Annotated in this window: 59 protein-coding genes, 1 tRNA gene and 1 riboswitch (2 of these 61 only partly in view); of the genes, 36 read left to right on the plus strand and 24 right to left on the minus strand. The window is 67.0% G+C overall.

The annotated features are described in order from the left end of the window. Both CFB43_RS03765 and CFB43_RS03770 read left to right on the plus strand, forming a co-directional pair. Window positions 1–1117, plus strand: partial view of an aminotransferase class I/II-fold pyridoxal phosphate-dependent enzyme gene (locus CFB43_RS03765; RefSeq protein ID WP_039361294.1) — the 3' portion only. Its footprint begins 212 nt before the window's first position; the window shows 1117 of its 1329 coding nt (coding positions 213–1329); its start codon lies beyond the left edge, outside the window; it ends in the stop codon at window positions 1115–1117. Then, complete coding sequence (locus CFB43_RS03770; RefSeq protein WP_089494159.1) at window positions 1114–1794, plus strand: GNAT family N-acetyltransferase; 681 nt, start codon at window positions 1114–1116, stop codon at window positions 1792–1794. The genes CFB43_RS03765 and CFB43_RS03770 overlap by 4 nt, the downstream gene beginning before the upstream one ends. Before the next feature lie 24 nt (window positions 1795–1818). On the opposite strand, the gene CFB43_RS03775 is transcribed toward CFB43_RS03770, so the two are convergent. Together CFB43_RS03775 and CFB43_RS03780 are read right to left on the minus strand one after the other, a co-directional pair. Beyond that, window positions 1819–2652, minus strand: coding sequence for a class II glutamine amidotransferase (locus tag CFB43_RS03775; protein WP_089494160.1), 834 nt, complete (start codon window positions 2650–2652; stop codon window positions 1819–1821). Window positions 2653–2872: 220 nt separating this feature from the next. Then, window positions 2873–3202, minus strand: coding sequence for a carboxymuconolactone decarboxylase family protein (locus CFB43_RS03780; RefSeq protein ID WP_011351062.1), 330 nt, complete (start codon window positions 3200–3202; stop codon window positions 2873–2875). Window positions 3203–3331: 129 nt separating this feature from the next. Between CFB43_RS03780 and CFB43_RS03785 the strand changes: the two genes are divergently transcribed. The 8 genes from CFB43_RS03785 (at window position 3332) to CFB43_RS03820 (ending at window position 10570) form a co-directional block, all read left to right on the plus strand. Next, entirely contained in the window at window positions 3332–4279 is a 948-nt protein-coding gene (locus CFB43_RS03785; protein ID WP_089494161.1) for a cupin domain-containing protein, read from the plus strand. Window positions 4280–4382: 103 nt separating this feature from the next. Then, the gene (gene yiaA, locus CFB43_RS03790) at window positions 4383–4826 is read left to right on the plus strand and encodes an inner membrane protein YiaA (RefSeq protein ID WP_089494162.1); all 444 of its coding nucleotides are present in this window, start codon (window positions 4383–4385) and stop codon (window positions 4824–4826) included. Between the two features lie 139 nt (window positions 4827–4965). Continuing rightward, window positions 4966–6030 (plus strand): glycosyltransferase, encoded by a 1065-nt coding sequence (locus tag CFB43_RS03795; RefSeq protein ID WP_089494163.1) that lies wholly within the window; start codon window positions 4966–4968, stop codon window positions 6028–6030. A 65-nt stretch (window positions 6031–6095) separates the two neighbouring features. Next, window positions 6096–7112, plus strand: a complete 1017-nt coding sequence (locus tag CFB43_RS03800; protein WP_089494164.1) for a hypothetical protein — start codon at window positions 6096–6098, stop codon at window positions 7110–7112. Continuing rightward, window positions 7109–7858 (plus strand): hypothetical protein, encoded by a 750-nt coding sequence (locus CFB43_RS03805; protein ID WP_089494165.1) that lies wholly within the window; start codon window positions 7109–7111, stop codon window positions 7856–7858. The genes CFB43_RS03800 and CFB43_RS03805 overlap by 4 nt, the downstream gene beginning before the upstream one ends. Further along, window positions 7855–9012, plus strand: coding sequence for a hypothetical protein (locus CFB43_RS03810; RefSeq protein WP_089494166.1), 1158 nt, complete (start codon window positions 7855–7857; stop codon window positions 9010–9012). Before CFB43_RS03805 ends, CFB43_RS03810 begins: the two co-directional genes overlap by 4 nt. After that, a complete protein-coding gene (locus CFB43_RS03815) occupies window positions 8988–9626 on the plus strand; it encodes a phosphatase PAP2 family protein (protein ID WP_256989910.1) in 639 nt (212 codons plus the stop codon). Before CFB43_RS03810 ends, CFB43_RS03815 begins: the two co-directional genes overlap by 25 nt. Then, entirely contained in the window at window positions 9623–10570 is a 948-nt protein-coding gene (locus CFB43_RS03820; RefSeq protein WP_089494167.1) for a fatty acid desaturase family protein, read from the plus strand. The genes CFB43_RS03815 and CFB43_RS03820 overlap by 4 nt, the downstream gene beginning before the upstream one ends. A gap of 147 nt (window positions 10571–10717) precedes the next feature. On the opposite strand, the gene CFB43_RS03825 is transcribed toward CFB43_RS03820, so the two are convergent. The 9 genes from CFB43_RS03825 to CFB43_RS03865 all read right to left on the minus strand — a co-directional run bounded on the left by CFB43_RS03825 (window position 10718) and on the right by CFB43_RS03865 (window position 17258). Then, window positions 10718–10794, minus strand: a tRNA-Lys gene (locus CFB43_RS03825). Between the two features lie 108 nt (window positions 10795–10902). After that, complete coding sequence (ybgF, locus tag CFB43_RS03830) at window positions 10903–11652, minus strand: tol-pal system protein YbgF (protein ID WP_071333989.1); 750 nt, start codon at window positions 11650–11652, stop codon at window positions 10903–10905. A 19-nt stretch (window positions 11653–11671) separates the two neighbouring features. Further along, the gene (gene pal, locus CFB43_RS03835) at window positions 11672–12184 is read right to left on the minus strand and encodes a peptidoglycan-associated lipoprotein Pal (protein WP_089424598.1); all 513 of its coding nucleotides are present in this window, start codon (window positions 12182–12184) and stop codon (window positions 11672–11674) included. Between the two features lie 17 nt (window positions 12185–12201). Continuing rightward, the gene (gene tolB / locus CFB43_RS03840) at window positions 12202–13497 is read right to left on the minus strand and encodes a Tol-Pal system beta propeller repeat protein TolB (protein ID WP_043189432.1); all 1296 of its coding nucleotides are present in this window, start codon (window positions 13495–13497) and stop codon (window positions 12202–12204) included. A gap of 109 nt (window positions 13498–13606) precedes the next feature. Beyond that, window positions 13607–14659, minus strand: a complete 1053-nt coding sequence (gene tolA, locus CFB43_RS03845; protein ID WP_089494168.1) for a cell envelope integrity protein TolA — start codon at window positions 14657–14659, stop codon at window positions 13607–13609. Further along, on the minus strand, window positions 14656–15105 hold the full coding sequence (tolR, locus tag CFB43_RS03850; protein ID WP_011351075.1) for a protein TolR: 450 nt from the start codon (window positions 15103–15105) through the stop codon (window positions 14656–14658). The genes tolA and tolR overlap by 4 nt, the downstream gene beginning before the upstream one ends. Before the next feature lie 10 nt (window positions 15106–15115). Beyond that, entirely contained in the window at window positions 15116–15793 is a 678-nt protein-coding gene (gene tolQ / locus CFB43_RS03855) for a protein TolQ (RefSeq protein WP_021157170.1), read from the minus strand. A 130-nt stretch (window positions 15794–15923) separates the two neighbouring features. After that, window positions 15924–16409 (minus strand): tol-pal system-associated acyl-CoA thioesterase, encoded by a 486-nt coding sequence (ybgC, locus tag CFB43_RS03860; RefSeq protein ID WP_089439317.1) that lies wholly within the window; start codon window positions 16407–16409, stop codon window positions 15924–15926. A 102-nt stretch (window positions 16410–16511) separates the two neighbouring features. Next, on the minus strand, window positions 16512–17258 hold the full coding sequence (locus CFB43_RS03865) for an SDR family NAD(P)-dependent oxidoreductase (protein WP_089445009.1): 747 nt from the start codon (window positions 17256–17258) through the stop codon (window positions 16512–16514). A gap of 180 nt (window positions 17259–17438) precedes the next feature. Next, window positions 17439–17539, plus strand: a riboswitch (ZMP/ZTP riboswitch). 137 nt (window positions 17540–17676) lie between these two features. On the opposite strand from CFB43_RS03865, the gene glyA reads away from it, so the two are divergent. From glyA to CFB43_RS03905, 7 genes are all read left to right on the plus strand, one after another. Continuing rightward, window positions 17677–18924, plus strand: coding sequence for a serine hydroxymethyltransferase (gene glyA / locus CFB43_RS03875; protein WP_021157166.1), 1248 nt, complete (start codon window positions 17677–17679; stop codon window positions 18922–18924). A gap of 6 nt (window positions 18925–18930) precedes the next feature. Beyond that, entirely contained in the window at window positions 18931–19410 is a 480-nt protein-coding gene (gene nrdR / locus CFB43_RS03880; RefSeq protein WP_006476792.1) for a transcriptional regulator NrdR, read from the plus strand. 153 nt (window positions 19411–19563) lie between these two features. Next, window positions 19564–20127, plus strand: a complete 564-nt coding sequence (locus CFB43_RS03885; protein ID WP_089494169.1) for a GspH/FimT family pseudopilin — start codon at window positions 19564–19566, stop codon at window positions 20125–20127. Next, a complete protein-coding gene (locus CFB43_RS03890; protein WP_373452527.1) occupies window positions 20124–20534 on the plus strand; it encodes a type IV pilus modification PilV family protein in 411 nt (136 codons plus the stop codon). Before CFB43_RS03885 ends, CFB43_RS03890 begins: the two co-directional genes overlap by 4 nt. Beyond that, entirely contained in the window at window positions 20524–21357 is an 834-nt protein-coding gene (locus tag CFB43_RS03895; protein WP_089494170.1) for a PilW family protein, read from the plus strand. Before CFB43_RS03890 ends, CFB43_RS03895 begins: the two co-directional genes overlap by 11 nt. A gap of 203 nt (window positions 21358–21560) precedes the next feature. Then, the gene (locus CFB43_RS03900; protein WP_089495242.1) at window positions 21561–22022 is read left to right on the plus strand and encodes a pilus assembly protein; all 462 of its coding nucleotides are present in this window, start codon (window positions 21561–21563) and stop codon (window positions 22020–22022) included. Continuing rightward, window positions 22019–22465 carry a type IV pilin protein gene (locus CFB43_RS03905; RefSeq protein ID WP_089494171.1) on the plus strand — a complete coding sequence of 149 codons (447 nt, stop codon included), beginning with the start codon at window positions 22019–22021 and terminating at the stop codon, window positions 22463–22465. Before CFB43_RS03900 ends, CFB43_RS03905 begins: the two co-directional genes overlap by 4 nt. Window positions 22466–22519: 54 nt before the next feature. Here CFB43_RS03905 and CFB43_RS03910 read toward each other — a convergent pair whose 3' ends face one another. The 4 genes from CFB43_RS03910 to CFB43_RS37530 form a co-directional block, all read right to left on the minus strand. Next, window positions 22520–22963, minus strand: a complete 444-nt coding sequence (locus tag CFB43_RS03910) for a DUF3318 domain-containing protein (protein ID WP_089494172.1) — start codon at window positions 22961–22963, stop codon at window positions 22520–22522. Between the two features lie 43 nt (window positions 22964–23006). Further along, window positions 23007–23396 carry a phage holin family protein gene (locus CFB43_RS03915; protein WP_089494173.1) on the minus strand — a complete coding sequence of 130 codons (390 nt, stop codon included), beginning with the start codon at window positions 23394–23396 and terminating at the stop codon, window positions 23007–23009. A 123-nt stretch (window positions 23397–23519) separates the two neighbouring features. Beyond that, entirely contained in the window at window positions 23520–23822 is a 303-nt protein-coding gene (locus CFB43_RS03920) for a DUF883 family protein (RefSeq protein WP_006494044.1), read from the minus strand. 19 nt (window positions 23823–23841) lie between these two features. Next, window positions 23842–24141 (minus strand): hypothetical protein, encoded by a 300-nt coding sequence (locus CFB43_RS37530; protein WP_144023035.1) that lies wholly within the window; start codon window positions 24139–24141, stop codon window positions 23842–23844. Between CFB43_RS37530 and CFB43_RS03925 the strand changes: the two genes are divergently transcribed. Next, window positions 24140–24778: a peroxiredoxin gene (locus CFB43_RS03925; RefSeq protein WP_069247250.1), complete on the plus strand. Its 639-nt coding sequence runs from the start codon at window positions 24140–24142 to the stop codon at window positions 24776–24778. The two genes, CFB43_RS37530 and CFB43_RS03925, sit on opposite strands and share 2 nt — an antisense overlap. Before the next feature lie 150 nt (window positions 24779–24928). Here the strand turns inward: CFB43_RS03925 and CFB43_RS03930 are convergent, their stop codons facing one another. Next, window positions 24929–26116 (minus strand): acyl-CoA dehydrogenase, encoded by a 1188-nt coding sequence (locus CFB43_RS03930; protein WP_046545018.1) that lies wholly within the window; start codon window positions 26114–26116, stop codon window positions 24929–24931. A gap of 311 nt (window positions 26117–26427) precedes the next feature. Here CFB43_RS03930 and CFB43_RS03935 point away from each other — a divergent pair, with 311 nt between their 5' ends. Beyond that, window positions 26428–27219: an IclR family transcriptional regulator gene (locus CFB43_RS03935; RefSeq protein ID WP_089494174.1), complete on the plus strand. Its 792-nt coding sequence runs from the start codon at window positions 26428–26430 to the stop codon at window positions 27217–27219. 132 nt (window positions 27220–27351) lie between these two features. Next, entirely contained in the window at window positions 27352–27762 is a 411-nt protein-coding gene (locus tag CFB43_RS03940; RefSeq protein ID WP_089494175.1) for a GFA family protein, read from the plus strand. A gap of 205 nt (window positions 27763–27967) precedes the next feature. Here the strand turns inward: CFB43_RS03940 and CFB43_RS03945 are convergent, their stop codons facing one another. After that, a complete protein-coding gene (locus tag CFB43_RS03945; RefSeq protein ID WP_089424610.1) occupies window positions 27968–28771 on the minus strand; it encodes an EAL domain-containing protein in 804 nt (267 codons plus the stop codon). A 364-nt stretch (window positions 28772–29135) separates the two neighbouring features. Between CFB43_RS03945 and CFB43_RS03955 the strand changes: the two genes are divergently transcribed. Genes CFB43_RS03955 through fahA form a run of 5 tightly spaced genes read left to right on the plus strand, consistent with a single transcriptional unit; the run spans window position 29136 to window position 35065 of the window. Then, window positions 29136–30797, plus strand: coding sequence for an FAD-dependent oxidoreductase (locus CFB43_RS03955; RefSeq protein ID WP_089494176.1), 1662 nt, complete (start codon window positions 29136–29138; stop codon window positions 30795–30797). Window positions 30798–30825: 28 nt separating this feature from the next. Continuing rightward, a complete protein-coding gene (locus CFB43_RS03960) occupies window positions 30826–31056 on the plus strand; it encodes a DUF2783 domain-containing protein (protein WP_069247256.1) in 231 nt (76 codons plus the stop codon). Beyond that, window positions 31053–32414 carry an MFS transporter gene (locus CFB43_RS03965; RefSeq protein WP_089494177.1) on the plus strand — a complete coding sequence of 454 codons (1362 nt, stop codon included), beginning with the start codon at window positions 31053–31055 and terminating at the stop codon, window positions 32412–32414. Before CFB43_RS03960 ends, CFB43_RS03965 begins: the two co-directional genes overlap by 4 nt. 15 nt (window positions 32415–32429) lie before the next feature. After that, the gene (gene hmgA / locus CFB43_RS03970) at window positions 32430–33764 is read left to right on the plus strand and encodes a homogentisate 1,2-dioxygenase (RefSeq protein WP_089494178.1); all 1335 of its coding nucleotides are present in this window, start codon (window positions 32430–32432) and stop codon (window positions 33762–33764) included. Further along, on the plus strand, window positions 33761–35065 hold the full coding sequence (fahA, locus tag CFB43_RS03975; protein WP_089494179.1) for a fumarylacetoacetase: 1305 nt from the start codon (window positions 33761–33763) through the stop codon (window positions 35063–35065). Before hmgA ends, fahA begins: the two co-directional genes overlap by 4 nt. Window positions 35066–35216: 151 nt before the next feature. Here the strand turns inward: fahA and CFB43_RS03980 are convergent, their stop codons facing one another. The 5 genes from CFB43_RS03980 to CFB43_RS04000 all read right to left on the minus strand — a co-directional run bounded on the left by CFB43_RS03980 (window position 35217) and on the right by CFB43_RS04000 (window position 40832). Continuing rightward, window positions 35217–36377, minus strand: a complete 1161-nt coding sequence (locus tag CFB43_RS03980; RefSeq protein WP_089494180.1) for an MFS transporter — start codon at window positions 36375–36377, stop codon at window positions 35217–35219. Between the two features lie 93 nt (window positions 36378–36470). After that, complete coding sequence (locus tag CFB43_RS03985; protein ID WP_089494181.1) at window positions 36471–37640, minus strand: MFS transporter; 1170 nt, start codon at window positions 37638–37640, stop codon at window positions 36471–36473. 234 nt (window positions 37641–37874) lie between these two features. Continuing rightward, complete coding sequence (bluB, locus tag CFB43_RS03990; RefSeq protein WP_089494182.1) at window positions 37875–38639, minus strand: 5,6-dimethylbenzimidazole synthase; 765 nt, start codon at window positions 38637–38639, stop codon at window positions 37875–37877. Between the two features lie 180 nt (window positions 38640–38819). Beyond that, a complete protein-coding gene (locus tag CFB43_RS03995; RefSeq protein ID WP_089430677.1) occupies window positions 38820–39818 on the minus strand; it encodes a 2-hydroxyacid dehydrogenase in 999 nt (332 codons plus the stop codon). A 30-nt stretch (window positions 39819–39848) separates the two neighbouring features. Further along, complete coding sequence (locus CFB43_RS04000; RefSeq protein ID WP_089494183.1) at window positions 39849–40832, minus strand: LysR family transcriptional regulator; 984 nt, start codon at window positions 40830–40832, stop codon at window positions 39849–39851. 417 nt (window positions 40833–41249) lie between these two features. Between CFB43_RS04000 and CFB43_RS38315 the strand changes: the two genes are divergently transcribed. Together CFB43_RS38315 and CFB43_RS04005 are read left to right on the plus strand one after the other, a co-directional pair. Further along, a complete protein-coding gene (locus CFB43_RS38315) occupies window positions 41250–41528 on the plus strand; it encodes a hypothetical protein (RefSeq protein ID WP_179254797.1) in 279 nt (92 codons plus the stop codon). A gap of 57 nt (window positions 41529–41585) precedes the next feature. Further along, window positions 41586–42797 (plus strand): pyridoxal-phosphate-dependent aminotransferase family protein, encoded by a 1212-nt coding sequence (locus CFB43_RS04005; RefSeq protein WP_089494184.1) that lies wholly within the window; start codon window positions 41586–41588, stop codon window positions 42795–42797. Between the two features lie 28 nt (window positions 42798–42825). Here CFB43_RS04005 and CFB43_RS04010 read toward each other — a convergent pair whose 3' ends face one another. Further along, window positions 42826–43761: a helix-turn-helix domain-containing protein gene (locus CFB43_RS04010; RefSeq protein WP_089439334.1), complete on the minus strand. Its 936-nt coding sequence runs from the start codon at window positions 43759–43761 to the stop codon at window positions 42826–42828. A gap of 135 nt (window positions 43762–43896) precedes the next feature. Here CFB43_RS04010 and CFB43_RS04015 point away from each other — a divergent pair, with 135 nt between their 5' ends. The 5 genes from CFB43_RS04015 (at window position 43897) to CFB43_RS37540 (ending at window position 47574) form a co-directional block, all read left to right on the plus strand. Next, on the plus strand, window positions 43897–44787 hold the full coding sequence (locus tag CFB43_RS04015) for a DMT family transporter (RefSeq protein ID WP_089424621.1): 891 nt from the start codon (window positions 43897–43899) through the stop codon (window positions 44785–44787). Window positions 44788–45155: 368 nt separating this feature from the next. Continuing rightward, window positions 45156–45815 (plus strand): PAAR domain-containing protein, encoded by a 660-nt coding sequence (locus CFB43_RS04020; RefSeq protein ID WP_089494185.1) that lies wholly within the window; start codon window positions 45156–45158, stop codon window positions 45813–45815. A 10-nt stretch (window positions 45816–45825) separates the two neighbouring features. Beyond that, the gene (locus tag CFB43_RS04025; protein WP_089494186.1) at window positions 45826–46371 is read left to right on the plus strand and encodes a hypothetical protein; all 546 of its coding nucleotides are present in this window, start codon (window positions 45826–45828) and stop codon (window positions 46369–46371) included. A 4-nt stretch (window positions 46372–46375) separates the two neighbouring features. Beyond that, entirely contained in the window at window positions 46376–47086 is a 711-nt protein-coding gene (locus CFB43_RS04030) for a M35 family metallo-endopeptidase (RefSeq protein ID WP_089494187.1), read from the plus strand. Beyond that, window positions 47083–47574 (plus strand): hypothetical protein, encoded by a 492-nt coding sequence (locus CFB43_RS37540; RefSeq protein WP_144023037.1) that lies wholly within the window; start codon window positions 47083–47085, stop codon window positions 47572–47574. Before CFB43_RS04030 ends, CFB43_RS37540 begins: the two co-directional genes overlap by 4 nt. 100 nt (window positions 47575–47674) lie before the next feature. Here CFB43_RS37540 and CFB43_RS04035 read toward each other — a convergent pair whose 3' ends face one another. Beyond that, window positions 47675–48889 carry an MFS transporter gene (locus tag CFB43_RS04035; RefSeq protein WP_089494188.1) on the minus strand — a complete coding sequence of 405 codons (1215 nt, stop codon included), beginning with the start codon at window positions 48887–48889 and terminating at the stop codon, window positions 47675–47677. 338 nt (window positions 48890–49227) lie between these two features. Here CFB43_RS04035 and xdhA point away from each other — a divergent pair, with 338 nt between their 5' ends. From xdhA to CFB43_RS04055, 4 genes are all read left to right on the plus strand, one after another. Beyond that, the gene (xdhA, locus tag CFB43_RS04040; protein ID WP_089494189.1) at window positions 49228–50778 is read left to right on the plus strand and encodes a xanthine dehydrogenase small subunit; all 1551 of its coding nucleotides are present in this window, start codon (window positions 49228–49230) and stop codon (window positions 50776–50778) included. An 18-nt stretch (window positions 50779–50796) separates the two neighbouring features. Next, complete coding sequence (xdhB, locus tag CFB43_RS04045; protein ID WP_089494190.1) at window positions 50797–53160, plus strand: xanthine dehydrogenase molybdopterin binding subunit; 2364 nt, start codon at window positions 50797–50799, stop codon at window positions 53158–53160. Window positions 53161–53244: 84 nt separating this feature from the next. Next, the gene (gene xdhC / locus CFB43_RS04050; RefSeq protein WP_089494191.1) at window positions 53245–53862 is read left to right on the plus strand and encodes a xanthine dehydrogenase accessory protein XdhC; all 618 of its coding nucleotides are present in this window, start codon (window positions 53245–53247) and stop codon (window positions 53860–53862) included. Between the two features lie 88 nt (window positions 53863–53950). Further along, on the plus strand, window positions 53951–54131 hold the 5' portion of the coding sequence (locus CFB43_RS04055) for a polyketide cyclase (protein WP_089495243.1). It continues 221 nt past the right edge of the window; only the first 181 of its 402 coding nucleotides appear in the window; its start codon is at window positions 53951–53953; the stop codon falls past the right edge of the window.

Here is a 54131-nt window from a genome sequence, read left to right on the forward strand (position 1 = left end):
GTTTTTCCGCGTGCATGAAGGCGTGGCCGGCGCGACGACGCAGATCGGCGGCCGCGAGTACCTGAACTTCGCGAACTACAACTACCTCGGCCTGGCCGGCGATCCGGCCGTGTCGTCACGCGCGAAAGCCGCGATCGACCGCTACGGCACGTCGGCCTCCGCAAGCCGGATGGTCGCGGGCGAGCGTCCGGTGCAGCGCGATCTCGAGCGCGCGCTGGCCGCGTTCTACGAGACCGACGACTGTGTCGCGTTCGTGAGCGGCCATGCGACGAACGTGACCGTGATCGGTGCGCTGTTCGGCCCCGGCGATCTGGTCGTCCACGATTCGCTCGCGCACAACAGCATCGTGCAGGGCGCGCAGCTGAGCGGCGCGAAGCGGCTGAGCTTCGCGCACAACGACTGGCAGGCGCTCGACGAACTGCTGTCGCGCGTGCGCCGGGAATACCGGCACGTGCTGATCGCGATCGAAGGGCTGTACAGCATGGACGGCGATTTTCCCGACCTGCAGCGTTTCGTCGACGTGAAGACGCGCCACGGTGCATTCCTGCTGGTCGACGAGGCGCATTCGCTCGGCGTGCTCGGCGCGACCGGCAAGGGCATCCGCGAGCATTGCGGCGTCGCGCCCGACCAGGTCGACATGTGGATGGGCACGATGAGCAAGACGCTGGCCGGCTGCGGCGGTTTCATCGCCGGCTGCCAGCCGCTGGTCGACATGCTGCGGCACCTGGCGCCGGGCTTTCTGTACAGCGTCGGGCTCGCGCCGACGCTCGCCGAAGCGTCGCTGGCCGCGCTCGAGCGTCTGCAGGCCGAGCCGGAGCGCGTCGCGCAATTGCAGGCGCGCGGGCGGCAGTTCCTGACCGAGGCGCGCGCCGCCGGGCTGAATACCGGCACGAGTGCCGGGTTCGCGGTCGTGCCGGTGATCACGGGGAGCTCGCTGAAGGCCGCGCAATGGGCCAATGCGATGTTCGACGAAGGGATCAACGTGCAGCCGATCTTCTATCCGGCCGTCGAGGAAAAGGCCGCACGCCTGCGCTTCTTCATCTGCTCGACGCACGAGCCGGAGCAGATCAGCCGGACGGTCGCCGTGTTGTCGCGTCTCGCGGGGCGCAGCGCATGACGCTGGCCGGTGCGTTCGCGCAAGCGGTGCCGCGCACTGGTGAGCGCGTGCGGTTTCGTGCGGCGCATGCGGGCGACGCGGCGGCATGCGCGTCGCTCGTGTTTGCGTCCGGCGTGGCCGAATTCGGGTTCTTTCTCGGTGAAAGCGACGCACGCTGTATTGCTTTCCTGCAGCAGGCGTTTCGGTCGCGATACGGGCGCTTTTCATGGCGCCGGCATCGTGTCGCAGTCGCCGACGATGACAATGGCACCGTGCTCGCCGTAATGGCGATCCACGACGGACAGCGGACGATGTTCGACGATGTGCATATCGTGTGGGCACTGGCGCGCTTCTTCGGTGTGCGCCGCACGATCGGCCAGTTGTTGCGCGGGCTGATCCTCGAAACGGAAATTCCGGCACCGAAGCGTTCGCAGATCCTCGTCGCGCATTGCGCGACCGACCAACGGCAACGCGGCACGGGGATCTTCAGCGCACTGTTTCGCGATGCGCTGGACACCGGCGCATTGCCCACCGACGGCAGCCGCGACGTCGTGCTCGACGTGCTGACGCGCAACGTGCGGGCCCGCGCGCTGTATGAACGGCTCGGGTTCACCTCGCTGCCGCGGCCGCGTGCACGGTCGCGTCGGCTGCCCGCCGAACTGGATTCGGTCCGGATGCGGTTGTCGCGCCGCGCCTGACGGCGCGAGTGACAGCCCGCCGCGCTACTTGTGCCGCGGCCCGAACGGCCGCTGCTGCACATCGCCGCCCTGCGCGACGATCGCCATGCTCTCCGGCACTTCCTCCCACGCGCCCCGCAAGTCGACGAGTGGCTCGGACACGACCATGAACGCGTCGTCGCCGGCTTCGGCGATGCGCGGGTTGTGCGGATACAGCTCGTGCAGGTGCTTGAACGACGTACTGTGGAACAGCGAGCGCGACTGCCGTTCGCTCGAATAGCGCACCGCGATGATCCGTTCGCCGTCGGTCGCGCAGATCGTCATGTTGAGCGGGTCGGCCACGCGATGCCGCGCGGCGCTCTCCTCGACCACGCCGACCATCCGCTCGAGCGCCGGCAGCGGCGTCTGCTCGAGGCCGTAGGTCAGCGCGAGGCGGAACATCAGTTCGGAGTCGGTCGAGCCTTCGAGTGTCGGGAACAGCGCGGGATCGACCTTCATCGTCAGGTCGCGGCGCAGCTTGTGAAAATCGCGGATCAGCCCGTTGTGCGCGAACAGCCAGCGGCCGTGGCGGAACGGGGGGCAGTTGGTTTCCTGCACGGGGGTGTCGGTGGCCGCGCGGATGTGCGCGATGAACATCCGCGAGCGGATCGCGCGTGCGGCTTCGCGCAGGTTGCGGTCGTTCCACGCGGGATGCACGGAGCGGTAGCGGAACGGGAGTTCGTCGGGGCGCCCGTACCAGCCGATGCCGAAGCCGTCGCCGTTGGTGGTCGTCGCCCCCAGCTCCGAATGCAGGCTCTGGTCGATCAGCGAATGCTTCGCGCGGAACAGGACGGTCTCGAGATGAATCGGATTACCCGTATAGGCGAGCCAGCGGCACATGGAGCGCTCCTTCACGATGGATCGTTCGCAGCATGGTAGCCGACTTCGCGGCGCATCCGTGCCTGGGCGCACGCGGCCAGTCATTCGGGCAGGTAAGCTGGCCAATCTTCATACATCGGGTGCCTCCCCGGATGCGCGATGCGCCACCGCTCGGCCATGCAGCCAAAGCGGCCAATGCGGCCGGGCGCCACCCCCGACGGTAGCACCGCGGCCGTCAGGTTCACTCGCCGAGCGCGTCCATCACACGCGCCGAATAGACGAGCGCCGCACCCGCGTTCAGCGCAATCGCGACGCCGAGCGCTTCCGCCACTTCCTCCTTGGTCGCGCCATGCTTGGCCGCTTCCGCGGTGTGCACGGCGATACAACCGTCGCAGCGCGTCGTGACGGCGACCGCGAGCGCGATCAGTTCGCGCGTCTTCGCGTCGAGATGGCCCGTCTTGGCGCCGGCGCCCGACAGCGCCTTGTAGCCGGCCAGCGTATCGGGCGACAGCTTGGCGATCTCGCCGATGCGCGTCGAGAGTTCCTTCCGGTATTCGTTCCAGTTCAGCATGATGCGTCCTTTCGAGTTGGGGTGAGGAGGGCGGCGGGGGCCGCGATCTCGGGCGATGCAGGGCTATTCTGATCGCTCGCGCTGAGGGTTTCGATACGCTAGAGTGTCAATTTTTAGCGCGATCGTCTCATGGATGCGTTGAGTCAACTCCTATCGCTGGGCCGCAGCCATGTCGAGCTCGACGTGCGATGCCTGCTCGACGGGCCGTTCGCGATGCCGCACGACCCGCTGCCGTCCGGCGAGGCGGCGTTTCACCTGGTGCTGGCCGGAACCTGCCGGCTGCGTACCGCGGACGGGCGCACGTTGCAGCTCGCCGACGGCGATTTCGTGCTGCTGCCCGCGGGTGGCGCGCACGATCTGCTCGACGCAGGGGCCGGCCGGTCGCGGCCGGCTACGGCGCTGCGCGAACAGGGCGCCGGCGGCGGCGCGGTATTGCCGGTCAAGTCGAATCTCGATCCGGCCGAACCAGGCGGCGCGAGCGTGGACCTGCTGTGCGGGCGGTTCGTCTATGCGCGCGGCGCAGGCGAATTGCTGATGCGCACGCTGCCGCACGTGCTGCATGTCGGGTTGCGCGAGGCGTCGGGGTTCGCGCCGCTGCAACTGCTGACGAGCGTGCTGCGCACCGAGGCGTCGAACGGGCAGCCAGGCGCCGGCGCGATCGTGAACGCGCTCGGCCAGGCGCTGCTCGCGTACGCCCTGCGCGCATACGGGCGGGGTGCGCGCGTGCCGTCGGGCTGGCTGGCGCTGGCGGCCGACGCGCGGCTCGGCCCGTCGGTCCAGGCCGTGCTGCAGGCGCCGGAGAAACCTTGGACGGTCGAGTCGCTCGGCGACGCCTCTGCGATGTCGCGCGCGACGTACGCACGGCATTTCCGCGAGCGGGCCGGGATGAGCGTCGGCGCGTTCGTCGCGCAGATCCGGATGATGCACGCGTGCGCGCTGCTGCAGGATACGCAGCGCGGGCAGGCGGAAATCGGCCAGGCGGTCGGCTACCAGTCCGAGGCCGCCTTCGGCAAGGCGTTTCGAGCCGTGCTCGGCACGACGCCGGGACGCTGGCGGCGGGCGCAGCGCGGCATGTAAGACTGCAAGCGACGCTGTCGTGGCGCGCGCCAAAGCTGCTACCATGCGCGAAACGCAGTTCAACGAAAACGATTCCGAACAAAAAGAAAGAGAGGGCAAAGCAATGAGCCAGACCACCATCCAGCAGCCGTCGTTCGCGTTCGTGGCCGCGTCGTGGGCCGCGCTGCTCGCCGGTTTCGCGGCATTCCTGATCGGTCTGTGGAACGCCGGCATGCAGCTCAACGAGAAGGGCTATTACTTCACCGTGCTGGTGTTCGGTCTGTATGCGGCCATCTCGCTGCAGAAGAGCGTCCGCGACCGCGCGGAAGGCATTCCCGTCACCGGCATCTACTACGGCCTCAGCTGGATCGCGCTGCTGCTGTCGATCGCGCTGCTGGTCGTCGGCCTCTTCAACGCAACGCTGCAGTTGAGCGAGAAGGGCTTCTACGCGATGTCGTTCGTGCTCGCGCTGTTCGGTTCCGTGGCCGTGCAGAAGAACACGCGTGACTTGCAGAACGCGAAGCCGCGCTATCCCGACGCCGAATCGGCGCCGTCCGTCCAGGAGTGACGGCACGCGAAGCGGGCGCCGTCCAGGCCGCCCGTTTTGCGACGACGGGCGCGGGCGACCCGCATTCGCCGATGCGCCGCGGGCTCCCCGCCCATTCGTTTCATCCATGCCGGTGCGCATGACGATGGAGATATTCCGGATGCCAGACTTCACAGAAACCACGCGGCACACCCGCGCGGCTGCTCGCGCCGTGGCGGCGCGGGCAGCGCTCGTGCTCGAGACGAACAACCTGCGCGGCGGCGCGGGGCTCGTGCAGGCCGTCGACAGCCTGAAGCGTCTCGTCTCGGCGCTGTCGAAGCAGACCGTGCCGCCTGCGGCGCTCGCGCAATGGATCATCACGCACGACGGGCTGCCGGCCGATGCGTGCCAGGAGATCGCCGCGCTGGCCGGCCGCCCGATCGACTTCGTCGAGATCGGCGCGAGCACCGGCTACTACGATGCGAAGAACGACGGGTTCGACCGGGTCGACGCGGCCCGCTGCGACATCGTCGTGTTCGGCGATGCCGATTGCCGGCCGGCCGACGACTGGCTCGAGCATCTGCTCGCACCGTTCGCGCGCGAAGCCGGCGATGCGCCCGCCGCGGTGGCGGGGCGCACCAGCTATGCGCCGACCGTGCTCGGCACCGCGCTGACGTCGATCGATTTCATGTATTTCCCGAGCCCGCTGCGTGACGGTGCGACGCGCAATTTCTACGCGAACAACGTCGCGTTCCGCCGCGACGTGTTCGCGCAATTCCGCTACGAGCCGCTCGACGGCGTCTATCGCGCGCATTGCCAGGTGATGGGGCTGCGGATGCAGGCAGCCGGCGTGGCCGTCGAGTTCGCACCGGCCGCGCACACCGAACATCGGCTGCCGGACACGCAACGCGAATCGCTGAAGCTGCGCTGGATGCGCGGCGAGGACAGCGTCGGCCTGACGCCGTATCTCGTGAACGCGTACCTGCCGCGCGGCTGGCAGTGGCTCGGCCGCAGCGGCCCGCTCGGCCCGTTCTGCGTGATGGCGATGCGGCTCGGCTACAGCCTGCGCGCGCTGAATCATCAGCAGTTGCCGCAGCTAGGCGTCGTCCGCTATCTCGCGGCCGTCGGCGTCACGATCGCGGCGTCCGCCATCGATACGCTCGGCGCGCTCGCACGCGGTTTCGGTCTCACCGGGCATGCATCGGCCCGGCGCGATCTCGACGCGCTGTCCTATCACCGTCATTGAACCGGCGCCGCGCATCACGCGCGGCCACGACACGCCGACCCCCTGCACCCATCCTGACAACGACCATGTCCACGCTCGCCACCCGTGTTGCCTGCCTCGCCCTGTTTGTCGCCAGCGCTGGCGCCCATGCCGCGCCGGTCGACCATGCGGGGCGCGGGATCTACCACTTCGCATCGCAAAGCGGCTGCCCGTTCATGAACGTGGCAGCCGCGGACTGCAATCGCGTCGCGCTCGATGCGCCGGACGTTCACGCGAGCATCGATACCGATGCGCACGCGATCGTCTTCTCGAGCGATGCGACGCGCCGCACGAAGGACGTGCTCGGCGACGTGCTGCTGCAGGGCACGGGCGTCGACGGCGAAGGCCGGCGCGTGCCGCTGAGCGTGCACGTGCTGCTGCGTCGCGATGGCGCGAAATGGGACCGCGACGTGTACGTTCATGCGCCCGTGCACGGCACGTTCAACGACGTTCGGATCGATCCGTATCGCGTGCGTGTGAAGGAAGGCGAGGGCGAGCGTGACGTACTCACGCCAGACGAAACGCTGGCGCTGTTCGCGCATCCGTCGCTTGCATCGCGGCTCGCGCGGCATCTCGTGAAGGTGAGTGCGACCGATCCGAAGCAGCCGTTCGCGGACGACATCACGATTGGGCTCGGCGTCGGCGGCCTGACGAAGTCGGTCGCGCGTGCGAGCTTTGCATCGAACGCGCCGCACGATGCCGACGTCGATCGCGCGCTCGCATCCGGCACGTGGACGATTCGCTTCGATGCGCTGAGCAATCACATTCCGGTGTGGGTCGCCCGGCGCGAGCTGTTCCTGTTCGGCCTCGACGGCAGTGCGCTGGTGAAGGACGTGCTCACGCGCGGCTTCAGGAAGAACGACCGGATCGAATTCGGCGCGCGTGACGGCAGCGGCTATCTGCGCGTCAACGGCCGCGAGGAAGCGTTTGCGGGGGCGACCGCATCCGCGCACGCGTTCATGCAGGAAAGCTTCATCGGCCTGATCCTCGGATGGCGTCGCGATCCTGCCGGCGCTGCGGCGGCTGCGACGAAATCCGCGTCTGCACGAGGCGAGCCGGCATGAGCGCGGCAGGCGAACTGCCGGCGTCGCCGCAGGCAGCGCACGATGCACGCTTCGAATGTATTGAGGCGCCGGTGCCGCGCGGCGCGGCGCGGGTGCGCGCGTACCTCGTCGATCGCCTCAAGCGGGCGGCGATCCGGCGGTTGCATCGCAGCGTACATGGCGAGCGCTGGGTGCTGCACATGTACCTGATCGGCGAGGAAGCGACCGAGTGCGCATTGCACGAGGACTGGACCGGACAGCCGCCGGACTGGCTTGCACCGCGGATCGAGCAGCACCTCGCGGACGAGCGTCGTCACGCCGCTGCATTCGCCGATGCGCTGCGCGAGCGCGGCGTCGCGCCGTCGACTGCATCGCATGAGCCTGACTGGTTGAGCCGGCGCAAGATCATGCGATGGCGTCGGCTCGCGCAGCGCCATGCGCCGCATTTCTCGCAAGGCGTACTCGTGCCGGCCTATGCGACGGGCCTTTGCGCGGAACAGATGGCGATGCGCGTGCTCGCGCGTCACTGCGCGACGATCGGCGATGCCCATCCGTTGTATCCGCTGCTCTCGCGCGTGCTCGCCGACGAGACACGGCATGTCCGGCTCTGCTCGGACACGCTGCGCCGTCTGGTTGCACCGTCCGAGGCGGCGCATCTCGCCGCGTTGCTGAACGAGATCCGCGCGATCGAGGCCGGTTTCGGCGTGACGGGCGCGCTGGCGATGGTCGCGGCCGGCTGGTTCCAGTCGCTTCGTCCGCGCGCATGATGCCGCGGATCGTCTATCTCGCGACGGCCGACGCACGCGGCCACCTGATGCGCGCGCAACTGCTTGTACATGCGCTGCGTGCGGCCGGCGCGCAGGTCGACGTGCTGACGACGTCCGAGGCGGGGCAGGCGTTCCTGGCTGCATTCGACATCGACGCGGCCGTGCTGTCCCATCACTACGCGGTGCAGTTCGACGAACGCCAGAACATGCTGCGCGACGCGACCGATCGCAATGTCGCGCACTACGTGTTCAGACCGACGCGCATGCTGCGAGACATCGCGCGGTTGCGTGCGATCGTCCGCGATGCCGATCTCGTGATCAACGACTCGTTTCATCCGGCGCTGCTGTTCATGGGGGCGATGCCGGGCTGGCGGCGCCGCATCGTCCACGTGTATGGCGGCAGCCTGCGCCGCGCGTTGACCGCGAATTTCGATGCACGGCTGCCGCGCGCACTGGCGCGTGCATTTGCACGGATCGTCGACTGGCAGATCGATTCGGCGCGGTGCTGCATCGAACACGATTTTGCGTACGATGCCGCCGATGACGTCCGGCGGTCGTGCGCGCATTATCGACTGCCGACGCCAGTGCCGATCGTCGCCGGGCAACCCGCTTCGGAACCGGCTGCAGCCGCCATTTATCTGAACCCGCACTTTCGCGATATCGCGCTCGCCGATGCGTTGTCGGTCGGCCTGCGCGACGCGGGGCTCGCCATCCATCGCGTGGGCGAGGGCTACGCCGGACACGACGGCTGGACCGGGGTCGACGCCGACTGGGTGACGCGCGCCGCCCATGCGCCGCTGATCGTGTCGGCGCCCGACATGGCCGCGCTGTCGATCGCACGCGTGTATCAGCGCCCGATCCTGCTCGTGCAGTCCGACCAGCCCGAGCAGGCGAGCAACGCCGCGCGCGCCGCGCAACTGCAACTCCTGCATCGCGTCGTCACGTGGCGCGGCGACGCGGCCGTGTTCCAGCGGGACGTCGGGCAGGCTGCCGCCGAGCTGATGCGCCATCCCGGTACGCAGGCAGGAACGATCGCCGGCCGCGAGCATGCGCGTGCGCGCGTCGACGCATGGACGTCGCGCCTCCTCGCGTTGCGTCCGCATGCGAAGGTGGCCGATACGGAGACGCGATGCGAGGCGCCGGCACCACGATGAGTTCGCTGTCGTTTCGTGACGATCGCCGGCCGGATATCCGGCAGATGCTGGCCGCGACGTTCGGCATGGCAGCCGGCCTCGCGATCTTCTTTCTGCTGGAGCGCAGCGTCACGCCGCGCTTCGTGTTTGCCTCGTCGATCGATGCGCGGATTCCGTTCACCGCATGGTCGTGGTTCGTCTATGTCGGCTTCTTTCCGTTCGTGATCGCGCTTGCCGCATATGCGCGGCCGCCCGCGTTCGCCGCGTTCAAGGAGGCCGTGCTGATCGCGTTCGTGCTCGGTGTCGTGTGCTTCCTGCTGTTTCCCGAAGCGGTGCCGCGGCCCGACGTCGCGGAGATCGGCAATACGTTCGTGCGTCACCGTCTCGCACGCATGTGGCAGCTCGATCTCGCGGCCAATGGTTTTCCGAGCCTGCATGTCGCGGTGACCTGCCTCGCCTGCCGGATGCTGACGGACCGTCGACGGCTCGTGACCGCGGCGGTCGGCCTGCTGATCTGCGCGTCGACGCTGACGCTCAAGCAGCATACGGTCGTCGATGTGCTGGGCGGCGTGGCGCTCGCGATGGTCAGTGCGCTGTGGGTCGAGCGGCGATCGCTGCGCGGGAGGTTCGTGTGACGGATGCCCTTGTTCATCATGCCGGGCCGAATGCCGAGCTTGCTCGGTTCGTGCCCGATCCCGCGCTGTTTCGCGTGAGCGCATTGCGTGTGGGTGCGGCGTTGGCAGGCGACTGGCTGATGATTGCCGTCGCGTTCGCGGTTGCAATCGCGTTGGCGCATCCGCTCGTGTACGCGTTGGCCGCGATCGTGATCGCGCGCAGCCAGCTTGCGCTCGCGGTCATGATGCACGAAGGCGCGCACGGTTTGCTGGCGCGGAACCGGCGCGTCAACGACGCGCTGGGCCAACTGTTCGCGGCCGGCCCGCTGTGGCTGTCGCTGCGAACGTATCGTGCCGGCCATCTGAAGCACCATCGCGCACCGATGGAGGCGGACGATCCCGTCGCGCTGCTGTTCGGCGTGCACGACTATCCGGTGACGCGCGGGCGGCTGATCGGCCGCCTGCTCGCATACGCATGCGGGATCGGCTACGTGACGAGCGTCGTGAAGCTCGCCCGCGGCGAGTTTGCGCATGCGTTGCCGAAGGTCGGGAAGTCGCGCGCGTATGTCGCGTGGGAAGTCGCGTCGATGCTGGCCGGCAACGGTGTGCTGTTCGGCGCGCTCGCATGGGCCGGACATCCGCTGCTGTACGTCACGTTGTGGATCGTGCCGTCCGTCACGCTGCTGCCGCTCGCCGGGCAGGTGCGCGCGATCTTCGAGCATGCGGGGCTGCCGGCCGGTGCCGACCAGAGCCGCAACGCGCGCACGATCGTCCGGCGTTCGTGGCAGACGTTCCTGTTCGGACCGCACGCGATTCATTTTCATATCGAACATCACCTGTTCGCGCGGATGCCGTTCCATCACCTGCCGGTCGTGCATCGGCAGCTTGTGCAGCGGCAGTTGCTGCCCGACGGCAATCTGTACACGGGATATGGTGGCGTGCTGCGCGACGTGAGCGTGCGCTGACGCACGGGCGGGTGTCCGGTGGCGGAGTAGGGAGAGTGCGGCTGAGTGTGTCGCAGACATCACCGGGATGCCGCGCTTCGATACGGATGCGACAGACGCAAAAAAGCCTCCACTTGGGAGGCTTTGATTTGCACTATCGAAGATAGTTGGTAGGGTGGGAGGGACTCGAACCCTCGACTCTCTGATTAAAAGTCAGATACTCTAACCAACTGAGTTACCACCCCACGTTCTTGAAACCTGTTGGTTCGTTGCTTCAACAACTTGGGCAACGACCCAAAGAGCAAAAGATTATAGCGACGGATTGTCAGGCTGTCAACAACCCGCCGCGATAATTATTTGATCGACTCGATCTTGCCCTGCGCGGTCTGCGCTGCATTCGACCCGGCGTACTGCGACACGACCTGCTCGAACGTCTTCTTCGCGGCCGCCTTCTGGCCTTGTTCGAGCTGGTTCGTGCCGATTGCCACCAGCGCGTCGGCTGCGCGCGGATGCTGCGGGAACTTGCTGACGATCCCTTGCCACGTTGCAGTCGAACCGCGGTAGTCGCGCAGCGCGTATTGCGCATTGCCATACCAGTACTGCGCGGTCGGCTGGTAGGGGCTCTGCGGATACTTCGCGATGAACGCGCGGAACGAAGCCGCGGCCGCCTTGAAGTTGCCGTTGCGGAACTGCTGCTGCGCCGCATTGAGCGCATCCGTTTCACCCGGCTGCACGGTGCCTTCGACACCATCGATCGTCGCCTGCTGCGGCTCGAACTTCTTGAGCCGCGTGTCGAGATCCTGGTAGTACTCCTTCTGCTGCCGCTCGAGCGTCGTCAGCCGGTTCGTCAGGTCCTCGTTCTCGCCGCGCAGCGTCGCGACCTGCTGGTTCAGCTGGTCGAGACGGCCGGATTGATCGAGGATCGTACGCTGGGCGGCGGACAACTGGCTCGCCAGATTGTCGGTTTTGCTGCGCAGATCGAGCACGGCGCGGCGCGCTTCGTTGTCGTCGAACACGCCGGCGTGCGCCGGCGCGGCCGACCACGCCGCGCCGGCGACGCAGAATGCTGCGGCAACGCGCAGCAGGGATACACGGTGCGTCATACGGCGATTCTTCCGTTACTTACTGTTGGTAGACGAGGTCGGCGCGACGGTTCTGCGCCCACGATGCTTCGTCGTGACCCGCTGCCTGCGGCTTTTCCTTGCCGAGGCTCACGGCTTCCATTTGCGAATCGTTCACGCCGAGCAGTGCCATCGCACGACGGACCGCTTCCGCACGCTTCTGGCCCAGCGCGAGGTTGTACTCGCTCGTGCCGCGTTCGTCGGTGTTGCCCTGGATCAGCACGTGGCGCTGCGGGTGGCTCTTCAGGTACTGAGCGTGCTGCTGCATCAGCGGCTGGTACTCGTCCTTCACCGAATAGCTGTCGAAGTCGAAGTAGATGCTGCGCTTCGCGAGCGGGCTGTTGGGGTCGTTCAGCGGATCGACGTTCACTTGCGCGACGTTGTCGGCGCTCGGCTGCGTGCTGACGGCACCGCCGGCATTCGCCTTGTCGTCGAGCTTCACGCCCGACTTGCACGCTGCGAGCGCGCTGATCATCATCACGGCCAGGGCCAGACGAGCTTTATTCGACATCATGTTTACTCTCCTTGTGGTCATTGCATGAAGGGCCCCCACGACGGCTCACGTACGGAGCCGCCCTGGACGGACAGGATTTGCGGCGGCGCGCTGCCGTCCGAGGGCACTGCTGCCAGAACATTGCGACCACCCGACTGGGTAGCGTACAGAAGGTACTGGCCGTTTGCCGCGAAGCTCGGCGATTCGTCGCGATTCGTATTCGTGATGGCGTTCGCCGCGCCGGACTGCAGATCCTGAACGTACAGCTTGAAGCCCCCGCCCGTGCGGGAGATGTAAGCGAGCAGCTTGCCGTCCGGGCTGATGCGCGGACTCGTGTTGTAGCTGCCGGTGAAAGTCACGCGCTGCGCGGCGCCGGCGCTTTCGCCCTGTGCCGGCATCCGGTAGATCTGCGGCGCGCCGCCGCGATCGCTCGTGAAGTAGATCCAGCGGCCGTCCGGCGAGTAGAACGGCTCGGTGTCGATCGAGCTGCTCTGCGTGAGGCGGCGCAGGCCGCCGCCCGTCGAGTTGACCGTATAGATTTGCGTGTTACCCGTCAGCGACAGCGCGACGGCCAGCGTGTTGCTGTCCGGCGACCAGGCCGGTGCGCTGTTGTTGCCCTTCTGGTCGGAGACGATATAGCGACGGCCGGTCGGCAGGTCGTGGATGTAGACGATCGGCTTCTTGCGCTCGAACGAGACATACGCGACCTTCGTGCCGCTCGGCGACCAGGACGGCGAGATGATCGGTTCGGTGCTCGACAGCGCGATGCGCGCGTTCTGGCCGTCCGAATCCGAGATCTGCAACTGGTAGCGGTTACCGGTCTTGATCACGTACGACAGGCGCGTGGCGAACACGCCGCGCACGCCGAGCAGCTTCTGGTAGATGTAGTCGGCGATCTTGTGGCCGGCCGTGCGCAGCGTGGTGTCGGTGGCCGTCAGGGACAGGCCGCCGAGGCTTTGCTGCTTCACGGTGTCGTACAGGATGAAGTTGACCTTGTACTGGCCGTTCGCCTCGCGGTTCACGCTGCCGGCGACGAACGCATTCGCGCCCTTGGCCTTCCATGCGCCGAGATCGACCGATGCGCTCTCCGGCACGGGCGTGCTGCCGGCGTCGATGTTGGTGAATTTGCCGCTGCGGGCGAGGTCGGCGCGGACGATCGACGTGACCTGCTGCGGCAGGTTCGCCTCATTCGCGAAATTCGCCGTGGCGATGGGGAACTGGGTCGACCCGACACCGGTGATCAGCACGTTGACCTGGGCGTTAGCGGCGCTGCCCGCCGTAATCAGACACGAGGCCACGAGTGCCCTGAAACCTAGCTTTGTCATCAAACTCATGCTTCTTGCTTCCCGTATGGCTTGGATCGCTGCGCAACGGCAGAGACAGTAAAAATACCCGATTCGTTCCCGTCCGACAGCGACGCCCGGAGTGTAAGCGCAATTCTTTTCACTCCGCCGCCTTGAAGGTAATCGTAATGTCCGACGGGGTACGACCGTTAGAATCGGGCGGCAACGGGACCGACGCGTGGATTGCACTCACCACGGCTTGATCCCACCCCGAATTCCCGCTGGAGCGGGAAACCGATGCGCTCAATACGTCACCGGACGGCGTGCACCGAATCTTGACGACGGTGGTCAGGCCTGCTCGCTCACCGCCCCAAACGATATTCGGTTTGACGCGGCGGCGCACCTTGTCGGCATAGCCGGGCGTCGCGGCATTGCCGCCTGAGCCCGTGCCCGTGCCGCTTTTCGCGAGGCCTTCGCCGCCGCCTTCACCGGCGCCGGACAGGCCCTGCATCTGTGCCAGGCGTGCGCTGCGCTCGCGGTCGAGCTTCGCGTTCGCTGCCGCATTGGCCTTCGCGCGCGCCGTGGCTTCGGCCTTCGCCTTGGCCTGGGCTTCCGCCTTTGCCTTCGCGGCCGCGTCGGCCTTCGCCTTCGCCGCCTGCTGCGCTTCGAGTTGCGCCTGCTTCTGCTGCTGGAGTTTCTGCTGTTCGAGCTTCTGCTGCTCGGCGAGCTGCTGTTGCTTGAGCTTGTCGGCCTGCTTTTGCTTGTCGCGTTCCGCGGCCTTCTGCGCGGCGAGTGCGGCTGCCTGCGCCGCGAGCTGTGCGCGCCGGGCTTCCTCTTCCTGCTGGGCCTTCAGTTGCTGCGCGCGGCGCTGCTGCTCGAGCAGTGCTTCACGCGCGGCCGCTTCCTGCTGCCGCTTCTTCTGCTGCAGCGCGATGTCGGCCTGCTCGTCGCGCACCGGGGGAGGGGGCGGCGCGACCTTCACGGGCGGTGCGGGTGTGACAACGGGCCGCGGAGCCGGGACATCGGGCACCTCGGTCCACAGCTCGGCTTCGGCGCCGGCCGGCGTGCTGTTCTGCCACTGCACGCCGTGATACAGGAACAGCGCGAGCAGCACGTGCATCAGCGCGGCGAGCGCGAATGCGCGCCAGGTGCCGCGCTCGCGGGGAGGCTGAGGCGGGTAGGCGGAGCTGCGCGTGGATTGCTGCCGGTTCATTGCGATTTGACGAGGAGGCCGACGCGCTTGACGCCGCGCGCCTTCAGATCGGACATCACGGTCATGACGGCATCGTACTGCACCGTCTTGTCGGCCGCGATCACGACCGGCTGGTCGGGATGGTCAGCCTGCCGGGCCACGATGAAGCTGTCGAGCTCGGCCTTCGTCATCGTGTCTTCCTGGGTCGCGCCCGAGTCGCCCTTGTACTTGACGCTCATCGTGCGATCGGCCTTGATGTTGACGACGACGGGCGGCGTCTGCTCCTGCGGCGCGGCGTTGCCGACGGTCGGCAGGTTGATGATCGACGGGGCGACGAGCGGTGCGGTGACCATGAAGATCACGAGCAGCACCAGCATCACGTCGATGTACGGCACGACGTTGATGTCGGCCATTGCGCGGCGCGAGCGGCCGCCGCGCATGCTGGATCGGATGGGGCTTCCTGCCATGGCGCGCTCCTTACTGGGCCTGACGCTGCAGGATGTTCGAGAACTCTTCGATGAAGGTCTCGAAGCGGATCGCGAGGCGGTCGATGTCGTGCGCGTAGCGGTTGTACGCGACCACCGCCGGAATCGCGGCGAACAGGCCGATCGCGGTGGCGACGAGCGCCTCGGCGATGCCCGGTGCGACGTTGGCGAGCGTGGCCTGCTGCACGTTCGCGAGGCCGCGGAACGAGTTCATGATCCCCCAGACCGTGCCGAACAGACCGATGTACGGGCTGACCGAGCCGACCGATGCGAGGAACGCGAGGTTCGCTTCGAGCACGTCCATTTCACGCTGGAACGACGCGCGCATCGCGCGGCGCGCACCGTCGAGCACGAGGCCCGGATCGCTGATGCGTTTTTCCTTCGCCTTCAGGAATTCGCGCATGCCCGATTCGAAGATCCGCTCGAGTGCGCCGATCGTGTGGCGGTTGTTGGCTGCGCTCTGGTACAGCGCCTGCAGGTCGCCGCCCGACCAGAAATCCTTCTCGAAGCGTTCGGTCTGCGCGCGCGCGCGGCGGATCGCAAACCACTTGCGGAAGATGAAGGTCCACGACATCAGCGACAGCAGCAACAGCAGCCCCATCACGGCCTGGGCCAGCACGCTCGCGTTGAGGACGAGGGAAATGATCGACAGGTCTTGAGAAGTGTTCATAGAGGTTTGAGTAACGTCCCTTCGGGGCGCCCGGTATGCGTGTGGCGCGGCGCGCCGGCCATGCCTGGCGCCGAACCTTGCTTAGTATCGAATCAGAAAGGCAAGTTCATAGGCTTTGTCTAAACGGCGCTCATGCGAGCTTCGTTGACAGTGCAGTCTGCCCGTCGTCGATGACGGGCCCGCGCTGCAGCGCGTCGAGCACGGCCGGCGGGATGGCCGCTGGCCGGATGCCGGTACGGTCGACGCAGCCGAGACGGATGTGCCCGGCCACGAGCAGCGTGTCTCCGCACCAGGCTTCCTGCGCGAATTCCACCGACGCGCGGCCGATGCGGCCGGGCCGGCTCGTGATCGCCAGCGTGTCGTCGAGTCGCGCCGGGGCGCGGTAGTCGAGCGACGTGCTGCGGACGACGAAGATCGCGTCGGTGTCGTCGGCGAGCTGGCGCTGGTCGATGCCGCATGCGCGCAGCCACTCGGTGCGGGCGCGTTCGAAGAACTTCAGGTAGTTGGCATAGAAGACGATGCCGCCTGCGTCGGTATCCTCGTAGTACACGCGCACCGGCCAGATGAAGCCGGACGGCGCTTCCGGGGAGCGGGTAGGCTGGGTCATGGCGCGCATTCTACCGGAAGGCAAGGGCCTGATTCGTAACCGATTCGTAACGGAATGTAGTATGTCGTAGCACACCGCGGGCCGGCCCGGAGGGGGCTGGCCCGCGTGGCTTCAGCCGCGGTGGACGGTCGGGCCGCCGGGAGCTTGCGCGATCGGCATCAGCTCGATCGTGTTGACGTTGACATGCGCCGGGCGGGTCGCGATCCAGTAGATCGTGTCGGCGATGTCCTCGGGCATCAGCGGCTGGACATTGTTGTAGACGTTCGCCGCTTTGGCGTCGTCGCCGCGATAGCGGACGTTCGAGAATTCGGTGCCGCCGCACAGGCCAGGCTCGATGTCGGTGACGCGCAGCGGCGTGCCGAGCAGGTCGGCGCGCAGGTTCAGGCTGAATTGTCTGACGAAAGCCTTGGTCGCGCCGTAGACGTTGCCGCCCGCATAAGGGTACGAACCCGCGACCGAGCCGAGATTGAAGATGTGGCCGCGGCCGCGGTCGATCATGCCGGGCAGCAGCGCGTGCGTGACCGTGACGAGGCCCGTGCAGTTCGTGTCGATCATCGTGTGCCATTCGTCGAGACTGGCCTTTTGGGCCGGCTCGACGCCGAGCGCGAGGCCGGCGTTGTTGACGAGCACGTCGAGCGCCGCGAATTCGGCGGGAAGGGCGGCCGGCACGGCCTCGACGGCCGCGCGATCGCGTACGTCGAGCTCGAGCGGCAGAAGGGAATCGCCGAGTTCGGCGGCGAGCGCATCGAGACGATCCTTGCGGCGCGCGGTCGCGACGACGCGGTGGCCTCCCTTGACGAAGGCACGGGCGATGGCGGCGCCGAAGCCGGCGGACGCGCCTGTGACGAACACGATCATTGCTGCTCCTGGTGAATGACAAAATAGCGAGTGGTATCCCGCAAGCCTACTGAGATTGCCGCACCGCGGCAAGGCGGCACAGCGTTCCCGCACGGGCGCGTAGAGTCTGGCCCCAATTGCTTCCGGCGCACCGCCGTGCGGTTGCCTATTCATGACGCATCCAATACACTAACGCGCTCATCACCCCTGCGTGACTGGCGATAGAACCCTTCGGGTTCAAGGTGGAGCATCCCACCGTGAAGCGCGGGGCGCCGTTTTTGCCGTTCGCCTGGGCAGCCGTTGTGCGCCGTCGCGTGCATCGCCGGTGGCTGTCCTGCCTCGCGTCATACGGATTCTTCCGCCACGTCGAGCTGGTCCCGCCAGCAGCGCACCGTACTCGGCCGCTCCGGTCAACCTGTACACACTTAACGGAAACCGTATGTTTGACAGAGCCCAAAGCACCATTGCGAACGTCGATCCCGAAATCTTTGCCGCGATCGAGCAGGAAAACCGCCGCCAGGAAGATCACATCGAGCTGATCGCGTCGGAAAACTACACGAGCCCGGCCGTGATGGCCGCGCAAGGTTCGCAACTCACGAACAAGTACGCCGAAGGGTATCCGGGCAAGCGCTACTACGGCGGCTGCGAATACGTGGATGTGGTCGAGCAACTGGCGATCGACCGCGTGAAGCAGCTGTTCGGCGCGGAAGCCGCGAACGTGCAGCCGAACTCGGGTTCGCAGGCGAACCAGGGCGTGTTCTTCGCGATGCTCAAGCCGGGCGACACGATCATGGGCATGAGCCTCGCGCACGGCGGCCACCTGACGCACGGCTCGCCGGTGAACATGTCGGGCAAGTGGTTCAACGTGGTGAGCTACGGCCTGAACGAAAACGAAGACATCGACTACGAAGCCGCCGAGAAGCTCGCGCAGGAACACAAGCCGAAGCTGATCGTCGCGGGTGCGTCGGCGTTCTCGCTGAAGATCGATTTCGAGCGTCTGGCGAAGATCGCGAAGTCGGTCGGTGCGTACCTGATGGTCGACATGGCCCACTACGCCGGCCTGATCGCGGCAGGCGTGTACCCGAACCCGGTGCCGCACGCGGATTTCGTGACGACGACGACGCACAAGAGCCTGCGCGGCCCGCGCGGCGGCGTGATCCTGATGAAGGCGGAGTACGAGAAGCCGATCAACTCGGCGATCTTCCCGGGGATCCAGGGCGGCCCGCTGATGCACGTGATCGCGGGCAAGGCGGTGGCGTTCAAGGAAGCGCTGTCGCCGGAGTTCAAGGCGTACCAGGAGAAGGTGGTCGAGAACGCCCGCGTGCTGGCTGAAACGCTGGTGAAGCGCGGCCTGCGGATCGTGTCGGGCCGCACGGAAAGCCACGTGATGCTGGTGGACCTGCGTGCGAAGAACATCACGGGCAAGGCAGCGGAAGCGGCACTGGGCGCGGCGCACATCACGGTGAACAAGAACGCGATCCCGAACGATCCGGAAAAGCCGTTCGTGACGAGCGGCGTGCGCCTGGGTTCGCCGGCGATGACGACGCGCGGCTTCGGTCCGGCGGAAGCGGAGCAGGTGGGCAACCTGATCGCGGACGTGCTGGACAATCCGGAAGATGCAGCGACGATCGAGCGCGTGCGCGCGCAGGTCGCCGAGCTGACCAAGCGTTTCCCGGTCTATCGCTGATCGACGATGCGCTGCCCGTTCTGCCGGCATGACGACACGCAGGTCGTGGATTCCCGCGTGTCCGAAGATGGCGCCGCGATCCGGCGGCGCCGTCGCTGCTCGGCTTGCGACAAGCGCTTCACGACGTACGAGCGGGTCGAGCTGTCCCTGCCGTTCGTCGTGAAGAAGGACGGCAGCCGCACGGAATTCGACCGTCGCAAGATCGTCGCCAGTATGCAACTCGCGCTGCGCAAGCGGCCGGTCGCTGCCGACGCGATCGACGCGGCGGTCGCCCGCATCGAATATCAACTGCTCGCGACAGGCGAGCGCGAAGTGCGTAGCGAGAAACTCGGCGAACTCGTGATGAACGAGTTGCGCGGGCTCGATACGATCGCTTATGTCCGCTTCGCATCGGTGTATCGCCGGTTCGAGGACGTTTCCGAATTTGCCGACGTGATCGAAGAGTTCCGTCGCGCCTCTCCCGCCAAGACTCCCCGTAAGCGCTGACGCGCTGCGTTCGTTCATCGTCTTCTCCGTTGGGTCAGTTCGCGCCGATTGTGTCGGTCGCGATCGCATGCCGCCAGTCAGCCATTCGGCAAATGGTGCGTGTCCGCACGTGTCGCTACAGTCGTCGCATCACCTTGGTGAAGGACGACTGCGATGGGACTGCACGCTCAACCCCTGAAAAATGTATTGCGACGTGCGGGCGGATTCACGCTCGTCGAACTGATGGTTGCCATCTCGCTGGCGGCCGGGCTCGCGCTTTATGCTGCGCCTGCGTTCGACCAGTGGCGCATGCGCGAACGCGTGGATGCACGCTCGCGCGCGTTGCTCGGCGCGCTGTCGTTTGCACGTACCGAGGCGACGCGTCTCGGCGTGCGCGTCACGCTGTGCCGGGCGGGTAGCGCCGGCACCTGTCTGCGTGCGGGTGAACGGTGTGATCCGGCTGAATGGTCGTGTGACTGGATCGTCAGCGGGCAGGTCGACGGGCAGTCGCGCGTGCTGCGGCGCTATCCGCGCGATGCCGAAGTGGCCGTCGCGGGTGCCGCGCACGATCTCGCGTTCGCACCGCCGGTCGGTCAGGCAATCGGTGGTATCCGGCGCTTCGAATTGCGTTCGCGACGCGACGTGCCGGGTGCGGACGATGCGCATGCATCGCGTTGCGTGCGGATCGCGGCAGGCGGGCGGGCCCGGGTTGTCGCCGGCCGTTGCGGCGCGGCGTGAGCGTCCTGCGCAACGCCATGCGCGGCACGTCGCTGATCGAAGCGATGCTGGCCATCGCGCTGCTCGCGACCGTTATGCTGGCTGTAGCGGGCAGCCAGCTTGCGATGGCGCGTGCGCAGCGCGCGACGATCTGGCGTGAACGCGCGCTGTGGCTGGCCGATGCACGTATCGAGCGCTTGCACGTTGCTGCGGAGGCCGGTGATGACCTCGCGGCGCGGGCCACGGCGTCGCTGCCCGGCGGCGCGATGACGCGCGGTGATGGGCCGGACGGCGTTCGCTACACGGTTGTCGGCTGGCGCGGTGGCAATGCGGCCACCGGGCCGCGATGCGAAGCGGCGGGAAGCTCGGCGCAGCCGCCGTCGTGCGTCCGGATTCCGTATCGGGAGGCGGAATCCGATGAACGCTGATCGCCGCATGCGTGCACATACGTTGCTTGAAGTGTTGATTGCGATGACCGTCGGTCTGCTAGTGCTCGCGGCGGCCGGTGCGCTGTACCACGCGCAGCGCGTCGCACAGCGGCGCGCGGACGACGGATTCCGGATGCGCGATGCGGCTGGCGCCGCACTGATGCTGATCGGCCAGCAGATCCAGATGGCCGGATTTCGGCCGCTCGATTTGGAAGGTGTCACGTCGTTGCCGCCCGTGTTCGGCTGTTCGATGGCGCGCGTGAGGGGAGCGGGCGCGCAGGTACGGTGCGAGCCCGTGCGCGGTGCGTCGGACGCATTGCTGATCCGCTATGTCGGCGATGCCGTGTCGACGTGGCTCACCGTGAGCGGCCAGGTGTCGGATTGCCTCGGGCAGGGTGTCGGCGTGTCCGGCGAACGTGCGCCGGTGGAGAACCGCTTCGATGTGCACACCAGTCCGTCGACGGGCGAGCCTGAACTGTATTGCGAAGGAAGCGGCCGTCCGGGCACGCCGCAGCCGGTCGTGTCGGGAATCGATCAGTTACGGGTGCGCTATCTTCGCCGCGGCGGCACGCAGTTCGTCGAGGCCGACGCATTGCGCGGCGACGACTGGCGCGATGTCGTGGCCGTGCATGTCTGCGTGCGGGCGCGCGGCGAACCGACGGGCGAGCCGGTGCGGCACGTCGACTGCGACGGCCGCACGGTCGTTGCGCAAGACGGCCGCGTGCGTCTGACGCTCGATCGCATCGTCGCGTTGCGCAATGCCGCGCGCACATTCGACGATACGTCGCGTGATGCCACGGATGAACGCGAGGTGCCGCGATGAACGGAGCGAGGCAATATGCGCGCAAGAGGGCGCGGTGCGTTGCGACACGCAACATGCATGAGCGAATCGATACACGCTGTGACGGTCCGCGGCAGGCTGCAGGTGCGAAAGTCCAAACAGCGAGCCAGCAAGCGCCGTACAGACATTTGCGGTCAGCCAGCCGCGAGTGGCGTCGCGACGCGGGCCTCGCATTGCCTGCGGTGATCGCGGTTGGCGCGGCGGTGGCGGCGCTGACCGGCACGTGGTTCGAAGCAGCACTGACGGAATCGCGCCGCACGCGCGCATTATCCGATCGGCTGGTCGCATTCCACGCAGCCGATGCCGCGCTGGCAGCGTGCACCGCGCGATTGCGCCGTGGCGCGGCGCCGTACGTGAGCGCAGGCGAGTCGCACGAGGAGCCCGACGCGTGGCGGCGCATGCCGGCGCTGGTGGCCGCCGAAGCGTTCGCGCCGTTCGCCGGATGGCCGATGGCCGTTCAACCGCCTCGATGCCTGATCGAAGCGTGGCGCGGGGCGGGGCCGGCCGGCGGCCGCGCTTACGTCGTCACCGCGCGTGGCGTCGGTGCGCATGCATCGAGCGCAGTCTGGTTGCAGCACCAGGTCGCGATCCGTGATGGACACATCGTCGCCCTGCACTGGCGTCGCGTCGCGACGGTACTTCGATGAATGGTCGCGCGTCCGTGTACCGCTCGGCGGGATTCACGCTGATCGAACTGATGATCGTGCTCGCGATCGTTGCAGTGTTGGCCGGATGGGGCGTCCCGTCGTATCGCGAGCATGTCGTGCGCGTTCATCGCGCGTCGGCGGTCGCCGCGTTGTACCGCGCGGCCCAATATCTCGAAACACTGGACGGTGTGCCGCCATCGGCATTGCCGATGGCGCTCACGCAAGCGCCGCCGGACGGGCGCGCAGTCTATCGACTGGCGATCAGGCGGCCGGACCGCGACGATTCGCCGGTGAGCTATGACCTGGAGGCCATCCCGCTCGACACGGGCCCGATGCACGACGACGCGTGCGGTGCATTCACGCTGCGTTCGGACGGGACGAAAGGCAATGTGCGAAGTGGCGGCGCCGACGGACAGATCGCGGCGTGCTGGGGCGTGCGTTGAGTGCGGCAAGGCGCGCCACGGCGCTTGGCCGTGCGCGCGGGATGCCGACGACGGTCAGTCGTCGTGCGTGTCGAGACCACGCTCGTCGCGGGACTGCTTCCAGATCCGGTAGACCTCCCATGCAGCGAAACCGAGGGTGCCCCACTTCAGCGCGGGGCCCGCACTCGCGCGCAGCAGCGAGCGAACGGGTTTGGCGAGCACGAGCGATGCGAGCGAGCTCAGCATCGGATACTGGTTGACGAGCTGTCCGAGGTTCGCGTTCAGGTTCTTGGCAGACTGGCTGAACTTGTTGCTGGACAGGCCGGGGATGAACACCTTGAGCCAGCTGAAGCGCGTCACCGCGCGGCGCATGTCGCCGGCGGCTTCCGCGAGTTCGAGCCGCTCGACTTCGGATCGCAGGATCAGCAGTTCCTTGCGGAGCGCGCGATGCTGCGACGCGCTCCAGTTCGATCGCGACGAATGGGAGCGGGGTGGATTGCCCGTGACGTTCTGGCTCATGGCGCGTCGGCGAAGTAGGTGGGAGGGGTGAGCGCGATTGCGTTCACGGCTTGCCGCGGAACAGTTCGCGGTCTTTCTCGAGTTCGGCGAGCGTCGCCTCGAATACGGTCGGCGCGTCGCGCAGGCCCGAGCGGGCCTTCAATGCGCATGCGATCCCGCTTGCGGCATACAGCGCGGTGATCGCCGCGAGCGACTGCCATCGGTAGGTATCCCAGAACGCGATCGCGATGAGCACGGTCAGGCTGATGAGCGCCATCGTGGCGAGCATCATCGCGGCGAGCCCGAGGAACAGCACGCCCATCAGGCGCTCCTTCTCCTCGGCAAGCTCGATGCCCACCAGTTCGAGGCGCGTTTGCAGAAGGCCGATCGCGGAGCCGACGAGGCGGCGCAGCGGTCCTTGGCCGGACGGCTGCGAGGGGGTGTCTGTCGTCATGGGTAAGGTGCGTGCGCGTGCAGTGTGCAGCCAGGACAAAGCCGGCAGGCGGAAACCGCCGGCTGGCCTCGACGCCCGCAAGCCGCACAACGCGGCCCACGGGACGAAACAGCGCAGAGCGCGTTACTTGCGGTTGATCAGCAGGCCGATCAGCACGCCAACGCCGGCGGCGACGCCGATCGACGTCCACGGATGCTCGTGCACGTAGTCGTCGGTCGCGCGTGCGGCCTTCTTGCCCTTCTCGACCACCACGACCTGGACGTCGGCCGCCTTTTCCTTGGCCTGCTTGAGGCGCGACATGGCTTTCTCGCGCAGCTCGGCCGCACGGTCGCCCGTGCTGCTCGCAGCTTGCTTGAGCAGGTCTTCGGCGTCCGAGAGAACGGTTTTGATATCCGACATCAGTTTCTCCTTGTTGATTTCCGACATTGCAACTCCCTTCGTGCTGTCATGCTGCAGGTTCACATCGTAGCGAAACGCCTGCCTGCTGGCGAGCCGGGAAGACACACAACGGCAGTGCAAGACCGCATGGTAAACGACTCGTAATCATCAACAGAGCGGCAAACGGGGTGAAAAGTTTCCCTGCGGCCGCCTGTCCGGCACCGGCACCAGGCAAAAATGACAAAAAAGTATGAATATCAAACGGAATAATCGTTCGCACGCCCCATTGCTTCCCGTAAGCTGACAGACTTTCCCGCGCCGATCCGGGCGCGGTTTCAACCAGCATCGTTCGAGGAGGGAACATCATGAGTCTGCGTCTTGGCGACATCGCACCGGATTTCGAGCAGGAATCGAGCCTGGGCCCGATCAAGTTTCACGAATGGCTCGGCAACAGCTGGGGCGTCCTGTTCTCCCATCCGGCCGATTACACGCCGGTGTGCACGACCGAACTCGGGCTGACCTCGAAGCTGAAGGGCGAATTCGAGAAACGCAATGTAAAAGTGATCGCGCTGTCGGTCGACGGTGTCGAGTCGCACAAGGGCTGGATCAACGACATCAACGACACGCAGTCGACGGTCGTCGGCTTCCCGATCATCGCCGATGCGGACCGCAAGGTTTCGCAGCTGTACGACATGATCCACCCGAACGCGAACGAAACGCTGACGGTGCGTTCGCTGTTCGTGATCGACCCGAACAAGAAGGTGCGGCTCACCATCACGTACCCGGCCAGCACGGGGCGCAACTTCGACGAAGTGCTGCGCGTGATCGACTCGCTGCAGCTGACCGACAACTACAAGGTCGCGACGCCCGGCAACTGGAAGGACGGCGACGACGTCGTGATCGTCCCGTCGCTGCAGGATCCGGAAGAGCTGAAGAAGCGCTTCCCGAAGGGCTTCAACGCGGTGCGTCCGTATCTGCGCCTCACGCCCCAGCCGAACAAGTAAGCATCGGCTGCAGAGGAGCGCGCTACCGGGCCGGCGGCACGGTGCGCGGATCCGATGAAAAACGGCCCGTCCGGCATGACTGCCGGGCGGGCCGTGTTTTTTGCGCGAGCACGGCGCGGCGCGGTTGCCGCGCTCGCCGCATCCGGACGATCAGAAGAATGCCTGGATGCCCGTTTGCGCGCGGCCGAGGATCAGTGCGTGGATGTCGTGCGTGCCTTCGTACGTGTTGACCACTTCGAGGTTCACGAGGTGGCGCGCGACGCCGAATTCGTCGGAGATACCGTTGCCGCCGAGCATGTCGCGCGCGAGTCGTGCGATGTCGAGCGCCTTGCCGCACGAGTTGCGCTTCATGATCGACGTGATCTCGACGGCCGCCGTGCCTTCGTCCTTCATCCGGCCGAGGCGCAGCACGCCTTGCAGGCCGAGCGTGATTTCGGTCTGCATGTCGGCGAGCTTCTTCTGGATCAGCTGGTTCGCGGCGAGCGGCCGGCCGAACTGCTGGCGGTCGAGCACGTACTGGCGCGCGGTGTGCCAGCAGGACTCGGCGGCGCCGAGCGCGCCCCATGCGATCCCGTAGCGCGCCGAGTTCAGGCACGTGAACGGGCCGCGCAGGCCGCTCACGTTCGGCATCAGGTTCTCTTCCGGCACGAACACCTCGTCGAGGACGATCTCGCCGGTGATCGACGCGCGCAGCCCGACCTTGCCGTGGATCGCGGGCGCCGACAGGCCTTTCCAGCCTTTCTCGAGGATGAAGCCGCGGATCGCGTCCTTGCCGTTCTCTTCGAGCTTCGCCCACACGACGAACACGTCGGCGATCGGGGAGTTCGTGATCCACATCTTCGCGCCGGACAGCGAGTAGCCGCCGGGCACTTTCTTCGCGCGGGTGACCATGCTGCCCGGATCGGAGCCGTGGTTCGGCTCGGTCAGCCCGAAGCAGCCGATCCATTCGCCGGTGGCGAGTTTCGGCAGGTATTTCTGCTTCTGCGCGTCGGAGCCGAATTCGTGGATCGGGACCATCACGAGCGACGACTGCACGGACATCATCGACCGGTAGCCCGAGTCGACGCGCTCGACTTCGCGGGCGATCAGGCCGTAGCTCACGTAATTGAGGCCGGGGCCGCCGTATTCCTCGGGAATCGTCGGGCCGAGCAGGCCGACTTCGCCCATTTCGCGGAAGATTTCGGCGTCGGTGCGTTCGTGGCGGAACGCTTCGGTGACGCGCGGTGCGAGCTTGTCCTGCGCGTACGCCTGCGCGGCATCACGCACCATCCGCTCTTCTTCGGTCAGTTGCTGGTCGAGCAGCAGCGGATCGTCCCAATGAAAAGTTGCAGCACTCATCGTCTCATCTCCTGTCGACCCGAGTTAGCGCTTTAGCGCTTACTCGGGTCCCATGCTTCGCGGTCGACCCGGGTTGGCACTTCAGCGCTTCCCCGGGTCCCATGCTTTGCGGTCGACCCGAGTTGGCACTTCAGCGCTTCCCCGGGTCCCATGCTTTGCGGTCGACCCGGGTTGGCACTTCAGCGCTTCCCCGGATCCCACGCTGTACGGTCAGTCCCTGATTTAGCCGGGCTTGTTGCCTGAGAGTTTGCTTGACGGAAGTTCCGCTGTGCGGAACAATGTTTTGCAAATCGAACCCAGTGTAGCACCAGATGACACTTTCAACCATCGACGAAACCACGATCGACGAACGCAAGTTCGTCGTCGCGCTCGCGCGCGGGCTCGACCTGCTGCGCGCATTCCGGCCCGGGGAGACGATGCTCGGCAACCGCGACTTCGCGGAGCGCACCGGGTTGCCGAAGGCGACGGTGAACCGGCTCGCTTACACGCTGACCGTGCTCGGCTACCTGCGTTACGACGAGACGCTCGGAAAGTATGCGCTCGACGCCGGCGTGCTGTCGCTCGGCTACGCGCTGCTGTCGGGCTCGGGCACGATCGACCTCGCGCGGCCGCACATGCAGGCGCTCGCGCGCGACATCGGCGCGGCCGTGTCGCTCGGCTGCCGCGACGGGCTCGACATGATCTACCTGGAGACGATCCGCAGCGAGACCGCGCTGACGCTCGGGCTCGCGCCCGGTTCGCGGCTGTCGATGCTGACGAGCTCGATGGGGCGCGCGTACCTGGCCGTGCAGCCGGAAGACGTGCGCCGCGCGCTTTATGCGGAGCTGCATCGTGCGGCCGGCGGCGGGGCCGACGCCGATGCGCTCGTCGCCGCCGCGCAGCAGGCGGTGGCCGAGTTCTCGGCGGGGGGCTGCTGCTATTCGTTCCGGGCGTGGCACATGGACGTCAACGCGGCGGCCGTCCCGTTTCGCGAACCGCGCGAGGGGCGCTGGCTGATCCTGAGCTGCAGCGGCCCTGCATCGTCGATGGACGAGGACGTGTTCCGTACGCAGGTCGGGCCGAAGTTGAAGGCGCTCGCGCAGCGGCTCGGGCAGACGGCCTGAGCGACGGGCGCGCGCGGTGGGGTGCCGTCGCCGGTACGGTCGGCAGCGCCCGGGCGTGACACCGCCGCCGGTTGTGCCACGAACGAACCGCGCGCATGATCGTTCGCCAGCTCACCGACGAAGAGGTTTGCCATGTCTCACGCAGAATCGATGGAAGGCGGATGCGCATGTGGCGCGATCCGGTACCGGATCACCCGTGTTCCGGCCGACGCCGGTTTTTGCCACTGCCGGCTCTGTCAGCGCACGACCGGCGCGGCGGTGGTCGCGTCGGCATCGGTGCCGATCGACGCGTTCGAATACCTGCAAGGCGAGCCGACCGTATATGCGTCGAGCGCGTGGGGCGAGCGGCGCTTTTGCGGCCGTTGCGGCGCGCAGCTCGACTACCGGCTCAGTGATGCACCCAGGACGGTCGAGATCAATTACGCGACGCTCGACGAGCCGTCGCGGCTACGTCCGGCCTGGCATGTCTGGTATGGGGATCGCTTCCCGGGCATCGAGATCGACGACGATCTGCCCAAGTACGATGACGGTGGAAGGGCGTAAGCGGTAGGTCACCGCCGACATCGACCGTGCCGGCAACGAGGCGCGCGCGTTCCCGCTAAGCCGGTCTTTCCACGAGGCCGGCAACCACCGGCCGGACCTCGGACGACGGGGCGAGCCAGGCGGCCCGATCCCCACGTTACATCACCTGCATTCCACTGTCGGCACGCGACGCCCCACGTGTGCGAACCCCCTCATCCACCGAGGCTCAGGCCGTCACGACCTTCGCAAACACGGGCCCCTGCATGAACCGGACGTCGTACTGGCGCAGCAGCTCGCACTGCGTTTCGTCGACGACACCGTCGAAGATCAGCGGAATCCGCACGCGCTGCGCATACGCGACGAGCGCCTTGACCATCCCGTCGCGCAACGCGATGCCCGCATCCATCTTGATGTAGTCCGGGCGCGCCATCTCCGATTCGACCGCGAGGATGCGGCCCGGGTCCGGCAGCTTGTCGGCGACCTTGAAGCCGTGATGCTGATAGCTGCGCGTCAGGTAGCCGAGGAAGGTCTTGTGCGCGACCGCGACCGCCGGCAGCTCGATCACGATCCGCTCGGCCGGCAGCCCGAAGCGCTGCAACACCGACGAGAAGTGCTTGCCGTGGTCGTACTTCACGCTCTTCAGCAGCCGTTCGTGCACGCGCAGGAACAGCAGCCCATGGCGCTGCGCGCCAAAGAAATTGATCGCGTGCAGCGCGCGCGACAGGCGGTCGATCGCGACGAGCGTCTGGTCGTCGACGGCCGAGTCGACCGGATCGTGCGGCGCGCCCGTGACGACCGTCACGGCCTGGAAGCCGAGCTCGTCGCCGTAGCGCTCGATCGCGTCGGCGAACGACGTCGATTGCGGTGCGCCCGGCATCGTCACGTCGTAGATCGGTTCGTAGGCGCTGCCGAGCGTGCGCTCGGGCAGGTTCGCGCTTGCGGTGCCGCCATCGGCGAGCGCGAGGTGATCCCGCAGATACGGCAGTTGCCCGGCACGGGCGACCAGCTCGGGAATGGTGGGCGGAATCATCGGCGTAAGAAGGAAAAACGGCGGCCGAACGGGCCGCCTCGTAGCTTGATATTAGCAGCGCCGGCCAAGCTCGGCTCGGCGTTTCGTTCATATGGTTATCCCGTCGTCGACGCTTCGCCTAGGGTTTACGTTGATTTCACTATTCGTAATTGGTTTTACTATTCGTAAATCCAGGATTTGTCGCCGATCAAGAAATGCGGCATGCGGGCGCCGCTAAACGGCGCCGTTCACGAATCAACAGGAAGCAAGGAGCGAGACGTGGCGGTTGACAGGAATGGCACGCGGGAGAGCGGCGCGGCGCGCCGGCAGGCGACGGGCGGGATGACGGGCGTGCCGGCCCGCGCCCGGCAGGGTTGAGGAGCGGATGGCGACCATGAGCATCGATTACCAGACGCTGAAGTTCGAATACCGCCCGCGTGCGCAGGACACGACCGTTCACCCGGTGATCGTCGTCGGCGCGGGCCCGGTGGGCCTCGCGGCCGCGATCGACCTCGCGCAGCAGGGCGTGAGCGTCGTGCTGCTCGACGACGACGACACGCTGTCGACCGGCTCGCGCGCGATCTGCTTCGCGAAGCGCACGCTCGAGATCTTCGACCGGCTCGGCTGCGGCGAGCGCTTCGTCGACAAGGGCGTGAGCTGGCACGTCGGCAAGGTGTTCCTGCAGGACGAGCAGCTGTACGCGTTCGACCTGCTGCCCGAGGAAGGGCATGCGCGCCCCGCGTTCATCAACCTGCAGCAGTACTACGTCGAAGGCTACCTGGCCGACCGCGCGTTCGCGCTGCCGAACATCGACATCCGCTGGAAGCACAAGGTCACGGGCATCGACCAGTCGGCCGAACACGCGGTGCTGACGATCGAAACGCCGGAGGGCGTCACGACGCTGCGCGCGCAGTACGTGATCGCGGCCGACGGCTCGCGCAGCCCGATGCGCACGATGATGGGCCTCGAAAGCCACGGCCGCACGTTCAAGGACCGTTTCCTGATCGCCGACGTGAAGATGAAGGCGGAGTTTCCGACCGAGCGCTGGTTCTGGTTCGACCCGCCGTTTCACCCGAATCAGTCGGTGCTGCTGCATCGCCAGCCCGACAACGTATGGCGCATCGACTTCCAGCTGGGCTGGGATGCCGACCCGGTCGCCGAGAAGCAGCCGGAGCGCGTGATCCCGCGCGTGCGTGCACTGCTCGGGCCGGACGTCGAGTTCGAGCTCGAATGGGTGAGCGTCTATACGTTCCGCTGCCAGCGGATGGACACGTTCCGGCACGGCCGTGTGCTGTTCGCGGGCGATTCCGCGCACGGCGTGTCGCCGTTCGGCGCGCGCGGCGCGAACAGCGGCGTGCAGGATGCCGACAACCTCGCGTGGAAACTGAAGCTCGTGCTCGACGGCCGGTCGGCCGACAGCCTGCTCGACACGTATGCGAGCGAGCGTGAATTCGCAGCCGACGAGAACATCCGCAACTCGACGCGCTCGACCGACTTCATCACGCCGAAGAGCCCGGTGTCGCGCGTGTTCCGCGACGCGACGCTGAAGCTTGCACGCGACTGCGAATTCGCGCGCAAGCTCGTGAACAGCGGCCGCCTGTCGGTGCCGGCGGTGCTCGCCGATTCGCCGCTGAACACGCCGGACCGCAACGGCGACGCCTTCGCGGGCGCAATGCGGCCGGGCGCGGCGGCGGCCGATGCGCCGGTGCGTACGCAAGGCGCGTCGGGCTGGCTGCTGCAGCAACTGGGCAGCGGCTTCACCGGCATGCTGTTCGGGTTGCCGGGCGATGCGGCCGCGCTTGCGCAGGCGCTCGACGGCCTCGCGCTGCCGGTGCGGCCCGTGCTCGTCGTGCCGGCCGGGCACGCACAAGCGGTCGCGGGTGTCGTCGTCGTGGAGGACGTCGACGGCTTCGCCGCGCAACGCTACGACGCGAAGCCCGGCACGTTCTACCTGCTGCGTCCCGACCAGCACGTGTGCGCGCGCACGCGCACGCTCGACCGTCAGGCGCTGGCCGACGCACTGGCGCGCGCGACCTGCGCACGCTGAAAACGATAAAGACACCGGAGACTCCGTCATGCCCCCACTCGACACCCGCCCGCGCCTGGCTGATCCGGACGCGTTCTACGAAGCGCTGATCGACATGCATCGCGACCTGTCCGACGCCGACAGCCAGCTCGTCAACGCGAAGCTGATCCTGCTGCTCGCGAACCAGATCGGCGACGCCGACGTGCTGCGCGAAGCGATGGCGCTCGCGCGCCAGGGCGTGACGCCGCCCGTGCATCCGGCCGCCGAGGTGACGCAATGAGCGCGGCGCCGGCCGACGCGCGCGTGCTCGAAGTCGAGCGCGTGATCGACGAGACCCATCGCCCGGGTTTCCACTGGATGCTGCTCGTGTTGTGCGGGCTGTGCCTCGTGATCGACGGGTTCGATGCGCAGGCGATGGGCTACGTCGCACCGAGCGTGATCGCCGAATGGGGCGTGCCGAAGCAGGCGCTGGGGCCGGTGTTCAGCGCGAGCCTGTTCGGGATGCTGCTCGGCGCGCTCGGGCTGTCGGTGCTGGCCGACCGGATCGGGCGGCGCCCGGTGCTGATCGGCTCGACGCTGTTCTTCGCGGTGACGATGCTCGCGACGCCGTTCGCAGGTTCGATCCCGGTGCTGATGGCGCTGCGCTTCGTCACGGGCCTCGGCCTCGGCTGCATCATGCCGAACGCGATGGCGCTGGTCGGCGAGTTCAGCCCGGCCGCGCATCGCGTGAAGCGGATGATGATCGTGTCGTGCGGCTTCACGCTCGGCGCGGCGATCGGCGGCTTCATCAGCGCCGCGCTGATTCCGGCGCTCGGCTGGCGGTCGGTGTTCTTCGTCGGCGGCGCGGTGCCGCTCGTGCTGACGATCGCGATGGTCGCGCGGCTGCCGGAGTCGCTGCAGTTCCTGGTGCTGAAAGGGCGCGTCGCGCAGGCACGCGCGTGGCTCGCGCATTTCGCGCCGCAGGCCGGCATCGATGCGAACACGCGGCTCGTCGTGCGCGAGCGCGCCGCGACCGGCGCGCCGGTCGCCGAGCTGTTCAGCCACGGCCGCCTGCCGGTCACGCTGCTGCTGTGGGCGATCAGCTTCATGAACCTGATCGATCTGTACTTCCTGTCGAACTGGCTGCCGACCGTGATGCGCGACGCGGGCTATTCGCCGGGCACGGCGGTGATCGTCGGCACGGTGCTGCAGACGGGCGGCGTGATCGGCACGCTGTCGCTCGGCTGGTTCATCGAACGCTACGGCTTCGTGCGCGTGCTGTTCGCCTGCTTCGCGTGCGCGGCCGTGTCGGTGGGGCTGATCGGCTCGGTCGCGCATGCGCTGCCGTGGCTGCTGGTGGTGGTGTTCGCGGGCGGGTTCTGCGTGGTCGGCGGGCAACCGGCCGTGAACGCGCTCGCGGGCCAGTATTACCCGACGTCGCTGCGCTCGACGGGCATCGGCTGGAGCCTCGGCATCGGCCGGATCGGCTCGGTGCTCGGGCCGCTCGTCGGCGGACAACTGATTGCGCTCAACTGGTCGAACGGTGCGCTGTTCCACGCGGCCGCGGTGCCCGTGCTGTGCTCGGCGCTGTTCGTCCTCGGGCTTGCCGGCGTAACGCGGCGAAGCGGCGCGCAGGCGCCGAACGCCGCGATGAATTGAGGGAGAAAGGAAACGATGACGCTTGACCTGTCGAAACCGGCAACCGCCGGCTACCAGAGCGGCTTCGCGAACGAATTCGCGACCGAGGCATTGCCCGGCGCGCTGCCGCATGGCCGCAACTCGCCGCAGCGCGCGCCGTACGGGCTGTATGCGGAGCAGCTGTCGGGCACGGCGTTCACCGCGCCGCGCGGCCACAACCGCCGCTCGTGGCTGTACCGCATCCGCCCGGCGGCCGTGCACCGGCCGTTCGAGCCGTATGCGGGCCCGCAGCGGCTCGTGTCGGAATTCGCTGATTCGGCCGACGTGCCGCCGACACCGCCGAACCAGCTGCGCTGGGATCCGCTGCCGATGCCGGTCGAGCCGACCGATTTCGTCGACGGGCTCGTGACGATGGCCGGCAACGGTTCGGCCGCCGCGATGAACGGCTGCGCGATCCACCTGTACGCGGCGAACCGCTCGATGCAGGACCGCTTCTTCTACAGCGCGGACGGCGAACTGCTGATCGTGCCGCAGCAGGGGCGCTTGTTCATCGCGACCGAATTCGGCCGGGTCGACGTCGAGCCGTTCGAGATCGCGGTGATCCCGCGCGGCGTGCGTTTTGCCGTCACGCTGCCGGACGGCGATGCGCACGGCTATATCTGCGAGAACTTCGGCGCCCAGCTGCGCCTGCCGGATCTCGGCCCGATCGGTTCGAACGGTCTCGCGAACCCGCGCGACTTCCTGACGCCGCACGCCGCTTACGAAGACCGCGAAGGCGCGTTCGAGCTGATCGCGAAGCTGAACGGCCGGCTGTGGCGCGCGGACATCGGCCATTCGCCGCTCGACGTCGTCGCGTGGCACGGCAACTACGCGCCCTACAAGTACGACCTGCGCCTGTTCAACACGATCGGCTCGATCAGCTACGACCATCCCGATCCGTCGATCTTCCTGGTGCTGCAGTCGCAGAGCGACACGCCGGGCGTCGACACGATCGACTTCGTGATCTTCCCGCCGCGCTGGCTCGCGGCCGAGGATACGTTCCGCCCGCCCTGGTTCCACCGCAACGTCGCGAGCGAGTTCATGGGGCTCGTGCACGGCGCTTATGACGCGAAGGCCGAAGGTTTCGTGCCGGGCGGCGCGAGCCTGCACAACTGCATGTCGGGCCACGGGCCCGACGCGGATACGTTCGAGAAGGCGTCCGCGAGCGACACGACGAAGCCGCACAAGGTCGACGCGACGATGGCGTTCATGTTCGAAACCCGCACGCTGATCCGGCCGACGCGCTACGCGCTCGACACCGCGCAGCTGCAGGCCGACTACTTCGAATGCTGGCAAGGCATCAAGAAACATTTCAATCCGGAGCAAAAATGAGCGATACCCAAGACTGGCGCGCGACGCTCGACCCGGCCCGCAAGAGCTGGGTCGAGACGGCGAACGACGCCGCCTGCGATTTCCCGATCCAGAACCTGCCGTTCGGGATCTTCAGCGATGCGAAGCAAGCGTCGCGCCGTGCGGGTGTGGCGCTCGGCGATCAGATCGTCGATCTCGCTGCGCTCGCGCGTGCGGGCCTCGTGACGCTGCCGGCCGGCGCCGACGTGTTCGCCGCGCCGGCGCTCAATGCATTCATCGCGCTCGGCCGTGACGCATGGCGTAGCGTGCGCGTGCAGCTGTCCGACCTGTTTTCGCGCGACAACGCGCGGTTGCGCGACGATACGGCGCTGCGCGCACAGGTGCTCGTCGCGCAGCGCGACGCGACGCTGCATCTGCCGGTCGACATTCCCGGCTATACCGATTTCTATTCGTCGAAGGAGCACGCGACCAACGTCGGCTCGATGTTCCGTGATCCGAAGAATGCGCTGCTGCCGAACTGGTCGGAGATGCCGATCGGCTACAACGGCCGCGCGTCGTCGGTGGTCGTGAGCGGCACGCCGGTGCGGCGCCCGAACGGGCAACTGAAGTTGCCCGACCAGGATCGCCCGGTGTTCGGTGCGTGCCGCAAGCTCGACATCGAGCTGGAGACGGGTTTCATCGTCGGGAAGGGCAACGCGCTCGGCGAGCCGATCGCGTGCGAGGACGCGCAAGCGCATATCTTCGGGATGGTGCTGCTGAACGACTGGAGCGCGCGCGACATCCAGCAGTGGGAATACGTGCCGCTCGGGCCGTTCAATTCGAAGGGCTTCGCGACGACGATCTCGCCGTGGATCGTCACGCTCGACGCGCTCGAACCGTTCCGCGTCGCGCAGCCGGAGCAGTCGCCGCAGCCGCTCGCGTATCTGCAGCACGCGGGCAAGCATGGGTTCGACATCGCGCTGGAAGTGACGCTGCGCGCGGAAGGGGCGGCCGAAGCCACGTCGATCAGCCGCACGAACTTCAAGCACATGTACTGGACGATGGCGCAGCAGCTCGCGCATCACACGGTTGCCGGCTGCAACACGCGCGTGGGCGACCTGATGGGTTCGGGCACGATCAGCGGGCCGACGAAGGATTCGTTCGGCAGCCTGCTCGAACTGACGTGGAACGGCAAGGAGCCGGTCACGCTGAACGGTGGCGGCAGCCGCACGTTCATCGAGGACGGCGACGAGCTGACGCTCGCCGGGTGGTGCCAGGGCGACGGTTATCGGGTCGGCTTCGGCACGTGCGTCGGCAAGATCCTGCCGGCGTTGAAAGCGTAACGCGCAACGTAGTGCGACCATGAGCACGACGGCCCGCATTGCGCGGGCCGTCGTCGCTTTCGCAGTGTGACCGGTGTATCGGCGGACGGGCGGCGCGTGTTCGCACCGTCGCCGTTGGGGCAGCGCGCCGCGGAGTGCTCGTGCCCCAGTGTCAAACCGCGCGCTGCAGCGCGGCGCGGCGCTCCCACAGCGCGGCCGCGACGAACGCCGCGACGCAGACGACCAGCACGCCAACCAGCGCGTGGCTGCCCAGTTGTTCCATCAACGCGCCGGCGACCAGCGGGCCGCCGAAGCTCGCGGCGCTCCACGACGCCGACACGAGCGAGCTCGCGGTGACGAGCGCCGCACCGCGGAAGCGTTCGCCGCACGCGACGAGCGACAGCGTGTAGATGCTGCCGGCTGCCGCGCCGAGCACGAAGAGCAACGGCCAGCACAGCCACGGTTTGGCGATCACGAACGGCAGCAGCGGCAGGCCGGCGAGCACGATCCAGCCTGCGCCGAGGTGCACGCGTTCGCGGCCGAGCTTGTCCGCGAGCCAGCCGATCGGGAACTGCATCGCGGTATCGCCGAACAGCATGATCGACGCGAGCAGCACGGCGGTGGCGCTCGCGACGCCGTGATCCATCGCATAGAGCGGCAGCAGCGACAGCGCGAGCGTATCGAACAGCGCGAAGAAGCCGGTGCCGATGATCAGCGCGGGCATGCGCGGCAGGATGTCGAGCCAGCGGCCGTGCGCTTCGTGATGCGCGTCGTCGCCGGCGAGCGGCGCGCGCCGGATCGTCGCAAGCGTCGGCAGCGCGAGCAGGAACAGCGCGCCGCACAGCGCGAAGCGGATGCTCGTCGCGCCCGCGATCTGGCTCACGAGCACGGGGCCCGCCATCTGGAACAGCGTGAAATTGGTCGCGTAGATCGCGACGACGCGGCCGCGCGTCGAATCGTCGGCGAGCTGGTTGACCCATGCCTCGCCGATCGTGAACAGCAGCATCAGCGCGGCGCCGCACAGCACGCGCAGCGCGCCCCACAGGATCAGGTTCGACGTGAACTGCATCAGCGCGGTGGCCGCCGCGAGCAGCACGACCGACACGACGATCGCGCGGCGCGAGCCGATATGCCGCGCGAGCGCGGTGACGAACGGGACGATCGCGAGGCCGCCGAGGGCCTGCGCGGCCGTCAGCATGCCGACGACGTTGGTGCCGTGCCCGGCTTCGGTCAGTGCGAGTGCGGTGAGCGGCAGCGTGGCGCCGGTGCCGAGACCGACGACCGCGACGCTCAGGATGAGTGCGAGGAAATCGCGATTAAGAATGGCTTTCATCGGCGGGGATGCTACACCGCGGACCTTGAAAGGTCCATGAAGGCCATCAGCTTTGAGTGGAGTTGTGCTCGCAACGATTTCAGCAGGGTTGCGTCATACATACTCGGTCGGTACGGCCACCGGTCGACGTTCGAGCGACGCCGACCATAGCGTGAGCGCGAGCGCCGCGACGGCCATCGCGACGCCGACCCACGGCAGGTTCACGAGCGACACGCCGGAGCCGATCGCCATCCCGCCGAGCCATGCGCCGGTCGCGTTGCCGAGGTTGAACGCGCCCTGGTTCAGCGTCGACGCGAGGTTCGGCGCGTCGCTGGCGCGGTCGACGATCAGGATCTGCAGCGGCGGCACGATCGCGAACGCGAGGATGCCCCACACGAAGATCGTCGCGAGTGCGGCGAACGGCAGGTGCATCGTGCCCGCGAACAGCGCGAGGACCACGCCGATCAGCGCGAGCGTCGCGATCAGCGCCGGCATCCGGCGCCAGTCGGCGAGCTTGCCGCCGAGTGTGCCGCCCACCGTCAGCCCGAGGCCGAACAGCAGCAGCACGTAAGTGACCTGGCGCGGCGAGAAGCCCGTCACGTCCTCGAGGATCGGCGTGATGTACGTGAACACGCTGAACAGGCTGGCCGAGGCGAGCACGCTGATGCCGAGCACCATCAGCACCTGTGGATGCTTCAGCACGCTGAATTCGCGCGTGATGCTGGTGTCGGGCATCGCGAGATGCTTCGGCAGGCAGACGGCAAGCGCGGCGGCCGCGGCAATGCCGATGCCGGTGACGGCCCAGAACGTCGCGCGCCAGCCGTATGCCTGGCCGAGCGCGGTGCCGAGCGGCACACCGAGCACGTTCGCGAGCGTGAGGCCGGTGAACATCAGCGCGATCGCCTGCGCGCGACGGTTCGGCGCGACGAGGTTGCTCGCGACCACCGAGCCGATCCCGAAGAACGCGCCGTGGCAGAACGCGGTGACGACGCGCGCGGCCATCAGCACCGCATAGCCCGGGGCGGTCGCGCAGAACAGGTTGCCCGCGATGAACAGCCCGATCAGGCCCATCAGCGCACGCTTGCGCGGCATCTTCGCGGTGACGATCGCGAGGATCGGCGCACCGATCGTCACGCCGAGCGCATAGCCCGACACGAGCATGCCGGCGGCCGGGATCGACACGCCGAGATCGCGCGCGACATTGGGCAGCAGCCCCATGATCACGAACTCGGTGGTACCGATTCCAAATGCGGCGACGGCGAGGGCGAAAAGAGGTAAGGGCATCGCGGTGGGCTCGGGAAAAGCCGCCGCTCGGGCTGGCGCAGGATGCGCGGGACGGGCGGGCGGTAAGGCGAACGACAGCCGCGATTCTACTTCAGTGAAAACCCCTATGCTTGGGGCCAAAACGGTTGTTGCCGGCGAGCGACGGGATTGCCCGCGTCGCGCTCACAGTGTGGGATTCGGCGGGCTTTGCGGCGGGGGAATGGCGGGGGCGGAACGATGACGGCGGGGGGCTCGTCAGGCGATGCGTTCGCGGGAGCCGTCGACGCTTTCGGTCGATGCGCTTGCCAGGTCGGTGCCCGTTTCCGTTGCCGCATCCGCCCTGTCCGCAGGTGACGAAGGCGACCTTGCGGCATCGATCGCGGCCGGATCGTCCCAGCCGTTTTCGAACAGGCACGCCTCGATCGGCATCCGCGCGGCCCAACGTTCCTGCTCGAGCATCGGCTTCGCATAGAACGCGTCGACGTGCCCGACGCACAGCACCGCGATCGGCTTCGCGCCGTCGGGCATCCGCAGCAGCGCGCGCAGCGCATCGACGTCGAACAGCGATACCCAGCCCATCCCGAGCCCTTCGGCGCGGGCCGCGAGCCACATGTTCTGGATCGCGCAAGCCGCGGACGCGAGATCCATCTCCGGCAGCGTGCGACGGCCGAACACGTGGCGCTCGCGGCCGTCGGCGAGCGCGACGACCAGCAGCTCGCCGCATTCGCGCACGCCTTCGACCTTCAGCCGCATGAATTCGTCCTGGCGCTCGCCGAGCGCGTCGGCGGTCGCACGGCGCTCGGCCTCGACCAGCGCATGGATCGCGGTGCGCAGCGCCGGATCGGTGATGCGGATGAAGCGCCACGGCTGCATGAAGCCGACGCTCGGTGCGTGATGCGCCGCGCGCAGCAGGCGCGCGAGCACGGCGGGATCGACGGGCGCCGGCGTGAAGTGGCGCATGTCGCGCCGTTCGAAAATGGCGCGGTAGACGGCGGCGATGTCGGAATCGTCGAAACGCATGGACGGGAGGAGGCGGGATAACGTCGGCGCAACGATAGCAGACGGCGCACGCACCGCGTTACATCATTTGAAACAAAGCGCGAAATTGTTGATGCAAAAGGTCGTGTTTTCAGCGGCGATCAAAAGCAAACGATTGCGGTATCGCTTGCAGCCATGAAACGAGCCGGTTTCGTCGATTTCTCAGCGATTCGCGGTCACGACGTTCTGCGGCGTGCCGGCATGCCATGCCTCGATGTTCAACAGTGTGGTGTGCGCGATCTCGGCGAGCGCCTCGCGCGTGAAGAATGCCTGGTGCGACGTGACGATCACGTTCGGGAACGTCAGCAGCCGCGCGAGCACGTCGTCCTGCAGCGGCAGGTCGGAGTGATCCTCGAAGAAGAGCCCGCTTTCCTCTTCGTACACGTCGAGCCCGAGATGGCCGAGCTGGCCGCTCTTGAGCGCGTCGACCAGCGCCTGCGCATCGACGAGGCCGCCGCGCCCGGTGTTGATCAGCATCGCGCCGTGCTTCATCCGCGCGAGCGTCCGCTCGTTGATCAGATGGTGCGTCGACGGCAGCAGCGGGCAGTGCAGGCTGACGATGTCGGCGTGGTGCAGCAATTCGTCGAGCGCGACATAGCGCGCGCCGAACGCGATCAGCTCGTCGTTGTACGGCGGTACCGAGTGCGCGAGCACATGCATCCCGAAGCCCATCATGATCTTCGCGAACACGCTGCCGATGATGCCGGTGCCGATCACGCCGACGGTCTTGCCGTGCAGGTCGAAGCCGAGCAGGCCGTTCAGCGAGAAGTCGCCTTCGCGGGTGCGCGCGACGGCGCGCGGCAGGCGGCGGTTGAGGGCGAGGATCAGCGCGACCGCGTGCTCGGCAACCGCGTGCGGTGAATAGGCGGGCACGCGCACGACCGTGATGCCGAGCCGCTCGGCGGCGGCCAGGTCGACGTGGTTGAAGCCCGCCGAGCGCAGCGCGATCAGGCGCGTGCCGCCGTCCGCCAGCCGTTCGAGGACGGCCGCGTCGACGGTGTCGTTGACGAACGGGCAGACGACGTCATAGCCATGCGCGAGGATCGCGGTTTCCGCGTCGAGGTGCGACGGCTGGAAGTGCAGCCGATAGCCGAACCGCCGGTTGGCGGCAGCAAACGAATCGTCGTCGTACTGCCGGCTGCTGAACAGGATCACGCGCACGCTGCACCTCCGAAGGCTGACGCGCGCAGTTTACTGCAGCCCCGTGACGATGTCGGAGCGGTCGGGCCCGCGCGACGGCCGCAGGAAGCCGTAATCGCTGCGTTCGCGGGCGGGCTGCGCGCTGAAGTGATCGAGCGCGTGCTCGACGAAGCTGCGCGTGCGCGCCGGCACGTACTGGCGATTCGGGTAGACGAGCGACAGTTGCGTGTCGGGATCGTCGATCCGGTAGCCGGCCATCAGCCGCACGAGCGTGCCGCTGGCGAGCGCGCTGGCGACGCACGGCTCGGGCAGCACCGCGATGCCCGCGCCGGCCACGGCGGCCGCGTGGACGAGCGCGAGCTGGTTGACCGTGCAGGCCGGGCGCACCGTGACGGAATGCGCGACGCCGTCGTGGCCGACCAGTTGCCACGCGGGCGCATGCTGGTGCGGCGCGAGCGTGACCCAGTCGTGGCCCGGCAGGTCGTCGGGCAGGCGCGGCTCGCCGCGTCGCTCGAGATAGGCCGGCGCCGCGACCGCAACGAACGGGTTGGGCGAAAGGGCGTGGCCGATCAGCGTCGGGTTGCCGTCGAGCCGGTTACCCGTGACGATGCCGACGTCGTACCCGGAATCGAGCACGTCGAGCGGCCCCTCGGCGACGGTCAGCTGCACGCGCAACTCGGGGTAGCGGCGCCGGAAGCTGCTGACGAGCGGCGTCAGCGCAAGCGGCGACAGCAGGCCCGACGCGACGACGCGCAGCGTGCCGGCCGGTTCGCGCACGGCATGCGCGACGGACGATTCGAGGTGATCGAATTCCTCGAGCAGCGCCCGGCACCCGTCGAGGTAGCGCACGCCGGCCTCGGTGAGCGACAGGTTCCGCGTGGTGCGGTGGATCAGCCGGGTGTTCAGGTGGCCCTCGAGCATCGCGATCGAACGCGTGACGAGTGCATTGGACACGCCGAGATGGTGCGCCGCGCGCCGGAAGCTCTGTTGCTCGGCGACGCAGACGAATACACGCATGGTCTGAATCTGGTTCATGGCTTGCGTATTTCTGGCCCGGTTGATTGATTATGGTTGTGGCTTTACGCCGCGCGACATCGAAAGCGCATCGCGCGGCCCTCAGTTTTCCGTCGTATCGAAAAATCGTTTTCTTCGATTCCGCAGATGATTGTTCAATACAGCGCGATATCCGTCAACCTGAGAAAAGCGGCGGGTTGCGGAAAATCGAAATCGGGAGTAACGCGTTAAACGTAGTGCTGTCTGGCATGCCTGCCGTTCAAAGGTGGCACGATATTCGGCAAGCATGTTGGATGCAAATATTGTCTATTTCATTCAATGAGTTGTGAGCTATTTGTGTGAGTTTCTTCAGGTATTGGAAGGAAGCGCGCCCCAATTCATGCCGCAATAATGGATGTTTTGGATTGTGCGAGGGTTTTGCGTATCGGATTCCGCGTGATGATTTTCATCACGGATCTGGTCTATTTCAATCGATACGGAAGTCGCGCTGAAGCGGCGACGTTGACGGAGTGCGGTGTTATTGGCGGAGAAAATCGTGCGCTTGGCGCTCGAGTGGAACCGTTTCACACCCTGGCCGGCAATCCGTTTTCAATCCGGATGACCGGTGTGCGACCCGCGCACGGCCGGCTGGCCCGGTTCGGCGACCGGGCCACCATCGCGCTGTCCGGCCGCGCGTGCCTCTTGCGCGAGGCGGCGGAACGCGGAATGATCGATTAGTTCGCCATGCAGCGCGGCGGGCGTCCGTGCCCTTCCTTTCCTCACCTTTTACCAGCCATGTCCATCGATTACTCGCCCATTCCCTGTCCCGTCGTCGTGCCGCTCGACGCGATCCTGCCCGAAGAACCGCTGCTGATGATGGGGGCCGGCCCGGTCCCGATCCCGGCCGCCGTCGCGAAGGCGAACACGGTCGTGATCAACCACCTCGGCGCGACGATGGCGAAGATCATCGAGCAGGTGAAGGAGATGGCGCGCTACGTGTTCCAGACCCGCACGAAGTGGGTGCTCGGCGTCGCGGGCCCCGGTTCGGCCGCGATGGAAATGGCGATCTCGAACCTCGCGTGGCGCGGCACGCGCGTGCTGTCGATCCGCAACGGCTTCTTCAGCGCACGGATGGCCGAGATGGCCACGCGCGTCGGCGCCGACGTCGCGACGCTCGAAGTGGCCGACCGCGCGGTCGCCGGCCTCGACGAGATCGCGGACGCGATCGCGCGCGAGCGGCCCGAAATCGTCACGATCGTGCAGGGCGAGACGTCGAACACCGTGTGGAATCGCGACCTGCGCGACATCGCGGCGCTCGCGAAGGCGGCCGGCGCGCTGGTCGTGGTCGACGCGGTGTGCACGCTGTCGACGATGCCGCTCGAGATGGACGCGTGGGGCATCGACGCGGTGATCACCGGCGGCCAGAAGGGGCTGTCGTCGATCCCGGGCGTGTCGCTGATCGCGTTCTCCGACGCCGCATGGGAGCGCATGAAGCATCGCCCCGAACCGAACGCGCACTGGTGCCTCGACATGGCGCTCGCGGAGAACTTCTGGCACAACGCCGGCTATCACTACACGGCGCCCGTGTCCGGCGTGCTCGCGCTGCACGAAGCGCTGCGGCTCGTCTGCGCGGAGACGCTCGAAAGCCGCTTCGCGCGCCACCTGCGCTGCTCGCTCGCGCTGCAGGCGGGCGTCGAGTCGATGGGGCTCAAGCTCTATGCGCCGAAGGACTGCCGGCTCAATTCAGTGGTCGGGATCGAGACGCCGGAAGGGCTTACGCCGGGAATGGTCTGCGGCCATATCTCGAAGCAGTACCAGGTCGAGATCTCGGGCTCGTTCGGCTTGCCGATCGTACGGATCGGGCAGATGGGCGAGCAGTGCCGCGAACACAACCTGTTCCGCACGCTGCATGCGTTCGGCCGCACGATGGTCGACCTGAAGGTGCCGGTCGACCTGCCGGCCGGCGTCGCGGCGCTCGAACAGGAACTGTCGCGGCGCGGCGCGTAAGCGGGGAAACGGGAAAAAGGGGCCGCGCTCAGCGGCCCTGCATCGCGCGCCGGTACGTATTCGGCGTCGTGCCATGTGCGTCGCGAAAGCGATGGCTGAAGTGGCCGGCGTTCGCATAGCCGCAGTCGGCCGCGATCTGCGCGAGCGGCAGCGCCGTCGTGCGCAGCAGCTCGCGGGCCCGCGCGAGGCGCTGCTCGGCCACCCACGCGTGCGGCGCGCGGCCGAACGACAGCCGGAACATCCGCGAGAAGTGGTACTCGGACAGCGCGGCGACGTCGGCGAGTTCGCCGAGCGTCAGCGGTTGCGTCAGGTACGTGTCGATGTAGTCGCGCACGCGGCGGCGCACGGCCGGTGCGAGCCCGCCGCGGAACGACGTGTCGGTGCGGGTCGTGCTCTGCCCGCGCAGCAGCAGGCTCAGCACCTCGTGCGCGGTCTCGTTCACGCGCAGCCGTTCGTCGGCATCGTCCCAGCCGTCCAGCGCGAGCGAGCGCAGCAGCGCGGCGACGCGCGCATCCTCGAAGTAAGTGCGGTCGGCGAGCTTCAGCTCGCGCGGCTCGCGGTCGAGTTCGCGGATCGCGCGCTGCGTGAAGTGTTCGGGCAGGAAATACAGGTGGATGAAGTGCATCTCGCCGCGCACCCACCAGCGCGATTCGTGGTCGCCCGGCAGCGCGCACAGCAGGCTCGGCGCGCCGTAGCGCGGCACGCGCTGGCGTTCGGTCCGGTAACCGCCGTCGAGGTAGCACGACAGCGTGTGGTGGCCCGGCTGCTCGTAGACCGTCTCGCTTTCGTCGGTGATCCGCGTCCATTCGGCGATCGCCAGATGGTCGCCGAGCCACGCGAAGCGCTCGAGCGTCGCGTTCGCGTCCGCGAGCGTGCGGCAGACCGACTGCAGGCCGAACGGCAGATCGCCGCCAGCCAGGGCGGTAGGGTGGTCGACGGGGGGCGCGGAAAGGGAGAGGCTCATGATGGGCCGAGTATAAGCGGGCGCGCGGCGCCGCGTGCGGCGGCCCGAAAAAGACCGCAATTCCGGACAATCGGCGCGCGCCGGGCGGCGGCATAGTCGGGATCCGTTTCACCTGCCTTTTGGATCGTTGCCGCCATGAACCTGTCGCTTTATTTCGTCACCGTGCTGATCTGGGGCACCACCTGGATCGCGATCAAATGGCAGCTCGGCGCCGTGCCGCCGCCCGTGTCGATCGCCTGGCGCTTCTGGCTCGCGGCCGCCGTGCTGTTCGCGCTGCTGCGCGTGATGCGCCGGCCGGTGCGCCCGCCGCGCGAAGCGTGGCGTTTTCTCCTCGCGCAGGGCTTCGCGCTGTTCTGCCTGAACTTCCTGTGCTTCTACTATGCGGAGCAGGTCGTGCCGAGCGGCCTCGTCGCGGTGATCTTCTCGACCGCGCCGCTGCTGAACTCGATCAACGGACGGCTGTTCATGGGCCGTCCGCTGCGGCCGTCGGCGATTGCCGGTGCGCTGCTCGGGCTGGCCGGCATCGCGTGCCTGTTCTGGCAGCAGATGGCCGGCCATCTCGACGACCACGCGACGTGGACGGGGCTCGCGATCGCGTTCGCGGGCACGATGTGCTTCTCGATCGGCAACCTGCTGTCGAGCCGGATGCAGTCGATGGGGCTGCACCCGCTCGCGACCAACGGCTGGGCGATGCTGATCGGCGCGGCAATCCTGACCGTCGGCAGCGTGGTGGCCGGGATGCCGTTCACGCTCGACACGAGCCCGCGTTATCTCGGCGCGCTCGTCTACCTGGCCGTGCCCGGCTCGGTGATCGGCTTTACCGCGTATCTGACCCTCGTCGGCCGGATCGGGCCGGAGCGCGCCGCGTACTGCACGGTGCTGTTCCCGATCGTCGCGCTGGCCGTGTCGACTGTGTTCGAGGGCTACCAGTGGTCGCCGCTCGCGGTGGTGGGGCTGCTGCTGGTGGTGGCCGGCAACCTGGTCGCGTTCGACCTGACGCGGCGGTTGTTTCTGCGGACGGCGTGATCGGCGTGCCGGGTACCGCGACGCGCAAGAGCGCGGTTATCCGACGTTCTATCCGGAGGACGACCCTCCGATGGGGAAGGTGTTCCCTCACGTGTGAATGATTGGTTTTCGACTTGAGACCGAATCACCGGCAAGCGCACCCGGCCGGGATGAGCAAGTTGGCTGCCGGATGGAAAGCAACCCCGAAGAAATCAAGCTATCGCACCGATCCCCCCGGCGTATTCCCGCGCTAGGTCGATTCAAACGGTAAAACAGAACAATTCACATCTGTTATGGGTGCCGAATCATATTCGTCCGATTGATCGACGTTTCTGATCTGGAATAGCGTCTCTAGGCAGCCATTCCATTTACTGAGACAGGGAAGCCGGATGAAAAACGAACTCAAAGCACCGACCCATCTTTTCGCCACCGTTGGCGCGCTCACGGAACGCGGTGGACGTGTCACCACCGCAACCAGCGGCCTGACATTGGCCGGATTGGAAGTCGCCTGCGTCGGCGATGTAGTGACCTACGACGACGGTAGCGAGGCCGCGATTATCGACGGCGCGGGAGACAACCATAGCGGAGGCAAGCCATTCGCGTTAGTGGGCAGCCGGTTGAGCAACGGCGACCGCATTACCGAAACGCTGCGCACTTCGTGGGGCATTCACGTGCGGGAGGGGCAAAGCGTTGCGGGCCTGTTCGATCCCACCTATGTGCCGCCACCCGCACCGCCTGCCTATAGATTGGCGGTACGTGGCGCGACAACAGCGCGCGGCGGTGCATTACGCGAGCCGTCCGGCACATGGGAAGTAGCGCCACACTTGGGCAAAGCTGCCACGATGGGCGACCTGATCCGCTATCCCGACGGCTCAACCGCGCGCGTTACGACCGGTCTGGGTTTGGCCGACCGGGCCGACTTCGCGCCGCTCGCCTTCGTTGGCAGCGAACTCGATAACGGCGACACGATCACCGATAGTCCCGACCGACAAGGCATGGCGTCGTCCGTTGTATTTAGCGTCGTCACCCGCTCGTCCATGCCCCGCTGAGGTAGCGTCCATGATTCGCTACTTTCTTGCCAAAGGCGACCGCGCCGGGGAAGCCGTGATTGTCGAAGGCCTCGACCGCGTGACCTGTTCCAATCCGCCGCCGATGGTTCATATCGCCACGCTGGATATGAAGACCTACTGTTCGGCCTGCAAGCGTGAAGGGTATATCGCACCGCAAGGGCCGCGCTGGCCAGGCACCGGCCCGAACGGCAAACAGTGGGCATTGAGCGGGGATATCAATGTCTGCGGATGCAACCCACCGCCGATCTTCTACGCTGAGCGCGGCATGCGGATGACTTTTACTGCGGGCGAAATTGCGACGCTGAATGGGCGCAAACCTGGTGCAGCCCATCTGCCGTTTGCCTCGTCGGATGCCGTACATGACGAGCAATTTACCTTGCTCGATGATGCACACCGCCCGCTCGCCAACGTTCGCTATCGAATCGTCACCGACACCGGGCAGATCTTCGCAGGCACCACGGACGCGGCCGGGCAAACAGAGCGAATTGCCACCGATGCCGCAGCATCTTTGAAAATCCATACGAAGAGGCATTGACGCAATGAGCGGTTTTTCGGGAAATAAATACGACTTCGAAGTTCAGGAAAACGAAGAATGGGTCCTCGTCCATTCGGGGGCCGTCACCAATACCAATCCGGGGTCGATGGTCTATGTGTCCATCAACACGACACCCATATGCGCGAACATGACCAACAAGGCGTTCAGGGAATTAGTCATGAAGGCCCGCGATGCGGCGATTTCGTTGATACAACAGCGTATCGCGGGTGTGACTACGTGGAACGTAGCGGAACAGGCGCGTGCCCGCCTCTACTTCGGCCGTGCCGACGACGACATCCGAACAGCCCTGGCGATCGGGCTTCCGAAGCTGCTCAACGCGATGCAAGAGCTTGTTCCGGAGAGAATTGTTCGATGGGATGACGCGATGAACAAGCAACTCACCTGCGGTGTGATACCCGACAATGGCAGCAACACGGCTGGAGTATGCAAGCCAGACTCCGAAAAACGAATTATTGCTATCTATTCGAAGTTCTGTACGATTTCAAACGGCGACTTGTGGACGGCGGCGAAGGTCAAGACACTCATTCACGAATGCACGCACTATATCGACACTTTCGATTCGGATGACATTGCGTATTCCGATACGGAATCCGGATTGAGAATTTTTGCAATGAGCAATCCCGATGGCGCGATCCGAAACGCGGATAGCATTACGGGATACATTGCTACCTTCGACAGGACGGTCATGAAATGAAGACTCACATCCAAGATGCCATCCGGAGCGCATCAGCGATGCTGGCATTATTCGCATACCTTGGCATCACGCCTGCACACGCATGCACCATAGGCGAGTCGGTTCGAATCTCGTTGCCGCTAAACGGCATTGCCGTTTCCAATGCCGACAGGCTAAGAATCGCCGACGCAGTAATCGAGGCAAAAAATTGGCCAGGCGTCGAAATTCAAGCCGTCATAATATCCGGCGCTTATACGAAAGAACGGAGCGGTGAACGGCTTAAAGATGAGCGCGCCATGGGAATTGGCGCATATCTAAAACAACTGGGAATCAAGAGTGAAAACATCGTCGTCGAAAAAAAGACATTCACCGATGAGATGGTGCGAAAGAGCGACGGAACGCTAGACTTGTATCAGATTGATATCGAACTGGTTCCCCTGTGTCGGGGCGGATGTCAAAAGCTTTGTGACGACCCTCGTGTAACGCCCCGAAGCCGGGCGATCCAGTGAGGCCAATGACGCCCGCAAAGAGCGGGCGTCATTGACTCGCGGGCGATGGTTCGCGAACGCGTTCCGCACTGCGTTCGCCGATCATTACCCTCTTCTGTCCTTATGCCGTCGCGCCGCTACCTTCGACCCGCGCCTGCCGCTGGTACAGCACCATCGACAGCGCGACACCGGCCGCCGCCGCCGCCGCCGCGAACAGGAACACCTGCGGATAGCCGAACGCGCCCGCGACATAGCCGGCGAGCGGGCCCGTGATGCCGAGCGACAGGTCGAGGAACACCGAGTACGCGGACAGCGCCGCGCCGCGGCTCGCGGGCGGCACGAGCGCGACGGCCTCGACGCCGAGCGCCGGGAAGATCAGCGCGAAGCCGAAGCCGGTCAGCGCGGCGCCGACGAGCGCGATGTGCGGCACCGGCGCGAGCCACAGCAGCAACAGGCCCGAACATTCGAATGCGAACGACACGATCGCGACGCGGAAGCCGCCATATGTCTTGATCGTGTTCGCGAACAGCAGGCGCGCGCCGATGAACAGCGTGCCGAACACGGTCAGCGACAGGGCGGCGTTCGGCCAGTGGCGCGCCGCGTAGTACAGCGTCACAAAGGTCGCGATCGAGCCGAAGCCGGCCGAGCCGAGCGCGAGGCCCAGGCCGTGCGGCAGCACCCGCGTAAACACGCTCGCATACGACATCCGTTCGCCGTGCACGAGCGGCACCGAAGCGATCAGGCGTGCGAGGTAGAAGCCGATTGCGGCCAGCGCGATCACGATCACGCCGATCAGCGCCGGATTCAGCGTATTCGCGATTGCGACGCCGACCGGCGCGCCGAGCGCGAGCGCGCCGTAGGTCGCGATGCCGTTCCACGAGATCACCTTCGCGTTGTGCGTGACGCCGACCCGGCCGATGCCCCACAGGATCGCGCCGGTGCCGCACAGGCTCTCGCCGACGCCGAGTACGAGCCGGCTCGCGACCAGCAGCACGAGGCTCGCGACCGGCCAGTGCGCGAGCAGCAGCGCGACGAGCAGCAGCACGCCCGACACGCCGCAACCGACCAGCCCGCGCAACACCGTCTGCTTCGGGCCGAGCGTATCGGCCAGACGCCCGGCGAGCGGCCGCGACGCGAGCGTCGCGAAATACTGGACGCTGATCGCGCCGCCCGCGACGATCGCGGAAAAGCCGAGGTCGTCATGGACGAAGCCCGGCAGCACCGCGAGCGGCAGCCCGATAGTCAGGTAGCAGATGAACGTGAAGCAGACGACGGACACGATTTGCAGCGTGACCGCGAACCCGCTGCGCGGCGGTGTGGCGGAATCGGTTGACATGGGGTCGGAACGAATGAACGAAACGGGCAGAGGACGGCGAAAAAGGGAATCGGGATTTTCCCATGGAACCGGTTTTCACGCAGGTACCATTTAGTTAATCGCGACCTGTTTTCCAGGATCCCGGGCGGTTGCGGGGAAGCAGAGAAGGGGCTGGGAGCGCCGTGTGGAAAGGCCGTCGGGCCGGTCCGGCGCTCATATCGCGGCAGTTATATGGGCCCCATGCGTGATGGGCTATGGGTTGCGAAATTTGATGGTGATAGCGTGCAAACTGTCAGAAAAACGTCGGTCGAGCGCAAAGCGCGGGCCGCCTTGCCCCCCATTTGAAGAACCATCGAGACATGAGTGAGCCGATCCGCTTCTACCATCGTCACGCGATCCGCGAAGTCAGCGGCGCGGACGTGACCCGCACCGTGCTGCAATACCTGCGCGAGGACGCGCATTGCACCGGCACCAAGGAAGGCTGCGCGGAAGGCGACTGCGGCGCGTGCACGGTCGTCGTCGGCGAGCTGACCGACGCCGGCGCGGTCGAGTTCAAGGCCGTCAACGCATGCATCCAGTTCCTGCCGACGCTGGACGGCAAGGCGCTGCTGACGGTCGAGGACCTGCGTCAGCCGGACGGTGCGCTGCATCCGGTGCAGCAGGCGATGGTCGACTGCCACGGTTCGCAATGCGGGTTCTGCACGCCCGGCTTCGTGATGTCGATGTGGGCGCTGTACGAGAAGCACGGCCACGAGGGCTGCGGCCGTGCCGGCACGTGCGCGAAGGCGAAGGACGTACCGACGCGCACCGAGATCGCCGATGCGCTGACCGGCAACCTGTGCCGCTGCACCGGCTATCGTCCGATCGTCGATGCGGCCGTGCAGATGTTCGATGCGCCGGCGCCGTCGGCGCCGGTCGACACGGCCGCGCTGGCCCGCACGCTCGCGTCGCTCAAGCGCGACGAGACGTTCGACTACACGACGGTCAACGGCGCGCGCTTCGCGGCGCCGCGCACGCTCGACGCGCTGGCCGCGCTGAAGGCCGAGCGGCCCGACGCACGCATCCTGGCAGGCAGCACCGACATCGGCCTGTGGGTCACCAAGCAGATGCGCCGGCTCGACGACCTGATCTATGTCGGCCAGATCGCCGAACTGCAGAACATCGTGCACGGCGACGACTGGATCGAAATCGGTGCGGGCGTGACGGTCGAGAAAGGGTATGCGGCGCTGGCTGGCCAGTATCCGGAACTGACCGAGATGTGGAAGCGCTTCGCGTCGCTGCCGATCCGCAACGCGGGCACGATCGGCGGCAACGTCGCGAACGGCTCGCCGATCGGCGATTCGATGCCGGGCCTGATCGCGCTCGGCGCGCGCGTGGTGCTGCGCGGCGGCGACACGGTGCGCGAGCTGCCGCTCGAGGCGCTGTACACGGGCTATCAGCAGAAGGACATGGCGCCGCACGAATTCGTCGTCGGCCTGAAGGTGCCGACCCGCACCGGCGCGCGCGAGAAGCTGCGGTTCCGCACGTACAAGCTGTCGAAGCGGTTCGACTCCGACATCTCGGCCGTGTGCGCGGCGTTCGCGTTCATCGCGGACGGCGACACGATCCGCGAGCCGCGCATCGCGTTCGGCGGGATGGCCGCGACGCCGAAGCGCGCGACCCAGACGGAAGCCGTGCTCGACGGCGCGCAGTGGCACGAAGCCACCGCGCAGGCCGCGATGCAGGCGCTCGAGCGCGACTACCAGCCGCTGTCCGACATGCGCGCGACGAGCACGTACCGTCTCGATACCGCGAAGAACCTGATGTACCGATTCTGGCTGGAGACGCGCCCGCACGACCCGCTGCCGCCGCAAGCCCTGAATGTGCGTGAAGTGGCCGCCGAACCTGGCACCGACGCGGCGCGCGTCTGAAGACGGAGAACACCGAACATGAACCAGCAAGCAGAACCGTTCCTGAGCACCCTCGACCCGCAAGCCGACGCCGCGCAGGTCCACGTATCGCGCGCGCACGAATCCGCGCACCTGCACGTCAGCGGGCGTGCCACCTACACCGACGACATCCCGGTCGTCGCGGGCACGCTGCACGCGGCGCTCGGCCTGTCGGCGAAGCCGCACGCGAAGATCGTGTCGATGAACTTCGACGCGGTGCGCGCGACGCCGGGCGTGGTCGCCGTGTTCACGGCCGACGACATCCCGGGCGTCAACGATTGCGGCCCGATCATCCACGACGATCCGGTGCTCGCGAAGGGCATCGTGCAGTTCGTCGGCCAGCCGATGTTCATCGTCGTCGCGACGTCGCATGAAACCGCGCGGCTCGCCGCGCGCCGCGCCCAGGTCGACTACGAGGAGCTGCCGGCGATCCTCACCGCGCAGGAGGCGCGCGCGGCCGAAACCTACGTGATCCCGCCGCTGAAGCTCGCGCGCGGCGACGCGGCCGCGCGGCTCGCCGTCGCGCCGCACCGCGAGTCGGGCGAAATGCTGCTCGGCGGCCAGGAGCAGTTCTACCTGGAAGGGCAGATCGCTTACGCGGTGCCGAAGGACGACGACGGGATGCACGTGTACTGCTCGACGCAGCACCCGAGCGAGATGCAGCACCTCGTCGCGCATGTGCTCGGCGTCGCGTCGCACAACGTGCTGGTCGAATGCCGCCGGATGGGCGGCGGGTTCGGCGGCAAGGAATCGCAGTCGGGCCTGTTCGCGTGCTGCGCGGCGCTCGCCGCATGGAAGCTGCTGTGCCCGGTGAAGCTGCGTCCGGACCGCGACGACGACATGATGATCACCGGCAAGCGGCACGACTTCCATTACCGCTTCGACGTCGGCTACGACGACGACGGCCGCATCGACGGCGTCGCGCTCGACATGACGTCGCGCTGCGGTTTCTCGGCCGACCTGTCGGGCCCGGTGATGACGCGCGCGGTGTGCCACTTCGACAACGCGTACTGGCTGGGCGACGTGAACATCGCCGGCTACTGCGGCAAGACCAACACGCAGTCGAATACCGCATTCCGCGGGTTCGGCGGCCCGCAGGGCGCGTTCGCGATCGAGTACATCCTCGACGACATCGCGCGCGCGCTCGATCGCGATCCGCTCGACGTCCGCTATGCGAACCTGTACGGCAAGACCGAACGCAACGTCACGCCGTACGGGCAGACGGTCGAGGACAACGTGCTGCAGGAGCTGCTCGGCGAACTCGAAGCGACGAGCGACTACCGCGCGCGGCGTGCGGGCGTGCGCGAATTCAACGCACGCAACACGGTGCTGAAGAAGGGCATCGCGATCACGCCGGTGAAGTTCGGCATCGCGTTCAACGTCACGCATTTCAACCAGGCCGGCGCGCTGGTGCACATCTACACCGACGGCTCGGTGCTCGTGAACCACGGCGGCACGGAGATGGGGCAGGGGCTCAACACGAAGGTCGCGCAGGTCGTCGCGCACGAGCTCGGCATCCGCTTCGGCCGGATCCGCGTGACGGCGACCGACACCAGCAAGGTCGCGAACACGTCCGCGACCGCTGCGTCGACGGGCTCGGACCTGAATGGCAAGGCCGCGCAGGATGCGGCGCGCCAGTTGCGCGAGCGGCTCGCGGTGTTCGCGGCGAAGCAGTTCGGCGACGGCAAGGTCGATGCGGCCGACGTGAAGTTCGCCAACGACATCGTGTGGGTGGGCGGCAACGGCGTGCCGTTCGGCGAAGTGATCGCGAAGGCGTACCTCGCGCGCGTGCAGCTGTGGTCCGACGGTTTCTACGCGACACCGAAGCTGTATTGGGATCAGTCGAAGCTGCAGGGCCGGCCGTTCTACTACTACTCGTACGGCGCGGCCGTGTCGGAAGTCGTGATCGACACGCTGACGGGCGAGATGCGCACGCTGCGCGTCGATGCGCTGCACGACGTGGGCGCGTCGCTGAACCCGGCGCTCGACATCGGGCAGGTCGAAGGCGCGTTCATCCAGGGGATGGGCTGGCTCACGACCGAGGAGTTGTGGTGGAACAAGGGCGGCAAGCTGATGACGCATGCGCCGTCCACGTACAAGATCCCGACGGTGAACGACACGCCGCCGGAATTCAACGTGAAGCTCTTCAAGAACCGCAACGTCGAGGACAGCATTCACCGGTCGAAGGCCGTCGGCGAGCCGCCGCTGCTGCTGCCGTTCTCGGTGTTCTTCGCGGTGCGCGATGCGGTGGCCGCGGTCGGCGATTACCAGGTGAACCCGCCGCTCGATGCGCCGGCGACCGGCGAGTCGATCCTGCGTGCGGTCAGCGCGGTGCGTGCGGCACGCGCCGGTCAGGCAGGCTGAGATGAAACGGCCCCCCCGTTCTCTTCGTTCATTGCCCCCCGAGGGAGTGGTCAGCCCCCTTGGGGCGGCCCGGCGGAGGCCGACATGAACGGCCCCGCCCGCTCGCGCCGCACCGCGCCGGACCCGGCGTTCGCGCCGGGCACCGGCCAGCGCAACCGCGCGACCGGCACGCCGGCGCCGATGCACATCGTGCTGTTCGGCGCCGGGCACGTCGGTCACGCGCTCGTCACGCTGCTCGGTGCGCTGCCGTGCGTCGTGCAGTGGGTCGACACGCGCGACGAGCTGTTCCCGGACGAATGTCCGCCGAACGTGCAGCCGGAGCCGACCGACACGCCGGAGGCCGTCGTCGACGCGGCGCCGCCCGGCGCGTACTTCCTCGTGATGACGCACAACCACGCGCTCGACTTCTCGCTCGCCGCGCAGATCATGCGGCGGCGCGACTACGCGTACTTCGGGATGATCGGCTCGCGCACCAAGCGCGTGAAGTTCGAGCGCCGGCTTGCCGCGCGCGGCGTCGATCCGGCGCGGCTCGTGGAGATGGTGTGCCCGATCGGTGTCGCGGGCATCGTCGACAAGGCGCCGGGCGCGATCGCGGTGGCCGTGTGCGCGGAGCTGCTGCAGGCGCGCTCGGGCATGCCGGTGGCCGACGCGAAGGCCGCCGCTTCGGGGCATGCGCGCGACGACGTGTCCTGCGCGCGGTAGTCACGCGCGGCCGGCGCAGGGCCGCGCGATTTTGCATACACTGCACGACGACGCGCGGCATCGGGCCGCGCCTTACCGTGCACGTGCCATGTCCGATCATCAGGTTTATCTCGACACGCTCGATGCGAGCCTCGTCGCCATCGAGCGCTGGCTGTCCGGCGTCGATACCGCGCCCGAGGCGCTCGACGCGCTGCTCGCCGCGTTTTCCACCGAATTCACGATGATCCTGACCGACGGCCGCGAGGTCGATCACGACGGTACGCGCGTGC

The organism is Burkholderia sp. AU15512, assembly GCF_002223325.1.
Taxonomy (GTDB): domain Bacteria; phylum Pseudomonadota; class Gammaproteobacteria; order Burkholderiales; family Burkholderiaceae; genus Burkholderia.

What these genes read in the sequence shown, in the direction of transcription:
- tolB (WP_043189432.1), bottom strand. Translation starts at nt 13,497, where the DNA reads ATGAGTTTGATGACAAAGCTAGGTTTCAGGGCACTCGTGGCCTCGTGT.
- xdhA (WP_089494189.1), top strand. Translation starts at nt 49,228, where the DNA reads ATGAGTGAGCCGATCCGCTTCTACCATCGTCACGCGATCCGCGAAGTC.
- CFB43_RS03915 (WP_089494173.1), bottom strand. Translation starts at nt 23,396, where the DNA reads ATGACGACAGACACCCCCTCGCAGCCGTCCGGCCAAGGACCGCTGCGC.
- hmgA (WP_089494178.1), top strand. Translation starts at nt 32,430, where the DNA reads ATGACGCTTGACCTGTCGAAACCGGCAACCGCCGGCTACCAGAGCGGC.
- CFB43_RS03945 (WP_089424610.1), bottom strand. Translation starts at nt 28,771, where the DNA reads ATGATTCCGCCCACCATTCCCGAGCTGGTCGCCCGTGCCGGGCAACTG.
- CFB43_RS03930 (WP_046545018.1), bottom strand. Translation starts at nt 26,116, where the DNA reads ATGAGTGCTGCAACTTTTCATTGGGACGATCCGCTGCTGCTCGACCAG.
- CFB43_RS03905 (WP_089494171.1), top strand. Translation starts at nt 22,019, where the DNA reads ATGAATGGTCGCGCGTCCGTGTACCGCTCGGCGGGATTCACGCTGATC.
- CFB43_RS03955 (WP_089494176.1), top strand. Translation starts at nt 29,136, where the DNA reads ATGGCGACCATGAGCATCGATTACCAGACGCTGAAGTTCGAATACCGC.
- CFB43_RS03810 (WP_089494166.1), top strand. Translation starts at nt 7,855, where the DNA reads ATGATGCCGCGGATCGTCTATCTCGCGACGGCCGACGCACGCGGCCAC.
- CFB43_RS03920 (WP_006494044.1), bottom strand. Translation starts at nt 23,822, where the DNA reads ATGTCGGAAATCAACAAGGAGAAACTGATGTCGGATATCAAAACCGTT.
- CFB43_RS03770 (WP_089494159.1), top strand. Translation starts at nt 1,114, where the DNA reads ATGACGCTGGCCGGTGCGTTCGCGCAAGCGGTGCCGCGCACTGGTGAG.
- CFB43_RS03785 (WP_089494161.1), top strand. Translation starts at nt 3,332, where the DNA reads ATGGATGCGTTGAGTCAACTCCTATCGCTGGGCCGCAGCCATGTCGAG.
- CFB43_RS03795 (WP_089494163.1), top strand. Translation starts at nt 4,966, where the DNA reads ATGCCAGACTTCACAGAAACCACGCGGCACACCCGCGCGGCTGCTCGC.
- bluB (WP_089494182.1), bottom strand. Translation starts at nt 38,639, where the DNA reads ATGCGTTTCGACGATTCCGACATCGCCGCCGTCTACCGCGCCATTTTC.
- CFB43_RS37540 (WP_144023037.1), top strand. Translation starts at nt 47,083, where the DNA reads ATGAAGACTCACATCCAAGATGCCATCCGGAGCGCATCAGCGATGCTG.
- CFB43_RS03940 (WP_089494175.1), top strand. Translation starts at nt 27,352, where the DNA reads ATGTCTCACGCAGAATCGATGGAAGGCGGATGCGCATGTGGCGCGATC.
- CFB43_RS38315 (WP_179254797.1), top strand. Translation starts at nt 41,250, where the DNA reads ATGATTTTCATCACGGATCTGGTCTATTTCAATCGATACGGAAGTCGC.
- CFB43_RS03895 (WP_089494170.1), top strand. Translation starts at nt 20,524, where the DNA reads ATGAACGCTGATCGCCGCATGCGTGCACATACGTTGCTTGAAGTGTTG.
- CFB43_RS04015 (WP_089424621.1), top strand. Translation starts at nt 43,897, where the DNA reads ATGAACCTGTCGCTTTATTTCGTCACCGTGCTGATCTGGGGCACCACC.
- tolR (WP_011351075.1), bottom strand. Translation starts at nt 15,105, where the DNA reads ATGGCAGGAAGCCCCATCCGATCCAGCATGCGCGGCGGCCGCTCGCGC.
- fahA (WP_089494179.1), top strand. Translation starts at nt 33,761, where the DNA reads ATGAGCGATACCCAAGACTGGCGCGCGACGCTCGACCCGGCCCGCAAG.
- CFB43_RS04020 (WP_089494185.1), top strand. Translation starts at nt 45,156, where the DNA reads ATGAAAAACGAACTCAAAGCACCGACCCATCTTTTCGCCACCGTTGGC.
- CFB43_RS03865 (WP_089445009.1), bottom strand. Translation starts at nt 17,258, where the DNA reads ATGATCGTGTTCGTCACAGGCGCGTCCGCCGGCTTCGGCGCCGCCATC.
- CFB43_RS03910 (WP_089494172.1), bottom strand. Translation starts at nt 22,963, where the DNA reads ATGAGCCAGAACGTCACGGGCAATCCACCCCGCTCCCATTCGTCGCGA.
- ybgF (WP_071333989.1), bottom strand. Translation starts at nt 11,652, where the DNA reads ATGACGCACCGTGTATCCCTGCTGCGCGTTGCCGCAGCATTCTGCGTC.
- CFB43_RS37530 (WP_144023035.1), bottom strand. Translation starts at nt 24,141, where the DNA reads ATGATGTTCCCTCCTCGAACGATGCTGGTTGAAACCGCGCCCGGATCG.
- CFB43_RS04005 (WP_089494184.1), top strand. Translation starts at nt 41,586, where the DNA reads ATGTCCATCGATTACTCGCCCATTCCCTGTCCCGTCGTCGTGCCGCTC.
- CFB43_RS03800 (WP_089494164.1), top strand. Translation starts at nt 6,096, where the DNA reads ATGTCCACGCTCGCCACCCGTGTTGCCTGCCTCGCCCTGTTTGTCGCC.
- glyA (WP_021157166.1), top strand. Translation starts at nt 17,677, where the DNA reads ATGTTTGACAGAGCCCAAAGCACCATTGCGAACGTCGATCCCGAAATC.
- ybgC (WP_089439317.1), bottom strand. Translation starts at nt 16,409, where the DNA reads ATGCGCGCCATGACCCAGCCTACCCGCTCCCCGGAAGCGCCGTCCGGC.
- CFB43_RS03885 (WP_089494169.1), top strand. Translation starts at nt 19,564, where the DNA reads ATGGGACTGCACGCTCAACCCCTGAAAAATGTATTGCGACGTGCGGGC.
- CFB43_RS03985 (WP_089494181.1), bottom strand. Translation starts at nt 37,640, where the DNA reads ATGCCCTTACCTCTTTTCGCCCTCGCCGTCGCCGCATTTGGAATCGGT.
- CFB43_RS03935 (WP_089494174.1), top strand. Translation starts at nt 26,428, where the DNA reads ATGACACTTTCAACCATCGACGAAACCACGATCGACGAACGCAAGTTC.
- CFB43_RS03780 (WP_011351062.1), bottom strand. Translation starts at nt 3,202, where the DNA reads ATGCTGAACTGGAACGAATACCGGAAGGAACTCTCGACGCGCATCGGC.
- CFB43_RS03925 (WP_069247250.1), top strand. Translation starts at nt 24,140, where the DNA reads ATGAGTCTGCGTCTTGGCGACATCGCACCGGATTTCGAGCAGGAATCG.
- CFB43_RS03960 (WP_069247256.1), top strand. Translation starts at nt 30,826, where the DNA reads ATGCCCCCACTCGACACCCGCCCGCGCCTGGCTGATCCGGACGCGTTC.
- nrdR (WP_006476792.1), top strand. Translation starts at nt 18,931, where the DNA reads ATGCGCTGCCCGTTCTGCCGGCATGACGACACGCAGGTCGTGGATTCC.
- CFB43_RS03980 (WP_089494180.1), bottom strand. Translation starts at nt 36,377, where the DNA reads ATGAAAGCCATTCTTAATCGCGATTTCCTCGCACTCATCCTGAGCGTC.
- tolQ (WP_021157170.1), bottom strand. Translation starts at nt 15,793, where the DNA reads ATGAACACTTCTCAAGACCTGTCGATCATTTCCCTCGTCCTCAACGCG.
- xdhC (WP_089494191.1), top strand. Translation starts at nt 53,245, where the DNA reads ATGAACGGCCCCGCCCGCTCGCGCCGCACCGCGCCGGACCCGGCGTTC.
- CFB43_RS04000 (WP_089494183.1), bottom strand. Translation starts at nt 40,832, where the DNA reads ATGAACCAGATTCAGACCATGCGTGTATTCGTCTGCGTCGCCGAGCAA.
- CFB43_RS03775 (WP_089494160.1), bottom strand. Translation starts at nt 2,652, where the DNA reads ATGTGCCGCTGGCTCGCCTATACGGGTAATCCGATTCATCTCGAGACC.
- CFB43_RS03965 (WP_089494177.1), top strand. Translation starts at nt 31,053, where the DNA reads ATGAGCGCGGCGCCGGCCGACGCGCGCGTGCTCGAAGTCGAGCGCGTG.
- CFB43_RS04025 (WP_089494186.1), top strand. Translation starts at nt 45,826, where the DNA reads ATGATTCGCTACTTTCTTGCCAAAGGCGACCGCGCCGGGGAAGCCGTG.
- pal (WP_089424598.1), bottom strand. Translation starts at nt 12,184, where the DNA reads ATGATGTCGAATAAAGCTCGTCTGGCCCTGGCCGTGATGATGATCAGC.
- CFB43_RS03805 (WP_089494165.1), top strand. Translation starts at nt 7,109, where the DNA reads ATGAGCGCGGCAGGCGAACTGCCGGCGTCGCCGCAGGCAGCGCACGAT.
- xdhB (WP_089494190.1), top strand. Translation starts at nt 50,797, where the DNA reads ATGAACCAGCAAGCAGAACCGTTCCTGAGCACCCTCGACCCGCAAGCC.
- CFB43_RS04010 (WP_089439334.1), bottom strand. Translation starts at nt 43,761, where the DNA reads ATGAGCCTCTCCCTTTCCGCGCCCCCCGTCGACCACCCTACCGCCCTG.
- CFB43_RS04030 (WP_089494187.1), top strand. Translation starts at nt 46,376, where the DNA reads ATGAGCGGTTTTTCGGGAAATAAATACGACTTCGAAGTTCAGGAAAAC.
- CFB43_RS03815 (WP_256989910.1), top strand. Translation starts at nt 8,988, where the DNA reads ATGCGAGGCGCCGGCACCACGATGAGTTCGCTGTCGTTTCGTGACGAT.
- CFB43_RS04035 (WP_089494188.1), bottom strand. Translation starts at nt 48,889, where the DNA reads ATGTCAACCGATTCCGCCACACCGCCGCGCAGCGGGTTCGCGGTCACG.
- tolA (WP_089494168.1), bottom strand. Translation starts at nt 14,659, where the DNA reads ATGAACCGGCAGCAATCCACGCGCAGCTCCGCCTACCCGCCTCAGCCT.
- yiaA (WP_089494162.1), top strand. Translation starts at nt 4,383, where the DNA reads ATGAGCCAGACCACCATCCAGCAGCCGTCGTTCGCGTTCGTGGCCGCG.